Genomic DNA, 56,660 nt, shown 5'->3' with positions numbered 1-56,660 from the left:
AGACCCGCGAAGGACACCGGTGCCCCGGCCGATCCCAGTGCCACGATGGAGGGGTACACCAGGGCCCCTGCAATGGCCATCGAGGTGAATTGGTTGGTTTTGAACCGCCGGGCGGCGGTGATCGCCAAGAACAGCGGGAGGAAGTAGAAGATCGAATCGGCGGCCGCGGCCAGAATGACGTTGGTCTGGGATTCAGGGTTCAGCCAGCCGAACTGGTTGGCCAGACTCAGAAACGCTTTCAGCAGGCCCGCCCCGGCCAGCGGCCAAATGATGGGGTTAAAGATCGAGGAGATGAGATCGATGAGCCGGTTGAACAGATTGCCCTTCGGCGCATCATCTTCGGCAGGCGAATCCTCGCCGGTGAGCTTGGTGATTTTCCCCAGCTCGGCATACACCGTGGGTACGTTGTCGCCCACAACCACCTGGAACTGGCCGCCGGCCTGCATCACCGTGATCACTCCGGGCAATTTCTCTATGGCGGATTTGTCAGCCTTCGCATCGTCGCGCAGCCTCAAACGCAGGCGGGTGGCACAGTGTGTGGCGGAAGCGATGTTTGATTCACCTCCCACCTCCTGCACGATCCCTGCGGCTAGCGACCTGTAATCCACAGCAGCCATGTCGAGCCTCTCTATCGGTCTTCGGGCACAAAAAAAGACCCGAGTCGCATATCTTCATGCGGCTCAGGTCTTGCCCCTATTTGGGTAACAATCCTTCCAGGCGTCATTCACCCGTCGAATAAAAATACCTGTGCCTGGCATCACATGCAAGTCGTATAGGCGAAGTCCCACCTGCGCTAGAAGGTGCCGGTCAGCACCGGCGACCAAACGGTCTAGGACCGTAACCTCCTCCGGGCGACCTGTGTGCCGCCATCAGGTTCAGCGCCTGCCCTGCCCAGGGCAACGTCAACATCACCGGCGTTACTGGGTAGTTGACGATGCCACGGAGAAAGGAGCAGTCGAGTGCACGCGAAAAGCTGAGGAACGTACTGCAGGCTTCGCTCCAAAAGGGCTCTGATCAGGCGTTTTGCATCGCCGATAACTAGTCTTCTGTCAGGCAAATCGGGATTTTATGCCGACCCTTCCGAGCATGCGAGTAATATAATGCCCTTATGAGTACTGTCAGTCTTCTTGCGACTACATCGACGCCTGGCGATCGCGTTCGGGTGCATCCTGTGCCTGTCGATCAGCAAGCCTTGGTCCGCGGTATCGGTCAGCGGTTGCGTTCGGCCCGGCGGGCGAGGGGTATGACTTTGGATGATGTGGCACTCGGCGTCGGCCTCCACAGGACGTACTTGAGCAAGATCGAGCAGGGACACCGCGAGGTGCCGGCGATGACTTTGTTTCGTCTCTGCCAGGTGCTCGACGCTGATATTGCCGCGGTGATTAACGGCGTCGAAGTCGTTTCCGGTCGCAAGTTCAGCGGAAGGGCGCCTCTTGAATTGCAGTCGCTCTCGGCGTCCCAGGAGCGCAGGATTCAGATGGTGCGGGCATTCCTGCAGCCTGGCTGGTTGTGCCACTTCCCGGCTGCAGAAGCCAGCCGCGCGATCACCATTCTCGTCGTGCAGGGAAAGTGTGAATTGCGGACTCCACGGGAGATCTACCAGCTGGGGGAGGGGGACTGCGTCACGATTACGCTGCGGACATCCTTTACCTGGGCGACCGCGAAGGTCGCATCCTCGTGTGTCATCAGTGCGGCACCGAGCGTCGACCGGTTCGCTTCATGGCTGCGTCGCTCGGCTTTCCTTGAACCTCATGCGGCCTGAACCATAAAGGTGCCGGCTATGCCTGGTTGATTACCACGATGCGGACGAAGTGCACGGGAGCATCTGCGGGGTTGATGTAGGAGTAGCTGCGGTCTGTGGCGATCCTGGCCACCGAGCCGGTCGGAACGATGTGGATGTCGTTCCCGATGGCCAACGCCAGCTCGCCCCGTGTGACGAGCAGGATCTCCTCTGATCCTTCCGGGTCCGGTTCGGCGTCGTAGCGGTCGCGGGGTCCCAACGTCCAGTCCCAGAGCTCGGCTGGGCCGTGGCAATGGGAGGTGACGAACACGCGCCCGGTGCTCCCTTCCACGGCTCCTGCCCACACTGCTTTAGCGTCATCGTCGTGAACGATCTCGATCAGTGTCTCGGCCCGGGACCGAACGAGGACGGAAAAGTCGACCCCCAGGGCCCGGGCGATCTTGTCCAGCGTGACGAGGGACGCGTTCGCGTTGCCCCCTTCGATGGCGGTGAGCATGCGTCGTGACACATCCGCTTTCCGGGCAAGGTCGGTCACGGACACCTTCTGCTTCGCCCGGAGCTGGCGGATCGTCGAGCCGACGAGGGCAACGAGTTCGCTGCGGTCCTCCAGTGCTTCTGTCATGCTTCTCCCTCATATGGGCGATAAATTGCGCGTTCCTGTTTACGTTATCAGCGCCCGAAGACAACCGGTGTCAGGGCTCAACGCCGGTGAGAAACCTGTAGAGCACCCTGGCACCGAAGCGGAGCCCGTCCACGGGCACCTTCTCGTCGACACCGTGGAACATGGCGCTGAAGTTGTAGCCGGCGGGAAGCTGCAAGGGCGCGAAACCGTAGCCCTGGATGCCGAGCCCGGCGAATGTCGCGTTGTCGGTCGACGCGGAGGAGCTGTAGGGGATGATGCGGGCTCCCGGGTCCTCGGCGGCCAGCGCCTCCCGCATTTGGGTGGTGATGGGTGCGAACGCGTCGGACTGATCCGAGGGGGTCAGATCAAGCACATCGATACGAATATCGGGACCGGTGAGGTGCGCGATCTGGTCGAGGAACTCTGTTTCATGCCCGTGGAGGAACCGTCCGTCGACAAGTGCTTCCGCCGACCCGGGAACGACGTTGATGGACGCCCCTGCGCGCAGGACGGTCGGGTTGGCGACATGGCGGAGCGAGGACGTGAGCATGTCCATCACCGGGGTCAGCACGGAGCCGGGGCGCGGCCCCTCGTCGGCAAGGGTGCCGCCGGCAATGTTCTGATCGGCGATGTTTTCGCCGGTCAGGTCCTCCAGGTCGCGGACCATGGATTCGGTGGTCGGGCTCAGCTGCACCGGCCAGGTGTGGGCGGCGATTCGTTCCACAGCACCGGCGAGGGTCCCAATGGCGCTGCGCGGGTTGGTGATGGAGGCGTGGCCGGCCCGGCCCGTCGCTGTCAGTTGCAGCCACGCGACGCCCTTGCGTCCGGTTTCGATCAGGTAGGCACGTCGATTGGCGGGCAGGTCGATGGAGAATCCACCGACCTCGCTGATCGCCTCGCTGCACCCGTCGAGCCAGTGACGGTGCTGTGTGCTGATGAACCGGGACCCGAGGGTGAACCCGTTTTCCTCATCGGCGAGGAACGCCAGGACGAGGTCCCGGCGCGACTTCGTGCCGGTGCGGTGCATGTGCCGCACGCAGGCGAGGATCATCGCGACCATGTGCTTCATGTCGATCGCACCGCGACCCCACAGAAACCCGTCCCTGATCTCCCCAGCGAACGGGTCGACGCTCCACTGTGACCGGTCCGCCGGGACGACGTCGAGGTGCCCGTGGACCAGCAGGGCATCCCTTGATGTGCCGGCCATCCTCGCCATGACGTTCGAGCGGCGGGTCTCGGCTTCCAGAATCACCGGGTCGAGCCCCGCGGAGGCCAGGAGCTCGGAGACGTACTCGGCGGCCGTCCGCTCCCCGGGCCCGTCAGCTGACCCGTAGTTCGAGGTGTCCCTGCGGATCAGCTCACGGCAGATGTCCACGACCTCATGGAGCGCCTCCGAACTAGTGACTTCCGACCTAGCTGACTCCGACGAAACCTGCGCAGTCACGCCCTTTTTGCAGTCCGGCACCGCAGAGACGGGCTCCATAGAGCCCGGCTCCGCGGTGTGCTTACCCGTCGTGGAGGTGTGTTCGTTGATCCTCATCGACTTCCCTAGAGGACTTTGGAGAGGAACGAGCGGGTGCGTTCGTGTTGGGGGTTGGTGAGGATGTCCTCCGGGGCGCCTTGTTCGACGATGACCCCTCCGTCGAGGAAGACGACCTGGTCGGCGGCTTCCCGGGCGAAACCGATTTCGTGGGTGACGACAACCATGGTCATGCCGGATGCGGCGAGGTCTTTCATGACTTTGAGGACTTCGCCCACCAGTTCAGGGTCAAGGGCCGAGGTCGGTTCATCGAACAGCATGAGTTCGGGATCCATCGCGAGTGAACGCGCGATCGCCACACGTTGCTGCTGACCGCCGGAGAGTTGGGCGGGGTAGTGGTTCTCCTTCCCTGCGAGTCCGACCTGCTCGAGGAGTGAGCCGGCCCGGGCGCGCGCGGCGGCTTTGGGCTGCTTTTTGACTCGGCGGGGGGCTTCCATGATGTTCTCCAGCGCCGTCATGTGGGGGAAGAGGTTGAAGCGCTGGAACACCATGCCGATTCTCGCTCGCTGGCGGGCGATTGTGCGGGGGTCCAGTTCGTGCAGGACTGTGCCTTCTTGCCGGTAGCCGACGAGGTCGCCGTCGACGAACAGGCGGCCGGAGTCGATGCGCTCGAGGTGGTTGATGCATCGCAGCAGGGTGCTTTTCCCTGATCCGCTGGGCCCGAGGAGGCAGGTCACCTCGCCGCGGGCGACGGTGAGGTCGACGCATTTGAGGACTTCGTTGTGGCCAAAGGACTTGCCGACGCTGTCGGCGACGACCATCGCCGTGCTGGTGGTGCTTGCCGCGGTGGTAGTGGTGATCGCGCTCGGCGTGTTCATCGTGAGCCTCTCTTCGTGCCGGCGCTCATGCCAGGGTTGACGCCGCGCCCGAAACGCCGCTCCAGTTGCTTCTGTCCCAAGGACAGCAGGGATGTGACGACGAGGTACCAGATGGATGCGACGACCAGCAGGGGGATGACCTTGTAGTTCTGGGCGTAGACCTGCTGCAGGTTCGTCATCAGGTCATTGCCGGCAATAACCGACACCAGTGCGGAGGTTTTCAGGAGGGTGATGACTTCATTGCCCATGGGAGGAACGACGACGCGCATGGCCTGCGGGAGGATGATCCGCTGCATCGTCGTGGCCGGGCTCATGCCCAGGGCCGCGGAGGCTTCGCGCTGCCCGGAATCCACGGACTGAATGCCGGCCCGGACGACCTCGGCGGCGTAGGCCGCCTCGTTCAGTCCGAGGGCGAGGATCGCCGCGGTCGTGGAGTTGATCAGACTGGACGTCGGCGAGGAGAAGAACTCGATGTCGGTGAACGGGATACCGAGACTGACTTCGGGGAAAAACGCCCCGATGAAGCCCCAGAAGATGATCTGCACCAGGATGGGGATGCCGCGGAAGACGGTGATGTATCCGTCGGCGACGACCCTCAACACCCAGTTCGAGGACAGGGTCATGATCGCCAAGGCAGTGCCGCCGACGAGGCCGATGAGCATGCTCACCGCGGTCAGGTACAGGGTCACGCCGAGCCCGCGGATCGTCAGTTCGGCGAACAGGTACGCGCCGACGGTCGGCCAGTCGAGGTTCGGGTTCGTCGCGAACGACCAGGCGACGGCGATCGCCAGGACGGCGACGACGATCGCGGCGGCGGTGCGGTAGGGGTGGCGGAGGCGTTTGACCTCGAACTGCTGGCCCTGCCGTTCGGTCTGCACGCTCATATCAGCCGTCATACTGGTTGCCCAGCGGCTCGTCGATCGCGGTCTGTGGAACCCCGTACTTCTCCAGGATCGCCTCGTACGTCCCGTCCTCCATGAGCGCCCGGACCGCTTCGGTGATCGCCGCGGTCAGCTCGGGATCCTCCTTCGGCACGCCGATGCCGATGTAGGAGCTCTCATACCCGCCCGGGGTTTCAGGGTCGACAACTTTTACCGACGGGTCCGACGTCGAGGCGTAACCCAGGGCAGGGAGGTCGCCGACGATCGCTTCGACGTTCCCGGAATTCAGTGCAAGCTGCTCGTCGGAGAATGCGGGGAACGTCTTGATGTCGATCGGCGCTGCACCCTCATCGGTGCAGGTCTTCGAGGCGTCTTCGAGCAGGGTGACCTGCAGGGACCCGTTCTGCGCGGCGGCGCTGCGCCCACACAAATCCTTCAGGACCGCGATGTCCTCGGTTGTGGTCTTGACCAGGATGCCGGAGCCGGAGCGGGCGTAGTTTACGAAGTCGATCGCTTCCTCGCGTTCGGCCGTGTCGAACAGGGTGGCCATCAGGACGTCGTACTTACCGGCCTGCAGGCCCGGGATCAGCCCGTCGTAGGGCTGCTGGGAAAAGCTGAACTCCACGCCGAGCTTCTCGCCGATCGCCTTCCCCAGATCGATCTCGAGTCCGATGAGTTCCTCGCTGCCGGGGGAGGCGAACATCTGATACGGCGGGAACGGGGCGTTCGTGGCGACCTGCACCACGCCGGCGTCGACGAACTCCTGCGGCACCATGGCCGAAAGCTCCTCATCGACCGATACGGCAGCGACGTCCTGCGGGGCGGCATCCGAGCTGCCCGAGGAGGGATTGACCGGCGGGTTGGAACACCCGGCCAGCATCAGGGCGCATCCCGCCGCGCCGAGGGCGGTGAACCGGAGATGCCGGCGGACTGTGGTCAGGCCTGGGTGACTCACGAGTGTCTCCAATGATCGAGGAAGTGGGCTGTATATCGCGCTTTTGGTAACCGCTTGGTGCCAAGCATGGCACTGGATGCGCATGTGAGCAATATAACAACCAGATATTTCTGCGGTGCACCGCTCACCTCATGGAGGCACCTGATGCGCCCGTTTCTTGACTTCGGTTTCTCGGCTGGGCAATATAAGTAACAGTTGAGTTGTGGCGGATCCCACCCGGTATAGGGTCGGGGCGCCGTGAGGATAAGGAGTTGAGCATGAAGATCAGAAGCTTCGGTGTCGAGATTTGGATGAACCGGTACGAGAACGAGTGCGCCTACAACCTCGGTGAGACCTGCGTGGAATCCCTCACCGTCGATGAGCTCCTGACCCTCGCAGGGCGGAAGGAGACGTTCCTCGCGGAGATCCTTCCGCTGAAACTGACCTACGGGGCCATCGAGGGCACCGACGAGCTGCGGAATCTCATTGCTGGCCTGTACGAAACGTTGGGGCCGGAGAACACGATTACGACCCATGGGGCGATCGGCGCGAATGCGCTGATCCACGAAACCCTCATCGAGCCCGGGGACCGGGTCATCTCGGTCCTGCCGACCTACCAGCAGCACTACTCGATCCCCGAGAGCTATGGCGCGGACGTGCAGCTACTCAAGCTCCGCCCCGAGAACGGGTATCTGCCCGACCTCGAGGAATTGAAGTCCCTGGTCACCGAGAACACGCGCCTGATTGTGCTGAACAACCCGAACAACCCCTCCGGGTCCGTCATGGACCGGGCGATGCTGCAGGCGGTCGCGGACATCGCCGACACCGTCGGCGCGTATGTTCTCTGCGACGAGGTGTACCGGGGGACAGGCCAGTCCGGCGACGGCACGACCGCGTCGATCGCCGACGTGTACTCCCGCGGAATCAGCACCGCCAGCATGTCCAAGGCCTTCTCCCTGGCCGGGCTCCGCCTCGGCTGGGTCGCCGGCCCCGTGGACATCATTGAACGCGTATCCATCCGCCGTGACTACAACACCATCAGCGTCGGCATGATCGACGACGTCCTGGCGCGCATCGCCCTCGAGAACAAGGACAAGATCCTGGAGCGCTCACGCTCGATCGTGCGCACCAACCTGCAGATCCTCGACGACTGGGTGCAGCAGGAACCGTCCATCACCTACGTCAAGCCCGCCGGCGGGACCACGGCCCTGCTGGAATACAACACCGGGGAGCCCTCCGCCGACCTCGCCGCGGCCATGATGGAGGAAGTCGGGGTCCTCATGACCCCCGGCAGCGCCTTCGACCTGGAGGGATGCCTGCGCATCGGGTACGCGAACAACGAAACCGTCCTCCGCGAAGGACTCGCCAAAGTCAGCGAATTCCTCGCCCGCCGCGTCCAGCGCAGCAGCGGCACGAACGACTCTGCATCCAAGTCCTCCCACGACGCGGCCCAGCGCCAGCTGACAAACAGCTCCTGGCTCTGACCCCAGTGACCGGCCCGGTGTCTGCAGGGCTGACACCCCAACGCCTCCCGGAACGACCCCGAAGGAACCCACTTCATGAACCAGCGCATCATCGCTACCTCCGCAGCGCCCGCCGCGGTCGGAGCATACAACCAGGGCAAGCAGATCGGCCCGTTCCTCCAACTCTCCGGACAACTCGCTATCGACCCCGAGACCGGCAAGATCTCCACCCACGGGATTGAAGAGCAGACAAGGCTTTGCCTGCAGCAGGTCACGGCCCTGCTGACCGAGGCTGGCGGCACCTGGGACGACGTCCTGACCTCCCGCGTATACCTGTCCTCGGATGAGAATTTCGACGCATTCGACGCCGTCTACGCCGACGTCGTGCCCCAGCCCTACCCGGCCAGGGTGACCGTCGGCGCGGAACTCGCCCCGGGCGCCCTGGTCGAAATCGAAGTCCTCGCAGTCCTGCAAGCAGCCGCCTAACCACAACCAACCTCAAGTGCTCCAAACGTTTCGCGAAGAGAGGTGATGACCGTGCAGCTTCCGCCATTCCTGATCGAGCGGATGTTCGCCAAGCATGAGTTCACCGCCAGGGTGAACCTCACCGGATCCGACACCGAAGCCCTGACCCTGGAAGAGTTGTGGCGCCTGGCACCGGGGCAGACACGGCAGTGGTACGAATCGCTGACCCTCGGTTACACCCAGTCCCCAGGCCACCCGATCCTTCGCCAGCTGGCCGCCGAAGCCTCCGGCCTCGACTCAGCCGAGGCGGTGCAGGTCTTCGCCGGCGCCACCGAAGCGGTCTTCGTCCTGCTCAACACGGTCCTGAGCGCAGGCGACCATGTCATCGTCATCGGGCCGACGTATCAGCTCCTGCTCGATGTGCCCGCTGCCATCGGAGCCGAGGTCACCGAGATCCAGCTGCGACGAGAGGACCACTGGCATCTCGACGTCGCCGAGATACGCAAGGCAATCCGTCCCAGCACCCGGCTCATCATCGCGAACTTCCCCCACAACCCCACCGGCGCCCTCCCCGAACTGGCGGTCTTCGAGGACCTTATCGATCTTGTCGACGGCACCGACGTGCTGCTGCTCAGCGACGAAATCTACCGGGGCATCGAGCTTGACCCGCAGCGACGACGACCCTCCGCGGCCTCACTCACCCCCAACGCGGTGTCCGTGTCGGGTGTCTCCAAGACACTGGGTATGGCCGGCGTCAGGATCGGCTGGACCGCTACCCAAAACACCAATGTCACGGCCGGGCTGCTCGACTACCGGTACTGGACGACGCTTGCCACCAGCGCCCCCAGCGAAGTCCTCGCCATCGCCGGCCTCCAGGCAGCCCCGGCACTGCTTGAACGCGCCAACACCATCGTCCGCACCAATGCGAAACTCCTGGCCTCCTTCATTGCCGGTACACCCGGCGGGGACTGGGTGCCTCCCGTAGGCGGCACCTGCGCCTACCCCTGGCTGACGACAACCCACGCACAAGCCTTCTCCGCATGGCTCGTCGAACACCACGGCGTGCTCCTCGCCCCCGACACCATGTTCAAACACGCGGGCCATCACCTGCGCTTCGGCCTCGGGCGCACTTCAGTCCACGAAGGAATAGCGACTTTGGGACAGGCGTGGCCCACCTGGCTGGAACAAACCGGCCCTTGAGAAACAGCGCAAACCATAAGACCTAGAACCTTCCTGACAGCACCCCTCCACAGCTCCTCCACCGCCCGGAGACCACCATGCCGCCACGCAAACCACGCCCTGGCACCACGCGCATCCACCAGGCCCAAGACTGCTCACCCCAGGAGCTCGCCCCCTGGGTATCAGCGGGCTTCACTCACGTCACTGAAACCGCGGACATCAGCACGGACATGAAGATAGTGGCCCTGCGACAGGGCAGAGTCCTCCACGCGGGCGTCGTCACCGACATCGCGGCCGCACTGAATGTGGTGTGGCTGCTCGATGAGCAGTCCAACACACGAAAACTCATCGAACGCGACCAGTTCACGCTGCTCGCCTACCCACCAGAAATCACCCGCCGGACAACCGGAAAGAAGAGCACATGAACGACAACCCAGCCCAGCAAGGCGCCGCAGCTCAGACCGGCGGCAACCGGGTCAAGCGCGGGATGGCCGAGATGCTCAAGGGCGGCGTCATCATGGATGTCGTCACAGCCGATCAGGCCCGCATCGCCGAGGACGCCGGTGCGGTAGCCGTGATGGCGCTCGAACGGGTTCCCGCCGACATCCGTGCCCAGGGTGGCGTCTCGCGCATGAGCGATCCCGACATGATCGACAGCATCATCGCGGCCGTGTCCATCCCGGTCATGGCGAAAGCGCGCATCGGCCACTTCGTGGAGGCGCAGGTCCTGCAGTCCCTCGGGGTCGACTACATCGACGAGTCCGAGGTCCTCACGCCCGCCGACTACGCGAACCACATCGACAAGTGGAAGTTCACCGTCCCCTTCGTCTGCGGTGCGACCAACCTCGGTGAGGCACTGCGGCGCATCACCGAGGGCGCGGCGATGATCCGCTCGAAGGGTGAGGCGGGCACCGGTGACGTCTCGAACGCCACGATGCACATGCGTACCATCCGCGCGGAGCTCAACCGGCTATCCTCGATGGCCGAGGACGAACTCTACGTGGCCGCGAAGGAGCTCCAGGCGCCGTACGAGCTGGTGAAGGAGGTGGCCTCCGCGGGCCGCCTGCCCGTGGTCCTGTTCACCGCCGGCGGCATCGCGACCCCGGCGGATGCTGCCATGATGATGCAGCTCGGTGCGGACGGTGTGTTCGTCGGCTCCGGCATCTTCAAGTCCGGCAACCCTGCGGAGCGGGCGAACGCGATCGTCCAGGCGACCACGTTCCATGACGATCCGGACATGATCGCCAAGGTGTCCCGTGGTCTGGGCGAGGCCATGGTCGGCATCAACGTCGAGGAGATCCCCCAGCCGCACCGCCTCGCCGAACGCGGCTGGTAGCAGAGCATTGAAGGAAAGACTCGTGCGCGATGCGAACAACGGCCCTGACACCATCACAACCGCCCTGCGATGTGAGCCCGACTGCCAATACTGCGACGGCGCGGAAACCGACTAGGTGCACTGTCTGTCTGGCGGTGCGTGAGGCAGTACTTCACTTCTGGAGTTGGTGTCAGACCAACTAAGAAAGCTAGCGCTCACACCGTGGAGTAACAACCTCGGGTACAGCACCAGATGACGCTTTCATCATGTCCGACGGCCGGTCAGAGAGGACGGGCCGTCTCACCTACAGACTGGAATTTGACCATGATTGAAGAACAAGTCCATCTCCACGCGCCGGGCCTCCGTAACGGTGGGGATCTGGTCGTCGAAACGCTCGAGGCGCTAGGTGCCACAACAGTCTTCGGCATTCCAGGACAACACGCGTTGGGGCTGTTCGACGCGATGGGGCGGGGCAACCTGCATTTCGTTTCGTCCCGCGTGGAGAACAACAGTGCATTCGCCGCCGATGGATATTCCCGTGCCACCGGGGAGGTCGGCGTACTCTTCCTCTCCACCGGGCCGGGGGCTTTGACGTCTCTGGCGGGGCTGCAGGAAGCGTACACGACCGGAGTTCCCATCGTGGTGATCGCCAGCCAGATCCCACTCGATGGTCTAGGTGCCAGGCGCAAAGGGATGCTGCATCAGCTTGACGATCAGAAGGCCTCAGCTGCGAATGTCTCCAAGAGCCAACGGCTGATACAGCATGCTTCCGGCATCCCCTCTGCCATTCAGGACGCTTGGACGGAAGCGATTTCCTCACCTCAGGGCCCGGTATGGGTGGAGATTCCGCAGAACATCCTCCTGGATCCGGTCTTGGTGCCTCGGGTGGAGGATGCTCTAGCTCAGGCTATCGACAACCCGCCCCGAGTCGAGCTGATTCGTGAGGCCGCGAAGTGGCTATCGATGGCACAACGTCCGGCAATTATCGCTGGTGGCGGTACACGCCGTGGGCGGGCTGAGAAGTCACTGTTGTCCATTGCAGAAAAGCTCCGTGCCCCTGTGATCTGCACCCCGGGCGGCAACGGGGCGTTCCCCTGGGATCACGACCTGTCGCTACAATCCTGGATCGAGGACCGGCACATGACGGACGTCTTGGAGGACGCCGACGTGCTGATCGTAATTGGTTCGTCACTCGGGGAAGTGACGTCCAACTACTTCACGTTCGAACCGCGCGGCAGAATCATTCAGATCGACGCTGAACCCCGGGTGCTCGAATCGAACCGACCCGGGTTGGGAATCCGCGCCGATGCCGGACAGGCATTGACAGTCCTCGATGAAGAATTACAAACCAGAACAGGCACGCAACCAACCTGGCACGGCGTTTCCCCTGAAGCCATGGTGAAGGAGGCATTGGCAAAGGTCGGCGCACGGCTGGACAGTCAGGATCTGGCCAAGGAAATACGGTTCATGGCCGACATTCGTGCCGCAGTGCCAGCGGAAATGCAGACGTTCTGGGACATGACCATCGCCGCGTACTGGGGTTGGAGCTGCTGGGACGCCAGGGAAGGCCAGTTCCACTCAGCGCAGGGAGCAGGGGGTCTCGGTTATGGCTTTCCCGCCGCCATTGGAGCCGCGATGGGATTGGAGACCATGGGGAAACCGGGTCGGGTGCTCGCGGTTTCTGGGGATGGATCCTCGATGTACTCGATTTCGGAACTCGCCACCGCCAAACAGCACAATGCTCCTGTGACCTGGCTGATCGTGGACGACGGCGGGTATGGCATTCTGCGCGAATACATGGTTGAAGCCTTCGGTCATGCGACGGCCACTGAGCTCGCACGCCCCGATTTCGTCAAACTCGCTGCAGCTTTTGACGTGCCGGCCACACGCGTTCCTCCCGAAGACGTGGCAGACGCGCTTCGTGCCGGTTTTGCCGCTGATGGGCCCAACGTTGTCGTCGTTGACACTCTTCTACGGATGTTCGCTCCCACCCCACCATCAACGAGTTGAGATCAGCCTGATTCGAGGAGCCGCTGTTCACCCATCGGAGGTTCGAACGGGCCGAACAACCCTTCAACGCCGACCCAGGCGCTTCGGGGAAGAATTGGTACGACCGTTGTTTCTAGCGGCCCGAGCACTCATCCTTCGTTCAAGGCGTCCAAGGTATCAGGAAAAATAGTGGCAGTTTTGCGGACGCCAGGCATGGAATTATCGTCCATTTTTTGTTCTATCGAAGGAGAAGACCGCATGACTTTGTATGCCGTCATCAATCCCTCCACCGGGGAGACCGTTCGTGAGTACGACACGTTCACTAATCAGGAAGTGGACGCAGCGATCTCGAATGCGTACGACGCCTACGGGCAGTGGTCGCGCCCGGCCCCCATCAGGGCGCGGACGGCGCTGATCGCCCGGGTAGCGGCCCTGCACACGGAACGGCGTGAACAGCTGGCGGAGATCATCGTGCGCGAGATGGGCAAACCGCTGGACCAGGCCCTCGGTGAAGTCGACTTTTCCGCGGCGATCTATCAGTACTACGCCGACAATGGCGCTGGTTTCCTCGCCGACGAGCCCATTGAGCTGTCCGAGGGCACGGGTTCTGCCCTGATCCGTCGCGCGCCGCTCGGTGTGCTCCTGGGCATCATGCCGTGGAATTTCCCCTACTACCAGGTGGCGCGCTTCGCGGGCCCGAACATCGTCGCCGGCAACACCGTCCTGCTCAAGCACGCCCCGCAGTGTCCCGAGTCGGCGGCGGCCATCGCGCAGATTTTCGCTGACGCCGAGGCCGAACTCGGTGCGCACGAGCACGTGTACGAAAACCTCTACGCCACGAACGAGCAGATCGCCACCGTCATCGCGGACCCACGGGTACAGGGGATCTCGGTGACCGGCTCCGAGCGCGCAGGAGCAGCCGTAGCCGAACTCGCGGGTAGGCACCTGAAGAAAGTGGTGCTCGAACTCGGCGGCTCCGATCCGTTCATCCTGCTCTCCACCGAGGACCTCGACGGGGCTGTCCAGGACGCGGTGAATGCACGTCTGGACAACAACGGTCAGGCGTGCAACGCCGCCAAACGCTTCATTGTCATCGACTCCCTCTACGAGGAATTCGTCGAGAAGTTCACGCAAGTTATGAAGAAGGTACAACCAGCCGATCCCATGGCCGTCGGCACCCTGCTCGGCCCGCTGTCCTCGGCGGCAGCGACGTCCCGGCTCGAAGAGCAGCTCGAGCACGCCGTATCCCAGGGCGCAACCGTCTTGGCAACGGGGGAGACCTCGGGCAACTTCTTCCCACCAGCGGTGCTGACCGAGGTGACCCCGGCGATGGAGGCGTACCACGAGGAATTCTTCGGTCCCGTCGCTATGATCCATAGGGCGTCCTCCGAGGAAGAAGCTGTGACGCTCGCCAATGACACCCCGTTTGGGCTCGGGTCCTACGTCTACACCACGGACCAAGAGCAGGCCCTGCGCGTCGCGGATGCCCTCGACGCAGGCATGGTCTGGATCAACCTGGTGCTCGGCGATTCCGCCGAGCTACCCTTCGGCGGTGTGAAACGCTCCGGATCAGGCCGCGAACTGGGCCGCTTCGCGATCGAGGAATTCGTCAATAAGAAGATGATCCGGACCGCCTAGGGATCCCGCAGCCAGCCTAGCGACGGAACGAGGGCCCAGATGAAGGCCCGGAGTTCCTACTTTGCACCGCCCGCCGATCATTGAGCTTCTGTCAGCCCGACCTCCATGTTTTCGAGAGCTGGCAGTAGGGCATCAGTGAGCACCTACCTGACGGAGCGGTGAAGAACCGGAGTGCTACAGGTTATTTGCGTTGGCGACTTCGCCGAACCAGGGGAGCTCGATTTGGAAACTCGTTGGAGGGTTTGTGGGTCTACCGCAACTGATCCAAAGGTTAGACCATACCCAGATGCCCATTTGGAGCTATCGAGCAGGCTCCAGGAGTAGTAGCCGCGAGCATCGATACCTGAGCGGGTGTCCCTTATCCGCATCAATTACCTCTTCGAACGTGGTGTGCTCGTCGAAGTCGAAGCCACGGCCGTTCTCGACTGACGTCTCGCGGTGGGTCGCGATCGGGGCAACTTGGCGATGTCGATGTCGTCGCTGACGTGGAACGCGCGCCTATGTCCGAAGGCGATAGGAACTATCCAGATGACGGTGTGATCGTCAGTAAGAACATCGACGACAGCGTCATACGTCGGCTTCTTCCCTTCACGGACGGAGACACGATCACGAGGTAGTAAGCCGTCCCAGTCCTTCCGGTCCTTCCGTTCTGCTTGGACAAAAGGACCGGTAGGGGAACGAGATTCGCTCGGCCTCACCTGCCGCTGTAGGGGCTGTGCCATGACAGTGATCTTCCTTCCCGAGACGTGCTGCTTGTTCCTGCAGGACGTGCCTTCGTAGTGATGAGCGCCCTTCGGCAGGACTGCCTGTTCGGGATGGCTCAGGAGGGGGCGATGACGAGGAGGAGGTCGCCGCCCTGGGCGGGGCCGGGACCGTTGAAGGCGACGCGCTGCACGGTGCCGGCGATCGGTGTGGTGATGCTGGCTTCCATCTTCATGGCCTCGATGGTGGCGACGGTGTCGCCGGCCGCGACGGCCTCGCCCTCGGCCCGGGAGACGGTTACGGAGCCCGCGAAGGGTGCGGCGATCTGGCCCGGGCTGCCCGGGTCCGCCTTCTCGGCGGCCCGGACGTCGCTGTCGATGCTCCTGTCGCGGACGCTCACCGGACGCATCTGGCCGTTGAGGGTGCACATGACGGTGCGCATGCCCTTCTCGTCGGGTTCGGACACGGCTTCGAGGGTCGCGATGAGCCGGACGCCCTTCTCGAGCTCGATGACGTGCTCCGTGCCCGGCTGCAGCCCGTAGAGGTAGTCCGCGGTGCCGAGGAGGGACACGTCGCCGTAGGTGTCGCGGGTGGCGCGGAAGTCCTTGGTGGGTCCGGCGAACAGGAGCGTGTTCAGCGCGTTCCGGCGCTCCGTCGGGGTCCCGGCGAGCTTCGCCTCGTCGTCGGAGCTGAGCTCGACGTCGCGCGGCTTGAGTTCCCTTCCCTTCAGGGCCTTGGTGCGGAACGGTTCGGGCCATCCTCCGGGCGGGTTGCCGAGCTCCCCGTTGAGGAACCCGATGACGGAGTCGGGGATGTCGAAGTCTTGCGGGTTCTCCTCGAACTCGGCCGGGTCGGCGTTGCGGCCCACGAGGGCCAGGGCGAGGTCGCCGACGACCTTCGAGGACGGGGTGACCTTGACGAGCCGGCCCAGGATCCGGTCGGCCGCGGTGTACATGTCCTCGATGGCCTCGAAGCGTTCCCCGAGGCCGAGGGCGATGGCCTGCTGGCGGAGGTTCGAGAGCTGCCCGCCGGGGATCTCGTGCCGGTAGACCCGCCCCGTGGGCCCGGGCAGGCCGGACTCGAACGGGGCGTATATGCGCCGGACGGCCTCCCAGTAGGGCTCGAGCGCGCACACGTTGCCCAGGTCCAGGCCCGTGTCCCGCGGGGTGTGGGCCAGGGCCGCGACCAGGGCCGACGCCGAGGGCTGGCTGGTGGTGCCGGCCAGCGCCGCGCTGGCGACGTCGACGGCGTCGACGCCGGCGTCGACGGCGGCGAGCAGGGTGGCGAGCTGTCCGCCGGCGGTGTCGTGGGTGTGCAGGTGCACGGGCAGCTCGAAGCGGGCCCGCAGGGCGGTCACGAGCTTCGCCGCCGCAGCCGGGCGGAGCAGGCCAGCCATGTCCTTGATGGCCAGAATGTGCGCTCCGGCGTCGACGATGCGCTGGGCGAGCTCGAGGTAGTACTCCAGCGTGTAGAGGGTCTCGGCCGGGTCCAGCATGTCGGCGGTGTAGCACAGGGCCACCTCGGCGATGGCGGTGCCTGTCGCCCGGACGGCGCGGATGGCCGGCTCCATCTGGGAGACGTCGTTGAGGGCGTCGAAGATCCGGAAGATGTCGATCCCCGAGGCCGCGGCCTCCTGGACGAATGCGGTGGTCACCGCTTCGGGGTAGGGGGTGTAGCCGACGGTGTTGCGTCCGCGCAGCAGCATCTGCAGGCAGATGTTCGGCACCTCGCGGCGCAGCGCGTCCAGGCGCGCCCACGGGTCCTCACCGAGGAAGCGCAGGGCGACGTCGTAGGTCGCCCCTCCCCAGGCCTCGACCGAGAGGAGCTCCGGCGTCAGCCGGGACACGGACGCGCCGGCGGCCACGAGGTCGCGGGTGCGCACGCGGGTCGCCAGCAAGGACTGGTGTGCGTCGCGGAAGGTCGTGTCCGTCACGGCCACCGACGTCTGTTCCCGCAGCGCCCGCGCGAAGCCCTCCGGCCCGAGCTCCAGCAGGCGCTGGCGACTCCCCGGTATCACCGGGCTCGGGGTGCCGTCCGCCTCCGCGTCCGGTTCCTCGATCACGGGGAGTTTCTCGCGCGGGTCCAGGTGTGCGGGGCGGGCGCCGTTGGGCTGGTTGACGGTCACGTCGGCGAGCCAGGTCAGCAGTTTCGTGCCGCGGTCGGCCGGGATGCGGGCGGTGAGCAGTTCGGGACGCTCGTCGATGAAGGAGGTGGCGACGTTCCCGGCGATGAAGTCCGGGTCGTCCAGGACCGCCTGCAGGAAGGAGATGTTGGTGGAGACGCCGCGGACCCGGAACTCGGCCAGCGCCCGGCGTGCCCGCGCGACCGCGGTCGGATAGTCCCGGCCCCGGCAGGTGAGCTTGACCAGCATCGAGTCGAAGTGCGGGCTGATCTCCGCCCCCGCATAGACGGTGCCGCCGTCCAGGCGCACCCCGGCTCCGCCCGCGGACCGGTAGGCGGAGATCCGTCCGACGTCGGGGCGGAACCCGTTCGCGGGATCCTCCGTGGTGATCCTCGACTGCAGCGCGGCCCCCCGCAGGTACACCGTCTCCTGGGACAGGCCGAGGTCCGCGAGGGTCTCCCCGGCCGCGATGCGCAGCTGCGCCTGGACGAGGTCCACGTCGGTGACCTCCTCGGTGACGGTGTGCTCGACCTGGATGCGCGGGTTCATCTCGATGAACACGTGCTGGCCGGCCCGCTCCCCGACCGTGTCCACGAGGAACTCCACCGTCCCGGCATTCACGTAGCCCAGCGCGGTCGCGAACTTCACCGCGTCCCGGTGCAGGGCCTGCCGGATGCCCTCGTCGAGGTTCGGTGCCGGGGCGATCTCGATGACCTTCTGGTGGCGGCGCTGCAGCGAGCAGTCCCGCTCGAACAGGTGCATCACGTTACCTGTTGCGTCCGCGAGGATCTGCACCTCGATATGCCGCGGCCGCAGGACCGCCTGCTCCAGGAACATCGTCGGGTCGCCGAAGGCGGACTCGGCCTCCCGCATCGCCGCTTCGAGCGCCTCCGGCAGGGCTTCGCGGGTGTCGACACGGCGCATACCGCGCCCGCCGCCGCCGGCCACGGCCTTCGCGAAGACGGGGAACCCGATCTCGTCCGCTGCGGCGGTCAGCTCCGCCACGTCCGCGCTCGGACGTGAGGAGGCGAGCACCGGGATCCCTGCCGCGCGGGCGGCGTCGAGGGCCTTGACCTTGTTGCCCGCCAGCTCGAGGACGTCCGCCGGCGGTCCCACGAAGGTAATACCGGCCTCGGCGGCCGCGCGGGCGAGGCCGGGGTTCTCCGACAGGAACCCGTACCCGGGGTAGATCGCATCGCAGCCGGACTCCCGGGCCACCCGGATGATCTCCTCGATGTCCAGGTACGCGCGGACGGGGTGGCCCTCCTCCCCGATCAGATACGCCTCGTCCGCCTTCTGCCGGTGGATGGAGTTGCGGTCCTCCTGCGGGAACACCGCGACGGTCTTCGCGCCCACCTCGTACCCGGCCCGAAAAGCCCGGATCGCGATCTCACCACGGTTGGCTACCAGAATCTTCGAGAACATCGATGTACTCCTTTGTTGCCCGCCGGTCTGACCGGGTCCCAGCAGGCAGGACAGGTCAGGGCAGGTCGGTGCGGGTCAGGTGTGACCGGGGCGGGTGGCGTTAGCCGCCGTTGCCGGTGAGGATTTGTGCTGTTTCGTTCATGTGGTCTTCGACTGCGCGGGCTGCTCCGGGGGAGTCCCCGGTCTTGATTGCTGCCACGATGCTTGTGTGCCGGTGTGGACTCATATTGCTCAATGCCTGATCCACCCCGGCATACATGACGCTCATCCGGATAGATCCCTCGAGTGACTTCCAGGAGTGAAGCAGGGTCTGGTTGCCGGTGAGGGAGCAGAGCGTCTGGTGGAAGTTCAGGTCAGCTTCGATGCGGTCGTCCAGGTCGCCATCGGCTGACTCCTCCATCCGCCGGATGCCCTCCTCCAGCTCGCGCACGATCGCGTCCCGATCGTCCTGCTCGGACAGCATCCGGGCAGCCAGTCCCTCCAGGGCAGCTCGTACCTGGAAGATATCGCGGACATCGGCGCTGCCAAGGTGCCGGACGGACAACCGTCCCCGCGCTCCTGCGGAGATGAGCCCTTCCTGTTGCAGCTGCCGCATGGCTTCGCGCAACGTACCCCGGCTGATCTGGAGCTTTTCCGACAGTTCCGTCTCAACGAGATGGGTTCCTGGAGCCAGCTCACCGGTCGTGATGGCACGCCGGAGAGCGGTCAGCGCCAGCTGGCGGAGGTTGTTCTTTTCCAGTCCTCCAAGGAGTGATGGTGGTGCTGCCGTCATGAGGGATCCTTCGCCGGTGGTGAATGTCGACATTCGTTTGTTGACATTGATCTTACGGATCGATCCGGCTTTCACAGTGGCGGCTTCCGACATCATTTGACAGGTATTCGGGCTGGGCTACGCCAGTTCGCTGAGAACTTTCTGCACGATGCGGTCGCGGGACAGACCGTACCGTTCGTGCAGGGTGGGTAGGGCGCCGGCGTCGAGGAACAGGTCGGGCAGCGCGATCGGCACGATTTTGCTGCCGGCGCCGTTGCGGACGGCGACGCTGGCGACGGTTTCGAAGAGGCCGCCGATCTCGGTGTGGTTCTCCAGTGTCACGACCAGGCGGTCCTTGCCGAGCTCGCGCAGCACGGTCTCGTTGTCGAACGGCTTGATGGTGGGGGAGTGGAGCACGGCGACGTCGACGTTGTGGGAAGCCAGTTCCTCGGCCGCCTGCAATGCCCGCATTGTCATGAGGCCGCTGGAGATAAAGAGGACATCCCGGCCGGGGCGGAGTTCTTTGGCCTTACCGAGCTCGAACGTGTAGTCGTACTCATCGAGAACGGTCGGGACATGTCCTCGGAGCAGGCGGAGGTAGGTCGGTCCGTCAGATGCAGCGAGTTGGGGAACGGCCTGCTCGATGTCGAGGGAATCGCAGGGGTCCACGATGGTGAGGTTCGGCATGCCGCGGAAGATCGCAATGTCCTCGGTGGCCTGGTGGCTCGGCCCGTACCCCGTGGTCAGCCCGGGAAGCCCGCCGACGATGTTGACGTTGAGGTTCGGTTCGGCGATGTCCAGGCACAGGAAGTCGTAGGCGCGTCGGGCGGCGAACACCGCGTAGGTGGAGGCGAAGGGAACAAGTCCTGTCTCGGCCATCCCTGCGGCAGCCCCGAAGAGGAGCTGCTCGGCCATGCCCATCTGGAAGAACCGGTCAGGGTAGGCCTTTGCGAAGATGTGCATGTCGGTGTATTTGCCGAGATCCGCGGTCAGACCGACGATCTTTGGGTTCTGCTCCGCTGCCTTGGCCAGTGCATGCCCGAAAGGTGCCGGTGCGGTCTTCTGGCCGGGATCGGCAAAGGACGCGATCATGGCCGAGGTCTTCAGTTTCGGCTTCACGGCGGCCGCGGTGTCAGGAGCCTCAGTGGTGGTGCTCGTGGTGGTGCTCGTGGTGGTACTGGTGGTGGTGCTCATTGCGCAGCCTTTCCTTCGTATCCGGCAGTGAGCTGCTCGCGGCAGATTTGCCATTCGTGTTCTTCGATGCGCATGAAGTGGGCCTTCTCCCGCTCTTCCAGGAGAGGTACGCCCTTGCCGACCTTCGTGTCACACAGGATCACGGAGGGTCGTCCGGTGGGAGCAGCCTCACGAGCGATGGTGTCGAACGCTTCCAGGAGAGCGGCGGCGTCGTTCCCGTTTACGCGCTGGGTATGCCAACCGAAGGACGCCCATTTGTCGGCGGCAGGTTCGATGCTGAGCACGGTCTTGGTGGCCCCGTCGGCCTGGAGGGCGTTCATGTCGACCAGCGCGGTGAGGTGGCCGAGCTGGTGGTGGTGCGCTCCCATGGCCGCTTCCCAGGTCGAGCCCTCGTCGAGTTCTCCGTCCGAGAGGAAGTTGAAGATCCTCGACTCAGAGCCCTGCAGCCGCAGTCCCAGGGCCATCCCGACGGCGACTCCGAGCCCGTGGCCCAGGGATCCGCCGGAGATTTCCATGCCCGGGGTGTAGGAGGCCATTCCCGACATGGGGAGCCGGGAGTCATCAGACCCGTAGGTCTCGAGCTCGTCGAGTGGAATGATGCCGGCTTCGGCGAGGGCCGCATAGTGCCCGATAGCGTAGTGGCCGGTGGAGAGCAGGAATCGGTCGCGGTCCGCCCAGTGCGGGTCTTCCGGCCGGTAGCGGAGCTGGTCGGCGTAGACGGCGGCGAACATGTCTGCGGAGCCCAAGGCCTGACCGACGTAGCCCTGGCCCTGTACTTCGCCCATGTTCAGAGCGTAATGGCGGGCGCGATAGGCGGCTTCTTGGACCTTATTGACCCGGTCGCTGGGTTCAGCCTGGCTGGCGTCGCGGTCTGTGGCGGTGGTGGGTGTTGGTGTCAAAGTCATGAGGTGCTCTTTCTGGTTCCCTGGGAGCGGTGTCGGATCAGGCGTGCTGGGGCAGGGGAGTGGACTTGCCGGCTTCGGCGGCGAGTCGGCGTTCCTTCGGGCCCCAGGTCTCGCGGGTCATGAGTGCTGCGATGAGGCCGATGAGGGCGTAGGTGGAGAAGAGCAGGGCCGGGCCGAGCCAGCCGAGCTGGATGTACAGCAGGGTGGTGATGAAGGGGGTGAAGCCGGACACCATGGCTGAGATCTGGTAGGCCAGCGAGGCCCCGGAGGCCCGTGTCTTGGCCTGGAAGAGCTCGGGGAACCATGCTCCCTGCGCACCGGCCAGTGAGTTCTGGCAGACGGCGTAGGAGATGACGATGGTGATCATCACGCAGATGAACAGGCCCGTGTTCGCGAGCAGGAACATGGGGATGCCGAACAGGACCGCGAACGCGCAAGACCAGATGTAGACGGGGCGTCGACCGACACGGTCGGTGAGTCGGGCCCAGGCCATCGTGGCGAAGATCCCGATGAAGGACGCGACGCAGAGGGAGGTCAGGGTCTCTGTTCGTGTGGCGAGCTCGGTGGTGTTGAGGTAGGAGATCATGTACGTCACGGCGACGGCGTATCCGGCTGTCTCGGCGACCCGGAGGCAGATGCCGCGGACGATGCTGCGCCAGTCCTGGCGGATCACTTGCACGATCGGGTTCTTGACGATCTCGCCGTGGTCCTTCACGTCCTCGAAGACCGGGGACTCGGGGACCTTCGAGCGGATGATCAGGCCGACGGCGACGAGCACGATGCTGGCCAGGAAAGGTATACGCCAGGCCCAGTCGCCGATGAGGTTGGCGCTGGCGAGGAAGACGAGGTTCGCCAGGAGAAGCCCGACGGGGAACCCTGCCTGGACGATGCCGGTGTACTTGCCCTTGGACTTCCACGGCGCGTGCTCGTAGCTCATCAGGATGGCTCCGCCCCATTCTGCGCCGAAGGCCAGTCCCTGGATGATGCGGACGACGACCAGCAGGATGGGGGCGAGAATGCCCACGGTTGCGTAGGTCGGCAGGAGCCCGATGGCGAAGGTCGCCAGGCCCATGATGATCAGTGAGGCGACGAGGACGGGCTTGCGGCCTACCTTGTCTCCGAGGTGGCCGCCGATGATGCCGCCCAGCGGGCGGGCCGCGAAGCCGACGCCCAGGGTGGCGAACGAGGCCAGGGTTGCGGTGACCGGGTCGGCGCCTGGGAAGAAGGCCGGCCCGAAGTAGAGAGCGGCGGCGGTCCCGAAGCCGATGAAATCATAGGTCTCGATCACTGCACCGACCCCGGATCCGACGGCGACCTTGCGGGCGTCCTTCGTTCCGTGGACGTGGCCTCGCATCTGGAGAGCTTCGTTGCTCATCGTGCATCCTTTACTGAGAGGGGATTGTCGACTGTTAACACTGCTTCGGAATAAGTGTGACCCGGGGCACATACATTGTCAACAGTCGACAGAAGGTGCTTTCGCAGGAGGTGCTTCCAGGTCTTTTGGGCAGCTGGGACGGCGGGGGTGGCTGGTCGAAGTGCGTTCCACGGGAGTTACGTGCCGGCCACCCCTCGCGCGTGTCCAGGGGAAGGGGAGAAGCCCGGGTCTAGTGAATGTGGCTTCCGCCGTTGATGTCGATCGTGGTGCCGGTGAGGTAGGAGGCGTCGTCAGAGGACAGGAAGGCAATCACTCCGGCGATCTCATCTGTCGTTGCGGTGCGGCCTAGGGGGATGTCGCGGGCGAGGGCGGCTTCCTGCTCCGGGGTGCTGCCGACCCGGATGTTGGTGTCGACGGCCCCCGGAGTGACGGCGTTGACGGTGACGCCGCTGTCGGCCAGTTCCCGGGCCAGTGCCTTGGTGAACCCCAGGATCGCGGCCTTGGCCGCGGAGTAGGGGACCTTCCCGAAGACGCCGCCGCCGCGCTGCGCGGAGACGGAGGACATGTTCACGATGCGCCCCCAGCCGTTTTCGAGCATGGCCGGCAGGAAGGCTTTCGTCACCAGGTACGTGCCGGTGGCGTTGACGGCCATGACCTTGTTCCACAGCTCCAGTGTCGTCTCAAGGAACGGGACGGGTGAGGTGATGCCTGCGATGTTGGCCAAAGCGCCGACGGGGGGCAGGTTGCCGGCAGAAACCTCAGCTGCGACGGCAACTTGCGCTGCAGTAACGGAGGCTTCGCTGGTGACGTCGACCTCGTAGCCGAACCCGGGAACACCGAATTCGTTGCTGATCTCCGTGGCGACCTTCGCGGACGTTTCGCCGTTGAGGTCCAGGACGACGATGGCCCACCCGTCCTGGGCGTAGCGGCGTGCGGTAGTAACCCCGATGCCGCGGGGAGAGGTCGCTCCGGTGATGACGGCGGTTCGCTGGTTGCTGGTCATGATGCTCCTGTACTGGTAATGGTGCTGTTATTGGTTTAGGTGCTTGTCGAGGATCGGGTTCAGGTGGTGGTTCAGGTGAAGTGGTTGGGCGTGTGGCGGCAGTCAGGCCGCAGGGGACTCGAGGAGCTCTGAGATGTAGGTTGCGGCCGCCATTGTGGCTTGCGGACGCTCGTCATCGGTGACATCCCGGGTCTCGAGTTCCAGGGAGAAATGACCGTCGTATCCGGAGACCACCAACGCTTTGAGGCCGGCCGCGAAGTCAACCGTGCCGTTGCCGATGCTGCGGTTGATGTCACCCGGGACGGCATCGCGGAGGTGTACGTGGCGGATCCTGTGCCGGAAGACGTCGACGTACTCCACGGCATCGGCACCCGAGGCTTCGAGGTGGCTGAAGTCCATGACAAGACCCACGGTCTCGGGTAGGTGCGCCAAAAGGTCGACCGTTCGATCCAAGTCCCAGCACAGGCGGTAGAAATGTGGTGCCTCCACCCACACTTCCACTCCAACAGCTGCAGCACGTTGTGAAGCGTCCTCGAGCGCGTTTGCCACACGCTCCATATCTCTATTGAGGGTGGCGACCGGGTCTCGAGATTGGGCTCCGCAGGGAAGGACCACGGCGGGCGCGCCGACGTTCACGGCCAGCCCCAGGAGCATGTCAAGATGCTCCTCGCGGCGTGCGGAGCCTGCGGAGTCCGGGACCACGTTAAGGTCGCCGATGTCCGCGTTGATCGACCGGACACTCATCCCGGAGGACCGGATGGCGCAGCTGACGTCCACCACAGCCTCACCATCCAGGACGAAGGGAACATGGTCGCAAACACCCGGAAGTGCGCCGAGATCCAGCGTCGAGAAACCAAGTGTCCTCATGGTGCTCAGAGCAGCCGGAAGGCTGAGATGTCGAAAACTGATGGACGAGCACACAAGTCGGGGGTGAAACATCATCATTGACCTCACACTGACGGACGTGACCTGAAGCACACTACTTAGATGTATGTTAACAGTCAACATAAGGGGGGTGGGTGCGTTATTCGACGCACGGGCCCAAGAGCGCGCAGTCCTTGACGCCACCGGTGCAGTCCGGCCGTCCATCACCGAATGGGAAGCTGCAGAGCCAGGAATCATGGTCAGATTCGGGCATCGATGCCCTCGTTCATGAACGGGCATCTATGGTGTAGTCGCGTGACTGCCTATGGTCGAGAAATGACTCCTCACGACGCGCTGCCAACACCTGCTCACGAGCACCAGTCCGACCATGCCGTTCCCCACGGTGGCGACCATGACCACCATTCGGGTCTCGACCTCGATGCCCTCGTCTTCAGCGACCAACTCGCGGCCGTTCTGAATCTTGCAGACCGATCTGAGGCTCATGCCATCGTTGACCTCGGCGCCGGCACCGGTGCCGGTAGCCGGCTCCTGCGCCACCGGTACCCCGAAGCATCAGTGACCTGTATCGACAACGACCCGCACATGGTGAACCAGCTGCGGGCGCAAGGCTTCGCCGTGGTCGAAGCCGACCTCAACAACGGGTTCCCCTTCCTGCCCGACACTGAAGCGCACTCCGTCGACCTGATCTGGGCATCGTCATCCCTCCACCACATCAGTGACCCCGCTCGGCTACTGTCCGGAAGCAGTCAGTTCCTGGCCCCGGAGGGCGTGCTGCTCGTCGTCGAACTCGCGACCCTCCCCAGTTTCCTCAGCCACGGACCCCAGGCCCAGCTCGAGGAACGCTGCCACGCAGCGGCGACAGCAGAAGGCTGGAATCTCCACCCCGACTGGACACCCACCATCGAAGCCTCCGGGTTCATCGTCACGAAGAGCACGCTGACGACCACAGCTCCCGTCACACACGAGGCGCGCCAGTACGCACACCAGTGGTTCAGCCGCTTCGCTCATCTAAAGACGTTGAGCTCCCACGACCGTGATGACGTGACCCATCTACTCGAACAACTAACTGGAGATTTCGACCTTCAACCCAAGGCCACACGAACCATCTGGGTGGCTACTCCACGACAGTAGAGGCAGCGGCTCACCCACAGGTGGACGGCTTTGAGCTCCACCCTTCGGGCTCCACCCGCCCACAGGCGGATGACCCGCTATGCCGTGGAAGTAAGCTTTTCTCTGGCTCCAGCGAATCGCCGATAACCAATCTTATGTAAGGTAGCGGTTCGGGAAGGAGCCGAAACCCCTCCTACTCGGCGCTCTCCGATGCAATCTCGTCGAAGGCTGCAGCAAGTTCATCGGCGGCCGGCAGGGCTCGTCGTTCCGCGGCCGGCAGGGTTTCGTATGTGTAGGTGGACACGGCCATCGGTGACTCGGACCGGCTGAGGGCGTAGCGAACGGTGTGATCGTTCTTGCTCCCGCAGATCAGGATCCCGACGGTGTCGTTATGGGCCTCGCGGCGGAGCTTGTCGTCGACCAGGGCGACGTAGAAGTTCAGCTTTCCGGCGTACTCGGGCTGGAACTTGCCGGTCTTGAGCTCGATGACGACGTAGCGCAGCTGCTCGACGTGGAAGAACAGCAGGTCAATGTAGAAGTCGTCTCCCTCGACCTCGAGGTGCACCTGCCGGCCGACGAACGCGAACCCGGGACCGAGCTCCCGGAGGGTGTCGACGATACGGTCCATGAGGGCCTGCTCGAGGTCACGCTCGGCCACCTCGCCGGAGAGCCCGAGGAACTCGAAAGCATACGGATCCTTCGCGACCTGCTGGGCGAGCTCGGAATCGCCCGCTGCGAGCTGGCGGCTGAAGTTCGACGGCGCGGTACCGGTACGCTCCATCGACTTGTTCATGATCATGTTCATCAGCACGTTCCTGGACCACCCGTACTCGACGGCTGCCGCGGCGTACCAGTTGCGGGCCTCAGGGCCGAGGTTCTTGTCGAGGATTGTACGGATGTGGCCCCAGGGCAATTGCGCCACAGCCTGTGGCGCGATTGACTCGCCCGGCCACTGGCGGGCGAAAGTCGTCATGTACTGCAGATTCCGCGGCGAGAAGCCGGTCATGTCCGGGAACTCACTCCGGAGATCTTCGGCCAAACGGGCGACGACCCTACTTCCCCACCCGTCCTGCTCCTGATGCGCGAGCACGTCTCGCCCAATCCCCCAGTACAGCTCGATCAGCTGCGTATTGACGGTCCGCTGGGCACGGCGGCGAGCACCATGCACACGATCTTTCAGCAACTGCAGCGTTAAGCCGTACTCATTAGGCAGGGCGACATCAGAGGCTCTCATACACCCCATCCTTTCAGGACCATTACCACCGTGCCGCGCGTTGACACCGTTGTCGGCACTGTGAACAACGCGACTAAACCAGTACTAACGAGATCTACGAGGTGTGTTCAACCAGCCGGCTCAAACAACGAACCAATTTACTCCGGCCGGATTGCATAGAGATCAACTCCCACCGCAGCCGAACTAATTGCCCTGCGCAGGCGCGTATCCTATTGCGACGCCCCACAACGATTGACCTGAGACACCATAGCAACTGACTACGACGAGTCACCCGTTCGCCCGAAAGACCAACCTGCCATGCTCACCGCGCGATGGTTATCAGGCACTTCTCGTCAAAGACCTAGGCGCTTGTTAATCGAAAACGCTACTAGAGTGCAACAACTTCCAGTCCAAAGACTAGAACTTGAACCAGACACCGTCCTCGTCAGTACCCTGCACTAAAGACGCAACGTCACTTGGGCCCCAACCATCTATAGAGGACCTTGTTTGTACCACTCCTAATGATGAATCCCGGCGACCCGAGACTGCACCAAGAACTCGAGAAAGAATCAATTTCGCGTCTCGCTTATTTGTTTCTTCCGCGAGGTTATTGGCTACGGACCAGATATCCGATGCGACTTGACTGCTGATTAATGCCTCTTCCCGCGCCCAGTAGCTCGCTGCTATCGCTGCCTGTTCTCTCAAACCCAAATCCAGCGATTGGCGCGTAGCGCGCTGATAGTACTCGCGGCCCAAATCCGCTCGCCCTTCGCGAAAACTCACAAGCCCCCTTGTAGCTAGATGGACAGCTTCTTCACTCGCATCACGAGGCGGAGCAGAATGAGAAAATATCTCATCCACGTCTACAGACTTATTCTGATTAGCTATTGCGAAGACAAGGTTATTGGCCAAAATAGGATCACGTGGATTAGCTATACGACCAAGAGCCGCTGCCTCTTCCGCTGCAACATAGTCCTCCGCCCCTACCGACGCGACGTATGACAAGAACATTGCGGGCTCAACGGCGAAGGGCTGATCTCGCTGCCACTTCTGTCCCGCCTCAATAGCAACCTTCCAATCGTGTCGGCCACTAGCTTTTATTGCCGTCGCTTCATAGCTCCCATACGGAAGTTGAAACGACTGCGGAGTGCTGAAGCCGCCCCGCTGGGATTCGAACTCTATTTGAGCAGCGGCATTCTCCGTGGGCTCAGCCGTCGCTTGGCCTAGAATCTTCCGGCCGCGTTTCTGATTACCTTCGTTGAACTCGAAGTGCGCCACCGTGCAGGCCAGTTCACTTACGGTCCAGGTGCTGAAGTTGTCAGAAGTGAGTACGGTCAGCGCTGTCCGCATGGAGTGTGGCTTATCTCCGGCGGCTTCGTCAGTCGCCAACTCAGCCGCGAGCAACCACGGGTCACTGGAATTTCTCGCCCCGTGTATAACTTGCTGAGCGGATTCCGGATCATCTATGTGTAAGAAGAAACGCACCGCCGAACGCAGAACGAAGCGATTCAAGGGGGCCAGCGAAACCGCCGTGCGAAGGGACCGCTCTGCCCTCTCAACTTGACCAATCAAGGTTTGAGCCAGGGCAAGGTCAACCCACCTAGTTGGATTTCTTGGGAACATGCGAAGTTCTGCACGGATTTGCTGGATCGCACTCTGGCGTTCCGACAGATTAGCCCAAGGATTTGACAGACTAACTGCCTCCTTGGTGATCCGACGACGAACAGATGCGGCCAGATCGGTGATCAGAGGTGTTGCAAGATGCGACTCCTCCACGAAACGAACCACAGGTAGGAGAAATTCAGGGTTATCTACCGATGCGGCGATACCAAGTGCGTCTGATGCCGTATGCAGCCCGGGAGATTCTTCGAATTTTGAAATTGCTTCAAGGTCTGCAGGACTAGGGCCGTCCAGTCGATCTCTTTTCGCCGACGCCAATTCACCTAAGGCTGCAGAATCTTTAAAAGTTCTCCAACGAGGGACCAGTTGCCGGTCATCTAATCCTTGATTACTTATCATGCCGCGTCCGACGTGCTACGGAAGGTTTCTGCTTTCCTCGAAAGCAGATCCAACTCGGTCACAATGCGATTCATAGAGTATGGCTGTCCGGCACGGCGACTAGCAAGATGACCTCTCCGTGTTACATCTGGATCAGTCGTTGCGGCAATCAGTCCTATTAGCTCGTCCCGAAGTGGTTCGTCGATAGTATTTTTCATAGTAGATAAGGCGGCGGCGTGTGCAGCCTGCACATAAGGGAACACGTCAGCATAGGTCCCGCGCCAATTTCGAGGGCTGAAAGTCGGGTCTAAGTACATGTCGATCAGGGAGTTCATGGTGACTCCCGCGAGTACGAAGCTCAGGAGGTTTCCCAGTTGGTAAATATCACAAGCGAGTCGACGCGCACCAAAACTCGCTTGAATCTCACCAAACTGTTGTTCAGGCGGAGCATACCTGGGATCCCCCGCAATTGTTAGTACATCGTGTCTCGCGGCTTTTGCCGCATCGGTTGCCCGGCCAAGGTCACCAATCTTAGCGGTATCCAAACTCCCTCTCCTCGTGTCGAAGATGAGAAGGTTGCTCGGCTTAACGTCCTGATGCGCCACCCCAATCGCGTGGAGTTGCGATATACCGGCCGCGGCGTTATGAACCATTCGAAGCTTCACAGCTAGATCGATATTATCTGTGGAGTCGAGAACAGCGCGAACGTCATTTTTCGCTCGCTCGAAGATTATGAAACTCAGGGGATACGGCGCTCCGGCTGGCGCTAGTGAATCATGGCGGTATGCAGATACAACTCGCGTGAGTCGCTTTTGAGAACATTTCTCCACGATATCGCGCTCAAAGTTGTATGCCTCGGTAATTATTTGCATCATCCCGGTCGGATCAGCACTGAATAAGATAGCGTGGTAGTTTATAACCTTCACGAAACCTTCTCGACCCGTTGTATGTCGAGCTAAGTATCCAAGTGAGAAGTTGCCTCCAGTCGCCGCGGCGGATTGTGCAATTTCATGAGTGATCGTCCATCCATCGCCCAGATCGACGCCAATCATTCCTCCAGAACCAGGTACAACGACTGTCAAAAGCACCCCCACGTTCACAAGCCGACCCGAACTGGTCCAGCTGATCGAACCTACAATATAGCTCTATGCGAACCAACGTTCATCGCGTTGACTTGGTGCCTTGTCTGCGGATCGGAATGTTCCATCGGCGAACGGGTGGCCTGACTCGCCTTCGTTGCGCTAGCAGTACAGCTATCCGGTTCGCGCAGCGTGGTGCGCGTCCTTCATTCACTGCGGTCTAAAAGCGCGGTGCCTAGGTCTGTCGGCAGCTGAGTGACACTCGCCGTTAGATGGCCCTCGCTTAAACTGTTCGTGGCATCGCGCGTCAAGAGAAGGATCTAGAGTGAGCGCCCCTTGCTTCGATCTGCGGCTTCCGCGGCGCTACGAGCTGCGGAGGCTGCTTCTTCTTGCGCGGACTTCGTGGTGGGCTTCTGAGACGCCGCCTTCTTCCTCTGAACGGCCTCCTCGGTCTTCTTTCCCCACCATGAGCTGCGGTTGGTGGGTCGGGCGACATCCTTGTTCTCGTTCACAGTCGGCTGCTTCGTGTTCTGGTCCTGTGCAGCGCCGGTGGTCGCGCCCTCGGCATTGCCGGCGGCAGGTGTCACGGTTCCTGGAGCAGCTGCCGCCTGTGCGCGGTGCTTGGCGATGGCGCGGGCGACGGCGGCTGACATATCGTCGCCCTGCTGCGGGGACGGTTCAGCTTGTACGGCGTCCACGATCCTCGCCTCGCGTTGCTGCGGAGCTGGCAGGGGGTGGCTGGCGGCGGCGCGTTCTGCGCGCATCCGGTCGATGACGCGGCGGGCTGCGGCCTGCTCGGTCGTCATCCGGTTTACGATCGCTGCCTCGTCCGCTGTCTGCTGGATCTTCGTGGCTGTCCGCGGCGCAACTTTGGTGAGTTCGCTGTGCTTGTGCAGGGCTGTGGCGCGCTCGATGAGGCGCTGCGCGGTCGGGTCATCCTGGTACTGCTTGGGGATCAGCGCGGTCTCGTGGGTGCCGATGTTGTACCGGTTCCGGTATGCCTCGGTCTCGGCCGCGATGCTGTGCCACTCGGCGGCCTTTGCGTCCTTCCCGGGCACGGGCCCGAGCGCCTTCGTCCACGCGGGCTTCTCTTCCGCGAGCTGCGCGCCCCGGACCATGACCCTCTGCTCGAGGTGCGCCCGGAGCCGGTCAAGCTCGGTCCGGTAGGACGCCGGCACCAGCTCATCGCGCAGCAGGACGGACGGCGCGAGGTCATCGCTGACCGACATGGCGGCCGCTGGCCGCATGCTCGCATTCATGACCGTGTCGGCTTGTGGCAGTGCGACGGAGCGGAGCTGCTGCTCGTACCTGATGGCGTCGCCGATGGTGACCTGGTGTGCTGTGCGGGGGTCTTCACCGCGTGCGGTGCGCTCGATTGCGACCTGCGTCGGGGAGAGATCCTGGCGGCGCTCCAGTTCGACGGTCATCGCCTTCATCAGCCACTGGTCCTTCAACACAGTTCTCTGTGTCTCTGTGTTTCCTGGTGTGGTGGGGTCGATGGCCTGGACCCGCTGCAAGGCTTCGGTGCGCGCGCTCGTGAGCTTGTCGGTCCGCATGAGCGCGAACGGCAGTGCCGCCCATTCCCTGTCGAGCCCGGTGTCCACTGGTGTTTCACCGGGCGAGCGGCGCGGCAGCTCGGATCCTGCTGCGTGCTTCGTGGCCTGGTCTGCGAGGCGCTGCAAGTGCTCGTCCGACACTGCGCCGAGGGGCCGCTGGTCGGCGTTGGTAAGGAGGCTGGCGGCGGCCTCGATGCGCTGCTCGAGCCTGTAGGCGAGGACGGCTGCCGGGTCCTGGGCTCCGTCGAACCCGCGCAGGTGCCCGGTGTCGGCGTGCTGTCCGCGTCCGATGCTGTCCCTGTTACTGTCACGACTAAGGCCGGCGGCCTGGGCGAGGAGTGCTGCGGGGTCGAGGCCCTGAGCTTCTGCTGTGCGCAGGTGGGTGGCTACTGCGCCCCATGCTTCGTGCGAGGTGAATTGCACGGCGGTCCGCGGACCCATGACCTCGGCTGCGATGGTCCTGGTCTTGGCTTCCCACGCGGCGTTCTCGACCTCCTTGTAGACGCCGGCGAGGGTAGCGACGTCGCCAGTACGGACGGTCTCTAGCCGTACTGCTTCGTGCGCGGACAGGGTGCGGTCGTAGTTCGCGGTGATCGCCGCCAGGACGCTGTCGCGGGTCACGGCCTGGTCGTTGTCCTCGCCGAGGGCGACGTAGAGCCGGTTGGTCTCGCGTCCTCGGGTGGCGGCGACGTAGGCGCCGGCCCGGTCGGTCCGCTCGTCGAGGATCGCGTGCGTGGTGTCCACGGTCGCGCCCTGGGCGCGGTGCACGGTCGCGGCGTAGCCGAGCTGGCCGTGCTCGTGGAGGTAGTCGGCGTCGACGGTGATCCGTCCCCGGTGGCCTGAATGCCGGAGGGTGATGCGCTGCCGCTCCTGCCCTGTAGCTGCGTCGGCGACTGTGTTGGTGGCGGGGTCGGCGGTGACTTCTTCGACGGTCCAGACGTCGTTGTTCTTGACGAAGTCCTTGCCCTGGTTGACCTGCAGGGTGCGGTCATTCTTGCGGGTCACGACGGTGTCCCCGGCATAAGCACGGAGCCCGTCGCGGAGGACCACGGACGGGGTTGCCTCGGTGATCAGGCCAGTGCCGCCTGCTGTGGGTGCAACGAGGTCACCGGTGGCGATGCGGGCGGCCTGTGCACGGGCGTTGAGGTCGGTGACGGTTGCGTTGTCGGTCGCGACCAGCAGCGAGGTCTTGCCCGCCTGGATGTCGGCCATCCACGCGGCGAGGGCGTCCTGGGTCATGGCTTCGGTGGTGCCGGCGGTGACGCGATTGTTCTCGAGGTACCAGTGGAACGGAGTATCCACACCGGCGGCGGGTGCTTCGCGCAGCGCCAGGGACGCCTCCGACTCGCCTTCCGTGCGGAAGCGGTGGACTTCCTCGAGGCGCACTGCTCCGACCTCGTTGTTGAGCAGGCGCAGCGCCCCGCCGGAGCCGATCGCTCCGAGCTGGCGGTCATCTCCGATGGCCCTGACGACGGCGCCGTTACGGGCGGCGACGGCGACAACCTCGGCGAGCCTCGGGGTCGTGACCATGCCGGCCTCGTCGACAATGATCACGTCCCCGGCCCCGAGAGCGAAGGCACCTGCGCTGGCGCTCCTGCCGGTTTGCTGGTTGCGGTGAGCGGCCAGGAACGCGTCGATGGTCGTCGCTTCGGCTCCGAGGTCCCCGCTCATGACAGCGGCCGCGGCGGCGGTGGGCGCGAGTCCGATGACCCGGCCGCCGGTGTCGTGGACGGCGTCGGCGGCAAGGGAAAGGCTGGTGGTCTTACCGGTTCCTGCCGGTCCAATGCCGAGGGTGAGCAGCTTCTCGTCGGTGGCGAACGCGCGCGCCAGGTCGATCTGCCCCTGGGACAGGGCCGGACCGCCGCTCTTGGCGGTGGTTTCGGCGTGCTCCGCGAGGACTGCGTCGAAGCGTTCCATGGACACGGCCGGTATGACGGTCTTCTGTCCGGCGGCGAGGATCCTGTGCTCAGCGTTCAGCACCTCATGGGAGGTGAACAGGGCGCTATCAGCCTGCTGGAACTGACTCGTGCCGTCGGCCCGCTGGAACTCGCGCAGGCGCGGTGTGATGGCTTCGGGCGTGACCTGGAGGCTGTGTGTGCCGGTGACGGAGCGGGTGACCTTCTCCACGGTTTCGTCGGTGATGGTCTGCCCGGGGAAGGCTTCTTTGAGGTGTCGGCGGGTCTGGGCGATGACGTGGTTCCGGCCCCATGAAGCACGCTTGGCTGACAGCTCGTGGACGATCTGACGGGCGTGCTCGTGCACGTTGAGGTCGGCGACGCTGGGGCCCACCCGGGCGCCGTCGGATGTGCGGGGTCCTGCGTTGCGAACGTGCTCGAGGAGGGCATCGCCTACTGGCATCCCCATCCCGCCGTCCAACCCTGTGCTGTAGTCCTTTTGCCATTCCTCGACCAGCTCGGAGAGGCGGCGGGCGCTCTTCTTCTCCGGTCGGGTCTCCAGGGTCGCCTGCTGCGCCAGTGCGATCTTCTGCTTATCGCTGGGCGCGTACCCGTGCTTATTAGTGAACTCGGTTTCGAGTCGGTTGATCGCTCCGGCGATGTTGGTGCGCCTTGAGGAGGCGCGGTGGATGCTGTCGAGGTCGATGCCGGCGATCTCGTAGACGGGCTCCCCGCCACCGGTTGCCCGGGCGACGGTGCTGACGCCGAGGGACGCGCACACCTTCTCGATGACCTTCGCGTTGTACGTCTCGGACGCGGCGACGCCCATCTTGTAGAGGGTGCGCCCGTCGAGGGAGGACCACTTCCCGTCGGTGCCTTTGACCTTGTTCGCGATGACGACGTGGTCGTGCAGCTGGGGGTCCCCGGCGCGGGAGTCGTAGTGCCGGAACTGGGTTGCGACGAGCCCTTCCTTGACGTCGATCTGGCGGACCCCGTTCTTCCCTCGGCGTGTGTAGGTGGCGTTCTTCTCGAGGAAGGTGATCGTCTCTTTGATGGCTTCGTTGTGCGCAGCCTCGACGGCTTTGCGGGCTTCATTGCCGCCGAGCGCCCAGAGGAGGGACACGGATTTGGCGGGCGAGAACACCAGGTCGTACCCGGCGACGGTCTGTTTCGACGGGGTGGTCTGCGCGGTGATGTACCGGGCGAGTTCTTCGTTGCTGCGGGCGTTGCGGCCGTGGGACTCACGGAACAGCTCTCCGCCGACTCGGGACCGGATCTCGTGCAGGACCTCTGTCGGCAGCGCCTTGTCGGCGTTGTCCGGGCCGCTCCATGCGGGTCCGCTGGTGCGCCGGAAGCGGGCCACTTCCTCGTCGATGCGGCGGGTCGTCGTCGTGTCCGCCGCATCGTACTGGTGGTACTTCTGGCCCAGCTTCACATCACTCGCAGTGCCACCGACGGCGAGCATACTCGCCGCCTCGGGGTGCAGGCCCTCACCGAACAGGGCTTTCATCTGCGCTTCGGTGACCTCACCACTCACCCCCAGCAGCTGCTCCGAGTGTCCAACCCACTGGCCGGGCGGCATGCCCTCCACCGTGTAGTAGTCCCCCAACTCACGGTCCCCGGCGCGCAGCTCGTCGCCGCTGGCGACCTCGGAGGTGTAGTAGGCGTAACCGTCCCCAGCACTGAGCTTATGGACGGTCATCACCCACTTATCCTTACCCACTCCCCCACCCCATTTGAGGCGGCACGCCGCGCAGTTCTGGCCTCATTTATCGGGATGCAAGAGGTGTGACAAATTGTGCTGGTTGGAGAGGTGCGAAATTGCTGGGTGACGACGGAGGAGGAAACGCGATGGGAGCGCCGTGGAGACCAGTACGATTGGTCCATCGAATTTTCGATGCGGTTGTGCACAAGAGAATGGGCGGTGGGTAACACGGTTTTCGTTATCCACGGGTCGTTCGATTGTGTGGAACCGCTGACGGACGTTGTCCACCAGGTGGGCAGCGCAGAGACGCAACGGTTATCTCGGAGCTATCCACGTGTGGTCAACGGCCGTTACATCCAGCCCGAGCGTCAGCGAGGTCCGCATTGGCAGTTCGCAGTGAGCCCGTCGGCGCCGGCGGTGACGTCCGGCAGAGCTGGTGGTCGGTCAGGGTCGGGTGGTCGGCGGTCCGTTGTGGGTAGGCGCTGACCGTTAGGTTTGGCAGGGAAAGTGCGTCGGATCGCAAATCGCGGCCGAAGCAGTATCAGGTACAGGTTTGAACGCAGGATGAGTGAAGGGGACGAGTCATCATGGCAGCACCGAGAAAGTCAGCGCAGCAGGTCGCGGCACGGGAAAAAGCTAGGGCGAAAGCCCAGGAACTGACCGAGCGGCACGAGCGGCTGATCGACCTGGCGGCGGAGTTCTTCGAGCAGGAGCAGCAGGCCGAGCAGATCCGCGCCGAAGCGCGGGAACGTGCCGACGCGATCCTGGCGAAAGCCGAGCAGGACGCCGAGGCGGCCGCGAAGGAAGCCGGCGCGAAGGTGCAGCAGATGCTCGACACCGGTGAGAGCCGGGCCGCGGTCGCGGCCCGTCTCGGACTCAGTGCCGCCGAGATGAAGCGGGCCGTGGACGGTGCCGGCACCAGCTCGCCGTCCGTAGAAGGACGGACCGAGCCGACGCTGGCGGCAACAGCGGACGAGGTCGCGGAACAGGTTGCCGCCGAGACGAAGGCCGCCTGACGGGCGACGCTTCAGCGGACAGCACGACGTGAGAGGACAGGCTGCTGTCGGTCCCCTCTTCTGTTGGTAACGCTTCTGCGTAGTCCTTTCTTCTGGTCGTGTCGGTGTGTGGCGCGGCCGGTGCGTGATTACCTGGTGCGCGGCACTGGAGCCGAGTGAGATTGAGTGCGAGGACGGCGGTTTGTCGCCGGCGACCACAGCTCGAGGTTCCCGCAGCGGCGGCGAACCGCCCCGCCCACCAGAAGCGAGCCGACCAGTTCCCCTCCCCTGCACTGCGTGGTTCGGCCCGGGCCGGTGCCGGTGGTGCAGGGCCGTGAGGCTTCCTGCACCACCGGTGCACGGTGCTACTCGGCGGAGTACTCTTCCGCGATCATCTCCTCCTCGTCGGCGTGGACTTCCTCGAACGTCTCGCCCGGCTCTGCCTGCGCTGTATCCCTCGTGCTGTCGGTGTCCTCGGTGGCTTCGGTGTCTTCGTCGGTTTCGGTGGTCTTGTTGGCACTGTCGAGGATGATCTGTTCGACCTCGCTCGGCGTGTACCCCCACGTGACCAACTGCATGAGGTAGGTCAGGTGGCTCCGGTGCGGTGAGCGCCACGAATCCTTGGCGATGGTCTTCTCAAACCCCGCGCAGACCAGCGCAATCATGGGCACCTCGGGTCGGGTCGTGGTCTTCGCGACGTGGTCACGGAGCGGGTTCCATCCCCACAATTCCTTACCCTCGATCTTCGCTCCGGCCATCTCAGCGGCCACGGCTCCCTCGTAGCCGCTGGCAACCTCGGCGTGGTGCGTCAGGGCGTGGACGGTGAAATACTGCCAGCCCTTCGGTGCCTGCTTCTTCGCCAGCAGGGACCGAACGAACTCGCGCCGGACGACCGTCGCCGATTCCATGGCCTTGTTGTTGGCAATCAACGTCTTCCGTGCGGCTTTCTGCTCATCGGTCATGGGTCCGCTGGGTGCGGCCGAACCGGAGTTGTAGCGGAGCTTGAAGCCCAGCTCCTTCCATCCGGTGACGACCGGGATCACGGTCAGCGCGCCGTTGATGTAGGCGGCGTTCGCGTCCTCCGTCGTGGCCTGCGATCCGTCAGCACGGAGCAGTTCGGTGACGCGCACGTTCTCGTCGGTCGAGTGGTACCCCCAGCTCACGTCGTCCACGATCTGCGTCCCAGCGGCTTCCAGATCGGCGACCAGTGCCGCGCGTGCGGCTTGGTGTGCGCGGTCGTCGCGCAACTGCTGGGCGACGTGGGCGAGCATGTCCGGCTCGTCCGTGAGGACGGCTTCAAGGTGCGCGGTGGCGTCCTCGTCGTCGGCGAACTCGACCAGCACGAGAGCTTCCTCGATGGTACGGCCCTTGGACAGTGCGGCCTCCCCTGCGCGGTTTTTCTTGGCCTTCAACGCGCCCTCGACGGTGGTTTTGGTGCGTCCGGTCTTCTTCGCGATCTGCGCCGCGCTCACTCCCAGCAGGGACAGCTGGTGGAAGGCGTCGGCTTCGTCCGCGTCGGTCAGCGCGGAACGCTGAACGTTCTCCACGACCTGCGTAGTGATCCGCTCGGCTTCCTCCGGGCTGGCGACGACCATGACCGGGATCAGGGGTGCCTCGGCTTCGATCGCGCCGCGCGTGCGGCGCTGGCCCATCAGGACATGCACGGTGGTGGTTCCGTCGCCGTTGTCCCGGCGGTGCGCGATCACGGGTTCGATCACGCCGTGCTCCTTGATGCTCGCGATGAACTCGGGTGTCAGGGCGGCGTCCTTGCGCACGTTCACGTCCACGGTGAGCGTGCGCGGGTCGATCATCTCCAGCGTCGGGGCGGAGGTCGGCTGAGTAGTCAGCTGAGCGTTCATGGGGTTGTGCTCCTTGGTTGCAGTGGTGGTGTCGGGGCCCTTGGTGACCAGCAGTGGACCCTTCCCCCTCATGTTTTTTGCCTGCTGGCGAGCTCGCTCGCTCGTTCCCGACGGAGCCGTGTGCAACCCGGAGGGCGGAGGGCACAGCAAATGAGGGAGGAAATAAGCGACGCAGGAGCGCCGGACGCATTTGGTGGGTCCGGCGTCGGCGCAGCCGATTGACGCGGTGGAGCGGGGACGCATAATCCGCAGGACAGCAGCAAAAAACACTCGGACGGGATGCGACGAAGGAGCAGCCTGGCCGGAACAGGCCGGAGCGAAGCGAGAGGACCATGTCCCTGGTTGGAGCGCCAGCGACAACCCCGGGGAAGCCTGAACACCAGAGGGACCAGCAACCGCCGGCCACCCGCGGCCCCGGCACCCGCCTCCAGGGGGTTGGGCGAGCGGAAGCGGCGCTGCGGTATTGTCATCTTCGCCTCTAGAAGCGGGGTGTTTTAGTTGCCAGTACGCGAATGAGGCATTGCATGAGTGATAGCAGCAAGTTGGACCCTGACAAGGATTTCCCAGAGGATCTGACCACCATCGATCGGGATGACCTGGACATCCTGAATAGTCGAAATCACCGGTCCCGAGACCTCCAGTACATCCGCGATGGTGACGTCGATGCGGAGACGGAGGGCCAGCACCACGAGTTACGCGAAGAACTCGACCGTCGCCAAGCAGTGCGTGATGATTCAGCTCGTGCCGGAGCGAAGGACGTAAACCGTTCCGGCTACGTTGACGAGGACTCTCAGGCTCAGGAAGCTTGACCATTACAGAGCTTTGGCGCTCCTGGCGGCCACGTGTGCACACCACCTGATCTAGCACGTTGGAGGATTTTCGTGATGTGACGTTCCCCGGTAGTCGCCTACCAAGATCAACAGGTCTACTGGATGTAGCAGCTCCATTTGTCTAGCAGTGGGCAGGCGCTGCTCAGGGGCGGCAGGACTCGTGCAGTGCAACGCACGAGCCCTGCCGTCCCGCCTGCCCACTCAAGACTCAGGACTCAGAGCCGTACCTGTTCTTGTATCCGGCCAGCTGGCTGGAATCAGCGCCGTCGGACGCGGACTGCGCTCAGATCCTTATTGATTCACGGCGCCGGTCAGGCTTTGTGGGCGTGGTCGGGGCAGTAGTAGCGGCCAATGTCGACGGTAATCGTCCGATACAGCCAGCCCTCCGGCAAGGGGCGGCCCTCGTCGAGGAGTCTCGTGGTGGCGCGGCAGATGCAGCACTGCGCCAGGGGCGGGGTCCCCAGCGGCTGCGGTGTCCATGGTGTCTTCGGTGTCACTGCGGCGTCAGTTCACGAAAAAGCGGCGTGCCGCCTCGGAGGCTTCGACGACGTCAACGGGCCCGAAGCCGTTCGTTCCACTCGTCAACGGGTAGCCGGCCTCGAGCCGGTCCTCGAGGAGGTCCTCGAGCGTGGGCGCCTGCAGCTCGGGCAGGTGCTCCTGCAGGTTCTCGCCGAGGCCAGGACTCAGAGCAACGGGCAGGTCGGGGGGCTCGATGTAGTCCACGGGTCCCATGATCGTCTCTTCCTGGTTGATTAATTGGTGTCACTGTACGTGCCGGCGCTGTCACTTCACCTGCCAGCTCTCGGGGCGCGGTCCCCTGCTTGTCGCCTGACGGAAGTGCGCGGTAGGTGCAGCTCGTGGCTGGTTTGGGGGGTCGCGCCAGCGTGTCTAGCGGCGGCCGGGGGATGTTCCTATGGACAAGTCTGTTGATCGATCGACCGTGGATTTTCGTCGGTCCGATCAGGGCTTGAGATCGCTCGGTAGGCTCAGAAGGTGACTGGGAATGAGGGGACAGCAAATGTTTAGGACTCCCGCGCTCAGGGACCGCGCTAAGTACTTCATCTACCTGGGTATCTTCGGACCCACCGTCACGGTCAGGATGACCGAGGAGGTCATGGGCGGTGGCGGCGCGCACGAGTACCTGATGGTGATCTTCGGAGGCTTGTTGCTCTCGTGCCTGCTCGGCGTCGTTCCCGGTCTCATCATGGAGTGGCTGATGGAGTCCAAGGCCACCGCCATCGTCGCCTGGGCAACGGGCCTATCGGCTGCCGCCTGCGTGAGTGCGAGCTACAGTGCGCTGACCCTCGTCTGGGACAACGCCGTCCACTACCCCGTATGGGTTCAGATCCTCTGTCTGGGAGCTGTCACCCTCTGCGTGTCGGCCGGCGTGGGCTGCGCCCTGCGCGGCACTACCGTACAAAGCGAACCCTCGCCGAGCAAGGGCCGCCCGACTGGGTAACCCGATCAGAAGAGGGTTGGCGCTTCGGAATCGATACCTGTGATTTCCAGCCGACGCCGCCGGTGAGCCGGTGAGCCGGTGAGCCGGTGAGCCGGTGGAAGGATGTGCACATGAATCGCCAGCCGCCAAATCTTTCCCCGGAACCTTTCCTTCCGTGAGGCCTGCCGCTGCACGGAAGATTTGCCCGATTCCAGGGCGTGCTGTTCGCCTGCAGGATCGGCGTCTTTCAGCGGAACGGGAGACTGCACGATGACGTGACCCTGATCGCCCGGGGTGCCGACAACCCTGGGCCGGAATGGTTCAACGCGCCCCACCCATTCAACCCGGCCTTCTCAGAATGGACTCGGGTCGTCAAACAGTGCGACACCGACGAAACCTTCTCCTGTATCGCAACCGCACTATGGCGAGGCATCGGACTGGGAGGCCTCGACTACGGCCCGTCTACCCGACTTATCGGCGGTTACCTCAGCCCGGGGTTCACCAGCACGCATCCGGCCGCTGAATCCCTGCACAATCTGGTGCACGTCGACCGCTCGACCTGGCACGGCCAGATACCTTTTGACGAGATGGAGCGCTTGGAGATTCGCAGGACCCCGATTCTTCCGGTTCCTCCACGGCTTGAGCCCGCGGCGTCATGGTGGATGCCCTCAAGACGGCACCGAAATTGAACCCACTCCCCGGCCCGGTCCCTCTTCCCCACGAAGGTAACCCAACTGCCCGTCCGATTTGACGACTATGGAGCATTGTTAGGGTCGGATGCGACGAAGGAGCAGCCGGGCCGGAACAGTCCGGAGCGAAGCGAGAGGTCCATTGCCCCGAGTGGAGCGCTAGCGGAGAGCAGGGAAGCACGAGAACGTAGAACACCTACGGGCGCCGGCGCTGGATAGCGGGCATGAGGAAGGGCGGCACAACCGGTAGTTGTACCGCCCTAAATGGTGCTTGGTGTTCCTCGGTGCGTACTTACCCAAAGAGATCCTTGTCTGCTGCCGGCGTCCAGGTGAGGTCGACCCGCTCAGGGTGGGAGAACGTGACTGACCCGGTTTTCAGACGGTCCTCGAGCAGGTCCTCGGCGGTGGGTGTGGCGAGCTTCGGCGCGTGGAGGCTAAGGCTCTCGCTGAACGGCTTTGTCATGGTGATGCTCGAGGCCGGTTGCGCGATGTAATCCGTGGGGCCCATAGGTGCCTCTTCCTAGTTGGTGGCTTGGGTGTCACTGTACGGGCTAGCCCTGTCAGTCCCGGTTGTGGTGCCCGGTCAGTGTTGCACAAGTGCAGCTCGTGGCTGGGGGTGGTGGCTGCGTCAGCGTGTACGGCGGCGGCCGGGGGAGCGTGCGGCGGAGGCCGCCGCCGCGCACCCAAGGAAACGCTGGGGCTCCTGATCTGGGTGGCTGGGTACGACACGAGGGCCGGACTCCCGTGCGGGTGAGAGTCCGGCCCTCGGCCTGTGGGTCTAGCTGGTCCCGTTACCGGGCTTGCCTGTTAGTGGTGGTCGCGCTGGCGGTACGCGGTGCGTTCGTTTGCGCGGCCAACGGGAGGATTCCGCGGCCGACCATTTCCCGCATCAGCCGTGAGAGTCGGTGCTGAGGGTCGGTCTTGATGGCGTTATCGAAGTAGGCGGCGGCGACCGAGGACGATCCGCGGTACCAGCGGAGCCAGCCGAGGAAGCAGAACAGCGGGGCGCGGTCCTCGATCGGCGTGTACGCGAGGACCTTGACCAGCAGTTCCTCGGTCGCTTCCACGCGGGACCAGTCGGGCTGTCCCTCGTACCTGCCGGTCATGACCTGCTGGTAAGTGGTTTCCTCGTCGGCGCCGCTGATGGCGTCGGCCATGATCCGGTCCCGGATGGTCTTGATCAGCAGGTAGCCGGTCAGCTCACATGCCGCCTGCTCGGTGGTGTCCTCGCCGATGGCCTCATTCCACAGTGCGCGGGCGGCGCACATTGCGTGGTGTCCGAAGTCCAGCGCGCCAGGTGCTCCGAGCCGATCCACCCAGTACGCGGCGTCGGTGATGGTGTTGTGCGCATCGTCGCTGCCGACGAACGCAGGGTCGGCGATCATGTTCGCGGGGTGCTCCTGCGTGTTGTAGCCGCGATAGATCAGCTCGGCGTTCATGGCGCTGTCGCGGATCTCGTCGGTGGGGTTGAGCTCACAGCACCCGCTCTCTTCGCAGAAGTAGGGCGTCCATCCCCTGTCGGTGACAAGCCATCCGCTGCGGATGCTCATGCCGACGTGCTCCAGCTCGGCCTCGATGGCCTGCGCGTAGGCCATGTAGGGCTTGGCATCGGGGTTCTCGCCCGACTGGGCGGCTTCGGCTACCTCGTTCGTGTAGACGAACAGCAGGACGCCGTCGGCGGCGGTGTCCGCGAGCAGGTAGTGCATGACGACCTGCGCGAAGTCTGCCGGGCGGGTCAGGTCGGCGGGGGCGTCGAGCCGCAGGGTCGCGCCGGTGGTGTTGCCGCGCATGGTGACGAAGGCGAAGGATTCGCGCGGCTGGAAGCCGAGCGCGCTGGGGACGAATGCGAGCAGGTCAGCGGCCGTTGTGGCGGTCAGCTGGTGGTTGTGCTGGGTGTTCTCGTTCATGGGGTTGTGCTCCTTGGTTGCAGTGGTGGTGTCGGGGCCCTTGGTGACCAGCAGTGGACCCTTCCCCCTCATGTTTTTTGCCTGCTGGCGAGCTCGCTCGCTCGTTCCCGACGGAGCCGTGTGCAACCCGGAGGGCGGAGGGCACAGCAAATGAGGGAGGAAATAAGCGACGCAGGAGCGCCGGACGCATTTGGTGGGTCCGGCGTCGGCGCAGCCGATTGACGCGGTGGAGCGGGGACGGATAATCCGCAGGACAGCAGCAAAAAACACTCGGACGGGATGCGACGAAGGAGCAGCCTGGCCGGAACAGGCCGGAGCGAAGCGAGAGGACCATGTCCCTGGTTGGAGCGCCAGCGACAATCCAGGGGAAGCCTGCACACCAGAGGGACCCGCAACCGCCGGCCCGGGGTGGTTAAAGAGGTGGGAGTGGGAGCTGCACCACCAGCTCCCACTCCCGTTTTCTTGCGTTTCCCTGCAACAAGGAAATCTATGGGGCCCGGTTCTTCTCTTCCTCGAGAGTTCGTCGGCCTGGCCGGAGGGCCCCCGGTGCTACCGGTTCCCACTTCCTGCCCTGGTTGTGCTTGCGCTGCAGGCGCTTCACCTCCCGCATCACAGATGCTTCGATCAAGTCTGTCACAGACCGGTACCCCTCGGCCTGCCCTGCGGCGAGGAACGCAGCTCGCACCTGGTCGGCGTCGGCCTGCGTGAAGTACGGCGTGAAAGACGCCGGTTTGCGCTTGCTCACCTGCTACTCCTCATCGCCGAAAGCTCCAACTGGTGACAGCGGTTTGATGCCACCGCTGAGTTCGTCCAGCTCGCTCGTCTTGTAGATCCTGATGATGTCCTGCCAGCCCTCGGCATCCGCGGCCGGTGCAGCGGACAGCGGGTGCTCCCTGCGTCCGCAAGGAACGCCCACCCCTGCGGTATCCCGTGCCCAAACAACGTCAACGGAGACGCTCATCCGCACCCGGCGCACTCGGTCGCCTGACCACCTGGCCACGTGCTGGTCGATTCGCGCCCATCCGCCCAGTCTCTCAGTCCCCTGCGTCAGTCACGGTGTCAGAGCCGTGTTCTACGCTTCGTAGTGGAGTCCTGTCCGGGGTGTCCGTCGTACTCGACCTACCGTGCACCCTGGGCAGGACTTCCTGCCGTCCTCTAATACTGTCCGCCGGCGTGCTGGTGTGCCGCGCAGCGGCTTTAGATGATGTTGCCGTCGGGCCAGTCGTAGAGTCGGGCGAGGCGCACGATGGACGTCGGGGTGCCGTCCTCGGTGAACTCAAACCCTGAGTGTTCGTGGCTTCCGCCGGCATGAGCGATCGCTGCGAGGACGAGGGCCAGCACGTCGCGGTCCAGTCCCGGGATGATGTCTCCGAGGTCGACCAGCGCTCCCCCATCACCGAGGGAAGCGACCAGCAGCATGAACCGGCGCTCACCCCCGGATAGGCCTCCGAGGTTCTCCTCGATCGCTTCGAAATCGACGTAGGGCCAGCGGCTGCCCCTCCCGATCCACGGCTCCCCCGACCTTGCGAAACGACCGTCAAAGGCCCGGATCAGCAACTCCGTTGCCGCCTCTACCGTGTAGGTGCCCTTCGCCCAGGACCGCAGGCCGCAGTGATGCTCATTCGTGAGCGCTTGCGCCTCGGGGCTGCTGGTCATGAGTTTTCTCTCTCCTACTAGGCGGTCTGCGGGGCCGCTTGCTGTGACTAATTGGTGTGACTGATTGGTGTGACTGATTGGTGTGACTGGTGGCGTGGTGCGTCGGTAGCCAGCGTAGAGCCGGCCACCGACGCTTGTCCGCCATGCTGTGCAAAGCCTGCGGCTAGAACGGAGGTTCACTCTCGGGGCCGTTGCCCCACCCACCAGCACTACCAGCACCGCCGGCACTGGCTGCACCGCCAACACTGGCTGCTGCAGGGGCTCCCCATGGATCATCCGCGGGCTGCTGCTGCCACGCGGTGTTGTTCTGGTTGCCCTGGTTGCTGTGTTCGCCTTGCTGGGCTCCCCCACCATTGCCGCCCGGGCCGCCGTTAGTGGAGTTGTTGCGCTGGGTGCGGGTGACCTTCGCGGAGGCGTAGCGCAGGCTCGGTCCGACCTCGTCGACCTCGAGTTCCATGATGGTGCGCTTCTCGCCTTCCTTGGTGTCGTAGCTGCGGGACTTTAACCGGCCCTGGGCAATGACGCGGGTTCCCTTGGTCAGGGTCTCGGCGACGTTCTCGGCCGACTCGCGCCACACGTTGCAGCGCAGGAACAGGGTTTCCCCGTCCTTCCAGTCGTTGCTCTGCCGGTCGAACGTGCGCGGGGTGCTCGCGATGGTGAAGTTCGCGACCGCTGAGCCGCTGGGGGTAAAGCGAAGTTCGGGATCCGCGGTGAGGTTCCCGATGACGGTGATGACGGTCTCTCCGGCCATGATGCTCAAGTGCCTTATCTATGGGTGCTGGTGTTGTCGTTGATTTCCGTACTTCTGTGTTTCAGTACTTCTGTACCTCGGCATACCGTACTCACGTACTTACAGAGTCCGGTACTTCCGTGCATGTATCGGAATTATTGCCGCGTGTGTCGAGCTGGATGACCTGGTTGATCTTGGTGGGGTTCAGGCCGGACCAGTGGTCCTCGCTGCCGTCCTTCTCGTACACGACGACCGGCGCCTGGCTGTAGCCGAGTTCCTCGGTGATGTAGGCCAGGGCCTGGTTGTTGGTGGTGATGTCCACGGTGGTGAACTGGACGCCGGCGGCGTCAAACAGTTCCTTCGTCTTCGTGCATCCGAAGCACCCGCTGGGCTTCTCGAAAATGGTGATGGTCATGGCGCTCAGTCCTAAGTTACGTATCGGTTCTAGTGAGAGTCGACTGCTGTACTGCTGGTACCAATTCTACCTTTTATTCATCTGAATAAAGGCTTATTTCCCGCACTATTCGGCGTGTTTGGCAATTCGATATATACCGTTGAGGCTAGTGATCTCAGCCGAACGGAAGGGTGGGCCGCACCCCGTCCGCTGGGCGGGGTGCGGCCTCTGTTAGAGGGTTTTAGCAGCTGTGGATGTATCCGTAGGGCTTGGTGAACTCATCCTCCAGTTCCCCAGCCGTGGCGGGCAGGTTGGTGGGCCCGTCGGCTTGTCCGTGCTTCCAGTACCAGAAGACCTCGGCGGTGATCGCCGTGTGGCAGGCGGGCTCGGTGCGGTACCAGTGGGTGGAGGTGTCGCCTTCGACGTAGGTCCCGTACCCGTACAGGGTGCCTGCCTCGTCATGGTGGGTGGCAGTAATAAAGAAGACGTAGGGCCAGGATTCGGCGTCCCATCCGTCGGTGCCCCACGCGCCCATGACCTGCCACGGGCTGCCGGTGAGGTTCTCGAGCCAGTCGTACCCGTCGCCGGTACGGTCGTCCACGGGCAGGGCCGGGGCGCTGATGGTTTCCTCGGTGTCCTTCGTGGTGGTGCAGACGAGAACTGCGGTATCGGTGTTCAGAAAGTCCACGGTGGTGCTCCTTCGCTGCGGTGGTGGTGTCGGGGTCTTGTAGTGACCAGCAGTGGCCCCTCTCCCCCTCATGTTTTTGCCTGCTGGCGAGTTCGCTCGCTCGTCCCTGACGGAGCAGTGCTCAACGCCGTAGGTGCGAGGGTGCACCCAATCCTGGGAGGAAATAAGCGACGTAAGGAGCGCCGGACAGGATGGGTGTGTCCGATGCCGGCGGAGCCGGTTGACGCTGTGGAGCGGGGGCGCATCATCCGCAGGACAGCAGCAAAAACGTCGTAGACACATCAGGGGTCGGGCGCGACGAAGGAGCGCCCGGGCCTTATCAGGCCGGAGCGAAGCGAGAGGACCATTGCTCGGGTTGGAGCGCCAGCGGAAACCGGAGAAGCACTACAGGTGAGTCGTCCGCGGCCGCCAGCCACGACACATTAGTAGAGTCAAGACCATGGCAATGGGGACGAACGACCAATCACGGATAAGAACACGCAACTCGAAGCGCGACGCGGCGATTTATGGGTTCGCGGGCGCGATGTTCGCATTGGTTTCGGTGATGACGTTTTCGAGCGTTGACGCCTGGTACATGGTCGTCGGCTCCTGCCTCATCGCGATCGCGGCCGTCGTGTGGGTCGCCAAAGCGATCATCGCGCTGCGGCAGGGCGACGCCGCTCCTTCGGAAATCCACAACACTGCTGGTCACGACGCTGATGTGAAGGTTCAGGATGGCGCGACCTTCACGGTGGTCAAGCGCTCGAGCCCGGCCGCCGGCCAAAGTTCCCACTACTGGTTGGGCGACAACGGCCAAGAGATTGACCTGACGCAAGAAGAGGCCGCCCGGCTTTCGTAGCGGCCCCAAGTGGAGATTCCTACCGTAGTTAGGGTGTGGGTATGACTGCATGGACTCGCTATTTGTTCGGGGCCTCGCTCGTGTTCGGGGTGGGCGTGACGATCCTCGCCGAGCGGTTGCCAGCCTGGTGGGGTCCCGCGTCGATCCTCACCGTCGTGCTGGCTGCGTCTGCGTTCCTGATCTGCTCGGTCCGTGACTACCTACGTGAGAATGCCGCGAGACGACTACGCCAGCTCTGATCAGATACACCCACCACTTAGAGCGAAGGACACAGCAATGCTGACCAGAACCGAATGAATCATCATCGCGCTGGCCTTTGCCCTCGCCCTCATGAATCTTCTCTTCATGGGCATGGGCAGGGGCATGGGCTTGCTCTACTACATCTGCCTGGTCGTCGTCTTAGTCGTCTGTGGTAGCTCGGTGCTGCATTGGGCCATGCGGCGCGAGCCGGTCACTGGCTGATAACCTCCGAGTCGCACACGATGTCTGAAGGAACTATCGGTCTGGCCTTCCTACTCTTCACCCTCATCTTCCTGCCTGCCGCCTGTGTTTTCGTGACAAGGCAGGCAGCGGAAGGCTCGATCAATCGCAACGCTGCTGCCGGGATCCGCACCAGGTACACGCAAGCATCAGACGAAGCGTGGACCGCTGGGCATGCAGCAGCGCTTCCGGTAGTGAGGCGGATGTGGGTAGCCGGTGGCGCGGGGATCCTGGTAGCGGTCAGTGTTCATTTCCTGGTCGGTGGCCAGGCCGGCCCTGTCACTGCCCTGGTGGCACTCATCGCGCAAACAGTGATCCTCTTCCAATCTGCTGCTGCGGCCAATGGGGCTGCGCGCACGGTCGAGGACTAGGCGGCCGAACGGCTCGTCGGGTAACGGGTTAGGAGCAGCTCAGGCTTCGTCGAGCCAGTCCGGGGGGCCGGCGAGGCCGATCCGGTAGCGTGCCGCGTCCTCGGACGGGCTATGCGCTCCGAGGGCCAGCTGGAAGGTCCGTAACTGCCAGCGGGTGCGCTGCAAGCGGAGGCGGGCCGCGGGCGAGCGGTCGCCGCGGCCGGGCACCCCAGCGAGAGGAGCGACGGACGGGGAGAGCACCAGCGCCCCGGCGCTGGCCAGGCCGCTGTAGAAGACCCGCTCGGCCCGGTTCAGCCCGTCCGGGGCGGAGAGGAAGGCCAGGAGCTCGGCGGGCACGGGTTCGAGGTCGGGCTCCACCGCGCGCAGGGCCTCGGCGAGTTCCCGGCGGCTGGCCGGGAGGTCCTCGGCCCCGAGGGCCCGGGCGCTGCGGGACCAGTCGGCGACGTAGGTGTCGGCCCAGTCGCGGCCGAACCGCGGGGCCAGGTCGTGGCCGACGGCCTCGTGGGCCCCGAGGAAGGCATCGGTGAAGGCCAGGTGCACCCAGCGCAGCAGGGCGGGGTCGGAGGCGGAGTAGGCGCGGCCGTCATCGGTGGTGCCGCGGACTCGCCTGTGCATGCCGCGGACCCGCGCCGATTCCCGCTCGGCGAGTTCCGCGGAGCCGAAGGTGCTCACGGTGAGCCAGCGTGCTGTCCCGGCGAGGCGGGCCCAGGGGTCGCTGCGGTAGGAGGAGTGCCGCGCCACCCCGGCCATCGCCAGCGGGTGCGCGCCCTGCCCGAGGAGGGCCGCGACCCCGCCGACGAGGGTGGACAGGTCGCCGTGGACCCGCCAGACGACGCCGTCGGGCTCGAACCAGCCCGGTCCCTCCCCGACCAGGGCGATGTCGCGCACCCAGTCCGGCGCCCCGGTGGGGTCGCCGGAAACCCGGGCGCGGAACGCGCGGCGGACGCGGTGGGCCAGCTCGGCGGGGTGCGGTATCGAGCTCACAGGCATGATGCTCCAACGACGGTAGGTCGGGTACGACGGACACCCCGGACAGGACTCCACTACGAAGCGTAGAACACGGCCCTGACACGATGATGGCGAGTTTGCCCTCGTAGTTAGAAGAGCGTTGGTGCTTCGGGGTCGGTCCCGGTGAGCAGGGGTCGGATGATCGGTTCGTTCCATCCGTGCTCGAAGAGGGCTGTGCGCAGCTCGATGGAGTGGGCGCGGAACTGGGCGCGGCCGACACCGCGCCACCGAAAGGTTGAGGCGTTCGCGTGCCGGCCCTTCTGGGACCGGTCAAGCATGTTCAACGCCTGAGTACCGGGAAGCAGGTGACTTTCTACCCCGATGCTGGCATGCACGCACAGTGGCACGTCGCAGACGTGCATCAGCGCGATGCCGGGGTGCAGGGTCTCTCCGGTGAGGTGTCCGTAGGCATAGCGTTGCGGCCGCAGGGCGCGCTGCTCGCCGTCCCTGGTAACCCAGAACCGCCCGTACCCGTCATCGGCCACTGCGCCGGTCCAGATCCAGCAGTCATGCGGCCGTGGGCCCTTGACGACTTTCTCCCAGAACCGGTCAGCCTCTCCCCTGCGCTGCCTCATCGCCGCCTACCTCCACCAAGACATCGTCGGACGCGCACCGGCCGGCGGACGATCGACCGGCGACCCTCCATCCGCACAACACCCGCGATGATGAGCGCGGCTGCAGCAGCAACCATCAGCTGACCCCACCACGGCACGGCGGCCGCAACGACCACAACGTACAGGCCGAGGAACCAGAGGGCGATTGCCAGCCCACCGGCGGTCTGGTTACGGACGAGCGGCGGAATCGGCAGCAGGAGCAGCGGCAGCCGGAGGATAGCGCGGACGAACAGGTAGCTGTAGCGGATGCTCGAGGTGAGCAACCAGCGGATGAGTCTAATCATCGGAGTCTCCTGATCACCGAGGATCTTGTCGTGCGAGCTGTATCTCGGTCGCTTCGATGATGGTGGCCGATCCCACTGACGGTTTCACCTTCGGTTTTCGTCCCTTTGGCGGAGCCACTTGATCCCGTTTGAGTGTCCGGTAGATGGTGGTCCTGCTGACACCGAGGACCTGCCCAATCTGTTCAACTGTCATGTCCTGCTGCTCATACATGCGCCTCGCGGCGGTGACCTGTTGAGCACTGAGTCGTGGCGGGCGTCCACCGGTGCGACCTCGAGCACGGGCTGCCGCGAGGCCGGCGCTCGTGCGCTCCCTAATGAGGTCCCGTTCGAACTCGGCGAGAGCAGCGAAAACGTGGAAAACCAATCTGCCACCGGGCGAAGTTGTGTCGATCGTTTCCTGGAGGGACCTGAACCCAATGCCCTTGTCCTGAAACGCTGTGAGCTGGTCGATGAGGTGCCGTATGGAGCCGCCAAGTCGGTCGAGGCGCCAGACGACGAGCGTGTCCCCGGGGCGCAACTGATCCAAAAGCTTGGTGAGCTCCGGCCTCTGATCGAGGGACCCTGAGATGGTGTCCACAAACACCCGGTAGCACCCGGCGGCATTCAGTGCGTCGACCTGTAGCGAAGCGTCCTGATCGGTCGTCGACACCCGCGCGTACCCGAGAAGGTGTCCCATGCCCTCCAATGTAGCGGAACTCATCACCCGGAAGAAGAAGTGGCACATAGGTTGTGGCACTGAGTATTGCTACAGAAACAGAACTATCCTGGGTCTGCATCGAGGGTTGGCACCACGTGTAGCGAAAACGTTCGATTGAGGGACCCGTAGTCTCGACCCCCACTACCCGCTACCACCGGACCGACCAGGCGCGTAATAACCTTTGTAAGTCCCTTTCACGAGGGGGGTGTCCGCTGGATTATTCGTGCCCCCTGGCTCGCGCTTCGGCCTGTTGCTCGCGTCCGAGCTCCACCAGGCGATCGTCATCGGTCTTGTTGCCCTTGAACTCGATGACGGCGCCCTCCACTTCGTCGACGACGGCCTTCACCGAGTCCGCCGGATTGAGCGAGACCTTTTGTTTCGGTGCTTCCGGAACGACGGCGATGCCCACATCATCGCCGCCCTCCGCGCCGATGTGGACAGCGCCGACGGTGGTGCGCGTCGCGCGCGCACCACTCGCATGCCGGACGCAGAGACCGGCGACCTCGCGAGCATGTGCATGCATCACCGAATGGGCCGCGCCCTCGATCTCGACGACGTCGACAGCACGTGGGAACGCACGGCTCAACCGTTCGACCCAGGGGCGCGGACACACTGCGTCGTGCTCGCCGCGGATAACGAGCGTCGACGCGCGCACACCGGCGGCCGTCCGCTCGATCGGGTAGGACATCATGCGCGGCAGGATCTTGAAGAACCAACCGAACCCACACGTCAGATACGCGACCACGGCGAGGAGCTTCACCCGGAAGGGCTCATGGAGGCTGGCCCGCAGGAAACGAAGGGCCTGGACAGGAACAGTGCGGGACGAGGCGTCGATGACCGGACTGATCAGGACGAGGGTGGTGAGCTCGGGCCGTGCCGCGGCGAGATCGGTACAGATCTGCGTGCCCATCGAATGCCCGACGATCACGGGATCCTCGAGCCCGAGGTCGTCGATCGCCTTGCCGACGAGCTCCGCGAACTGACTGATCGACAGGGCGTGGCGGGCGTGCGGCACACCGCCGAACCCGGGCAGGTCAAGGGCATGGACGGGCCCGAACTGCATCAGGTGCGGCGCGAGCTGCTCGAAATAGTGCGAGGACACCCCGATGCCCGAGACGAGGATGAACGGCCTGTCGCCCACCTCCCCCACCGAACTCACCCGCGCCCAGACACCATCGCCCTGGATCCTTCGCACAACGATGTCCGGGCGGGGATCCGACTTCTCACTTTTCGTCACGTCCCATTCTCTTATGAGACGTCGGGACACCTGATCCGGACGCCCAGGGCTGCCGCGCCTCCTGCCCACCTGCCCGTGCGACGGCCCGACCACGAGGGACGTGCGGCAGCTAATCGGCGTGCCTTCGAAAGTCCCAGCAACACAATCGGCGAGACGCTTAACGGTGAGACGGCTTCCCAATACAGTGCGTTCCCCTGGTATCCGCCGAAGTTCCCGGGCCAGGAGGAAGCCGACCGCGTGTCTCAGAAGACTGTCCACCTATAGGTGAGCTGCTCGTCGCACCCGTACTTTCGGCATCATGGGGACGTCCCACACGCTGGAGGATTTCCAAACTCCTATGACGAAGGAGGGCTCCTACTTTCGTGGTGGGAGCCCTCCTCAGTTTCGCCGCACCCGTGCCGCAATGACCCTGTCCACGTCTGCCGAAGCCGCACTCTTTTGCCGTTGTTGAGCGGGGGTCAGGTGGCGGTGCTGGTGGCGTCCTGTACTTCGCCGACGAGTTCTTCGAGGATGTCCTCGAGGAAGAGCATTCCGGTGGTGTTGCCCTCGGCGTCGAAGACCCGGGCGATGTGAGCGCCGGTGCGGCGCATGGTTGCCAGGGCGTCTTCGAGGTCGCTGCTGCGGTACGCGGACGCAAGCCTGCGAACCCGCTTGGCCGGCACCGGCGCAGTGAAGGCTTCCGGGGAAGCGAGATCGGTGACGTCCTTGAGGTGCACGTAGCCGACCGGTTCGTCGGAGACGGTAAGGATGTACCGGGAGTACCCGTGCTCTCCGACGGTGCGCTGGATGTCAGCCGGGCTCGCGGTTTCGGGCAGGTGCACGATGTCCTGGATAGGTACCTCGACGTCGGCGACGGTCTTGGAGGTGAACTCGAAGGCGTTGGTCAGGGTGCCGCTGCCGTCGGCGAGGACGCCTTCCTTGGTGGACTGCTCCACGATGGTCGCGACCTCGTCGAGGGTGAACGCGCTGGTCGCCTCGTTCTTCGGTTCGACCTTGAACAGGCGCAGGATGCCGTTGGCGATGCCGTTGAGGGTCCAGATGACGGGTTTGACGACCTTAGACACGAACACCAGCGGGGGCGCGAGGAGCAGGGCCGCCCGGGTGGGCACGGAGAAGGAGATGTTCTTCGGGACCATCTCGCCGAGGACCACGTGCAGGAACGTGACCAGGAGCAGGGCCACGACGAAAGCGATCACGCCGATGGCTTCGGGTGGGATCGGGGTCAGTGCGAGGGGGTATTCGAGGAGGTGGTGGATCGCCGGTTCGGAGACGTTCAGGATCACCAGGGAACACACGGTGATACCGAGCTGGCTGGTGGCCAACATCAGGGTGGCGTGTTCCATCGCCCAGAGCGTGGTCTTCGCGGCTTTGCTGCCCGCGTCGGCTTTCGGCTCGATCTGGGAGCGGCGGGCGGAGATGACCGCGAATTCCGCGCCGACGAAGAAGGCGTTGGCGGCCAGCAGGATGAACAGCCAGATGATGCCGGGCAGGTATTCGCTCATCGGGCGGCGTCCTTCATGATTCGTTCGATGACGTGGTCGTGGGGGCTCTCGGGACCGTTCGGGGTGTGCGTGGATGGGGCCGGGTCGGCCGGGGTGAAGCGGATGCGCTCCACGTGCGATCCGACGACACGCTCGACCCGCAAGGTCCCGCGGTCGAGGTTCGCACCGTTCAGTGTCTCGCCGTCGAGGTCGACCTCGTCGCCGAGCTCGGGCATGCGGTCCAGGACGTCGGTCATGTATCCGGCGATGGTGTCGTAGTCCTCGCCCTCGGGCACATGGATACCGGTGCGTTCCTTCAGTTCGTCCGGGCGCAGGGCCGCATCGAAGGTGATCGACCGGCCGGTGCGGACGACGCCGACCCGGGTGCGGTCGTGTTCGTCCTCCAGCTCACCGACGATCTCCTCGATGAGGTCCTCGAGAGTCACGATGCCCGCGGTCCCGCCGTGTTCGTCGGTCACGATCGCGACCTGCAGCCCCTGTCCGCGCAGGAGACCCAGGAGCGTGTCGACGCTCATGGATTCCGGTACCCGCAGGGGCTCGACCATCAGCTTGTCGGCGGTCACGAGGTGCCGTGCGTCCAGGGGCACGGCGAAGGCCTGCTTGAGGTGGATGACGCCGCGGATGTCGTCGTTGTCCTGCCCGATGACAGGGAAGCGTGAGTATCCGGTGCTGACGGCTGTCGCGATGATGTCAGCGGCGGTGTCGGAGAACCGCACGGAGGTCATCCGCACCCTGGGTGTCATGACGTCATCGGCGGTGTGGTCCGAGAACAGCAGGGTGCGGTGCAGGAGTTCGGCGTGGTCCTGATCCAGGGACCCCTCGAGGGCTGAGCGGCGGACCAGGGACGAGAGTTCCTCGGCGCTGCGTGCACCGGAGAGTTCTTCCTTCGGCTCGATGCCGAAGGAGCGGATGATTTTGTTCGCCGTGTTGTTGAACAGCAGGATCACGGGCCTGAGGACCGTGGTGAACAGGGCCTGGAAGGGGACGACGAACTTCGCGGTCTGTCGGGGTAGGGCCAGGGCGAAGTTCTTCGGTACCAGCTCGCCGATGACCATGGAGAAGATCGTGGCCAGGAAAATGCCGGCGACGGCGCCGATGCCGGGCACGATGGCCTCTGGGACGCCCGCAGCTAGGAGGGGTCCGCGGAGCAGGGAGCTGATGGCGGGCTCGAATGTGTACCCGGTGAGCAGGGTCGTCAGGGTGATCCCGAGTTGCGCGCTCGAGAGGTGCGTCGAGGTGATCTTCAACGCCTTAATGGTGGGCTTCAGGCCCTTTTCGCCGCGGGCGTCGCGGGCTTCCAGGTCGCCTCGGTCGAGGTTCACGAGGGCGAATTCGGAGGCCACGAACATGCCGGTGCCGACGGTGAGGATCAGGCCGACGCCGATCATGACCAACTCATACATGGTGCGCCCCCCATCCTCGATCAGCCGGCAGTCCGGCGTTCAAGCGGGTGGAGGGCATGGGTCTATGTGAAGGAGGGTCATCCATAATGCCATCCACTTTACCGGTGAACCACTGGGAGAAGGATCATCGCAGTAGGCAGCCACCGGAGTAGCGAGTGACCGGCAGCCCTCCACAAAGGGCTTGTGTGGGGTGCCGGATTCGGAGAAGCCTTATCGAACTGGACATACTGGACTCATGAAACCTTTGCTGATCGTTCTGGCTCTGATCGCTCTCGTCCTGCTGATCATTGGGGTTGCTGTCGAGACCCTGAAGTTCCTGCTCTATGTAGGACTCGTCGTCCTTGTGGTGTCCGGCGTCCTGCTTGTGCTGCAGCGCGTACGGTCCCGGGTGCAGCGGTAGGATCGGGCCCTCCTGGCTCCACCGCTCGAGGACTAGCCGAAGGGATTCGTGTCCTGGCAGGAGACTTGGCCCGCTGTCTGGTTGATGGTTCCGGTCACATTCTGGGTGGTCAATATGTCCAGACCGTTTCGAGCGTCGGTCCCGAGGTAGACCTGCACCCCATAGATGGTTTCGTCCGCAGAGATGGTTGTGGCAGGAATCCCGAGTGCGACTGCAACGGCTTTGGCCGCATCATCAAATCCGGCGCTGTAGTAGATCCCTGTGATGGGGGTCGATGGCGCGGGCAGGTACTGCGCGCTGTCGAAACCAGCAGTATGAAGGGCCTCGACAAGCGTGGCAGGTACGTCCGAACCTGCGGTGCCGTCCGCGACCGTAATGGGCGATGAAGCCATGGTGGAATCGACGGTTCCCCCGGGTGCATTGTCCTCTTCGCCGGAGGCTTGGCTGTCGCCCTCACCGGTTGAAGCCGGCGAAGTGAGGTCGGCGCTGGAGCGTAGTGCCGCGAAGAGCTGAGGTGCGGTGGACCCGTCGAGGACCAGACGGTTCGGGTCCGCCGCGGGAACTGTGGGAACCGCGATGAAATTCACATTTGCCGGGTCGATGTCTTTGAGCCGGTCAGCAATCGTGACTAGCGCAGGGATGGAGGCAAGGCCGCGGTCGACAGTGAGGTTGCTGGTCACCGCGTCGGCGATTGCGAGGAGCCGCTGAGGGTTTCGCAGCGTGCCCTCGTCCTTCATCTTCCGGGTCAGTGAGCCGAGGAACGCCTGCTGGGCCTGGATCCGGCCCAAGTCGCCGCCGTCGCCGAACGCTGCTCGGGCACGAAGAAAGGCCAGAGCCTGCTCACCCTGCACGCTGGATGTTCCGGCAGGCAGCGTTAGGCCGGATTTTGGTTCGTCGACGGCTTCGGTGACACATACATCGACGCCGCCCACGGCGTTGGACAGCTCTGTGACGGCATGGAAGTCGGCGAGCATGAAGTGGTCAACTTCGAGCCCTGTCAGGGCGTTGACGGTGTCTATGGCACACCCGGGCCCCGCGTCCCGCATCGCACTGTTGATCATCGCGTCGGAGCGCGCATCGAAGCGTTCTCCGTTTTGCGTGTCAGTACAGGACGGGATGTCCACGAGTAGGTCTCGC

General features: G+C 64.1%; 54 protein-coding genes (1 of these 54 running past the window's edge). 18 read left to right on the top strand and 36 right to left on the bottom strand.

The window, feature by feature from the left end:
- A protein-coding gene (locus ACX80L_RS16090; RefSeq protein ID WP_459290954.1) for a beta-glucoside-specific PTS transporter subunit IIABC crosses the window boundary here: on the bottom strand, positions 1-617 show its beginning. It extends 1,354 nt beyond the left edge of the window; 617 of the gene's 1,971 nt are visible here — the first part of the coding sequence; the start codon lies at positions 615-617; its stop codon lies off the left edge, out of view.
- Positions 618-1,108: 491 nt separating this feature from the next.
- Between ACX80L_RS16090 and ACX80L_RS16085 the strand changes: the two genes are divergently transcribed.
- A complete protein-coding gene (locus tag ACX80L_RS16085; protein ID WP_459290952.1) occupies positions 1,109-1,762 on the top strand; it encodes a helix-turn-helix domain-containing protein in 654 nt (217 codons plus the stop codon).
- Positions 1,763-1,778: 16 nt separating this feature from the next.
- Here the strand turns inward: ACX80L_RS16085 and ACX80L_RS16080 are convergent, their stop codons facing one another.
- From ACX80L_RS16080 to ACX80L_RS16060, 5 genes are all read right to left on the bottom strand, one after another.
- Entirely contained in the window at positions 1,779-2,363 is a 585-nt protein-coding gene (locus ACX80L_RS16080; RefSeq protein ID WP_459290950.1) for a helix-turn-helix domain-containing protein, read from the bottom strand.
- Between the two features lie 70 nt (positions 2,364-2,433).
- Complete coding sequence (locus ACX80L_RS16075; RefSeq protein ID WP_459291019.1) at positions 2,434-3,846, bottom strand: M20/M25/M40 family metallo-hydrolase; 1,413 nt, start codon at positions 3,844-3,846, stop codon at positions 2,434-2,436.
- A 65-nt stretch (positions 3,847-3,911) separates the two neighbouring features.
- Positions 3,912-4,721, bottom strand: a complete 810-nt coding sequence (locus ACX80L_RS16070; RefSeq protein ID WP_459290948.1) for an amino acid ABC transporter ATP-binding protein — start codon at positions 4,719-4,721, stop codon at positions 3,912-3,914.
- Positions 4,718-5,605 carry an amino acid ABC transporter permease gene (locus ACX80L_RS16065; RefSeq protein ID WP_459290946.1) on the bottom strand — a complete coding sequence of 296 codons (888 nt, stop codon included), beginning with the start codon at positions 5,603-5,605 and terminating at the stop codon, positions 4,718-4,720. The genes ACX80L_RS16070 and ACX80L_RS16065 overlap by 4 nt, the downstream gene beginning before the upstream one ends.
- A 1-nt stretch (position 5,606) precedes the next feature.
- Positions 5,607-6,557 carry an ABC transporter substrate-binding protein gene (locus ACX80L_RS16060; RefSeq protein ID WP_459290944.1) on the bottom strand — a complete coding sequence of 317 codons (951 nt, stop codon included), beginning with the start codon at positions 6,555-6,557 and terminating at the stop codon, positions 5,607-5,609.
- 257 nt (positions 6,558-6,814) lie between these two features.
- Between ACX80L_RS16060 and ACX80L_RS16055 the strand changes: the two genes are divergently transcribed.
- The 7 genes from ACX80L_RS16055 to ACX80L_RS16025 all read left to right on the top strand — a co-directional run bounded on the left by ACX80L_RS16055 (position 6,815) and on the right by ACX80L_RS16025 (position 14,585).
- On the top strand, positions 6,815-8,020 hold the full coding sequence (locus tag ACX80L_RS16055) for an aminotransferase (RefSeq protein WP_459290942.1): 1,206 nt from the start codon (positions 6,815-6,817) through the stop codon (positions 8,018-8,020).
- 75 nt (positions 8,021-8,095) lie between these two features.
- On the top strand, positions 8,096-8,485 hold the full coding sequence (locus ACX80L_RS16050; RefSeq protein ID WP_459290940.1) for a RidA family protein: 390 nt from the start codon (positions 8,096-8,098) through the stop codon (positions 8,483-8,485).
- A gap of 45 nt (positions 8,486-8,530) precedes the next feature.
- Complete coding sequence (locus ACX80L_RS16045; RefSeq protein ID WP_459290938.1) at positions 8,531-9,664, top strand: aminotransferase class I/II-fold pyridoxal phosphate-dependent enzyme; 1,134 nt, start codon at positions 8,531-8,533, stop codon at positions 9,662-9,664.
- Between the two features lie 77 nt (positions 9,665-9,741).
- The gene (locus ACX80L_RS16040) at positions 9,742-10,068 is read left to right on the top strand and encodes a hypothetical protein (protein ID WP_459290936.1); all 327 of its coding nucleotides are present in this window, start codon (positions 9,742-9,744) and stop codon (positions 10,066-10,068) included.
- Complete coding sequence (gene pdxS, locus ACX80L_RS16035; RefSeq protein WP_459290934.1) at positions 10,065-10,979, top strand: pyridoxal 5'-phosphate synthase lyase subunit PdxS; 915 nt, start codon at positions 10,065-10,067, stop codon at positions 10,977-10,979. The genes ACX80L_RS16040 and pdxS overlap by 4 nt, the downstream gene beginning before the upstream one ends.
- A 303-nt stretch (positions 10,980-11,282) precedes the next feature.
- On the top strand, positions 11,283-12,968 hold the full coding sequence (locus ACX80L_RS16030; protein WP_459290932.1) for a thiamine pyrophosphate-binding protein: 1,686 nt from the start codon (positions 11,283-11,285) through the stop codon (positions 12,966-12,968).
- Positions 12,969-13,205: 237 nt separating this feature from the next.
- Positions 13,206-14,585: an NAD-dependent succinate-semialdehyde dehydrogenase gene (locus tag ACX80L_RS16025; RefSeq protein WP_459290930.1), complete on the top strand. Its 1,380-nt coding sequence runs from the start codon at positions 13,206-13,208 to the stop codon at positions 14,583-14,585.
- 143 nt (positions 14,586-14,728) lie between these two features.
- Here the strand turns inward: ACX80L_RS16025 and ACX80L_RS16020 are convergent, their stop codons facing one another.
- The 8 genes from ACX80L_RS16020 to ACX80L_RS15985 form a co-directional block, all read right to left on the bottom strand.
- On the bottom strand, positions 14,729-14,953 hold the full coding sequence (locus ACX80L_RS16020; RefSeq protein WP_459290928.1) for a family 1 glycosylhydrolase: 225 nt from the start codon (positions 14,951-14,953) through the stop codon (positions 14,729-14,731).
- 452 nt (positions 14,954-15,405) lie between these two features.
- Positions 15,406-18,834, bottom strand: coding sequence for a pyruvate carboxylase (locus ACX80L_RS16015; protein ID WP_459290926.1), 3,429 nt, complete (start codon positions 18,832-18,834; stop codon positions 15,406-15,408).
- A gap of 100 nt (positions 18,835-18,934) precedes the next feature.
- Positions 18,935-19,606, bottom strand: a complete 672-nt coding sequence (locus ACX80L_RS16010) for a GntR family transcriptional regulator (RefSeq protein ID WP_459291017.1) — start codon at positions 19,604-19,606, stop codon at positions 18,935-18,937.
- 117 nt (positions 19,607-19,723) lie between these two features.
- Positions 19,724-20,779 carry a transketolase family protein gene (locus ACX80L_RS16005; RefSeq protein WP_459290924.1) on the bottom strand — a complete coding sequence of 352 codons (1,056 nt, stop codon included), beginning with the start codon at positions 20,777-20,779 and terminating at the stop codon, positions 19,724-19,726.
- Positions 20,776-21,684 (bottom strand): transketolase, encoded by a 909-nt coding sequence (locus ACX80L_RS16000; protein ID WP_459290922.1) that lies wholly within the window; start codon positions 21,682-21,684, stop codon positions 20,776-20,778. Before ACX80L_RS16000 ends, ACX80L_RS16005 begins: the two co-directional genes overlap by 4 nt.
- A 37-nt stretch (positions 21,685-21,721) precedes the next feature.
- On the bottom strand, positions 21,722-23,059 hold the full coding sequence (locus ACX80L_RS15995) for an MFS transporter (protein WP_459290920.1): 1,338 nt from the start codon (positions 23,057-23,059) through the stop codon (positions 21,722-21,724).
- A 229-nt stretch (positions 23,060-23,288) separates the two neighbouring features.
- A complete protein-coding gene (locus ACX80L_RS15990; protein WP_459290918.1) occupies positions 23,289-24,062 on the bottom strand; it encodes an SDR family NAD(P)-dependent oxidoreductase in 774 nt (257 codons plus the stop codon).
- 102 nt (positions 24,063-24,164) lie between these two features.
- Positions 24,165-25,001, bottom strand: coding sequence for a sugar phosphate isomerase/epimerase family protein (locus tag ACX80L_RS15985; protein WP_459291015.1), 837 nt, complete (start codon positions 24,999-25,001; stop codon positions 24,165-24,167).
- A 240-nt stretch (positions 25,002-25,241) separates the two neighbouring features.
- Between ACX80L_RS15985 and ACX80L_RS15980 the strand changes: the two genes are divergently transcribed.
- Entirely contained in the window at positions 25,242-26,078 is an 837-nt protein-coding gene (locus ACX80L_RS15980; RefSeq protein ID WP_459290916.1) for a class I SAM-dependent methyltransferase, read from the top strand.
- 172 nt (positions 26,079-26,250) lie between these two features.
- Here the strand turns inward: ACX80L_RS15980 and ACX80L_RS15975 are convergent, their stop codons facing one another.
- From ACX80L_RS15975 to mobF, 4 genes are all read right to left on the bottom strand, one after another.
- Positions 26,251-27,291 carry a PDDEXK nuclease domain-containing protein gene (locus tag ACX80L_RS15975; protein ID WP_459290914.1) on the bottom strand — a complete coding sequence of 347 codons (1,041 nt, stop codon included), beginning with the start codon at positions 27,289-27,291 and terminating at the stop codon, positions 26,251-26,253.
- 396 nt (positions 27,292-27,687) lie between these two features.
- Complete coding sequence (locus tag ACX80L_RS15970) at positions 27,688-29,289, bottom strand: tetratricopeptide repeat protein (protein WP_459290912.1); 1,602 nt, start codon at positions 29,287-29,289, stop codon at positions 27,688-27,690.
- Entirely contained in the window at positions 29,286-30,320 is a 1,035-nt protein-coding gene (locus ACX80L_RS15965) for a protein kinase domain-containing protein (RefSeq protein ID WP_459290910.1), read from the bottom strand. Before ACX80L_RS15965 ends, ACX80L_RS15970 begins: the two co-directional genes overlap by 4 nt.
- A gap of 347 nt (positions 30,321-30,667) precedes the next feature.
- Positions 30,668-35,500 (bottom strand): MobF family relaxase, encoded by a 4,833-nt coding sequence (gene mobF, locus ACX80L_RS15960; protein WP_459290908.1) that lies wholly within the window; start codon positions 35,498-35,500, stop codon positions 30,668-30,670.
- Positions 35,501-36,090: 590 nt separating this feature from the next.
- On the opposite strand from mobF, the gene ACX80L_RS15955 reads away from it, so the two are divergent.
- Positions 36,091-36,519 carry a hypothetical protein gene (locus ACX80L_RS15955; protein ID WP_459290906.1) on the top strand — a complete coding sequence of 143 codons (429 nt, stop codon included), beginning with the start codon at positions 36,091-36,093 and terminating at the stop codon, positions 36,517-36,519.
- A gap of 344 nt (positions 36,520-36,863) precedes the next feature.
- On the opposite strand, the gene ACX80L_RS15950 is transcribed toward ACX80L_RS15955, so the two are convergent.
- Entirely contained in the window at positions 36,864-38,357 is a 1,494-nt protein-coding gene (locus ACX80L_RS15950) for a ParB/RepB/Spo0J family partition protein (RefSeq protein ID WP_459291013.1), read from the bottom strand.
- Between the two features lie 524 nt (positions 38,358-38,881).
- Here ACX80L_RS15950 and ACX80L_RS15945 point away from each other — a divergent pair.
- Entirely contained in the window at positions 38,882-39,166 is a 285-nt protein-coding gene (locus ACX80L_RS15945; protein ID WP_459290904.1) for a hypothetical protein, read from the top strand.
- Between the two features lie 525 nt (positions 39,167-39,691).
- On the opposite strand, the gene ACX80L_RS15940 is transcribed toward ACX80L_RS15945, so the two are convergent.
- On the bottom strand, positions 39,692-39,919 hold the full coding sequence (locus tag ACX80L_RS15940; RefSeq protein ID WP_459290902.1) for a hypothetical protein: 228 nt from the start codon (positions 39,917-39,919) through the stop codon (positions 39,692-39,694).
- A 286-nt stretch (positions 39,920-40,205) separates the two neighbouring features.
- Between ACX80L_RS15940 and ACX80L_RS15935 the strand changes: the two genes are divergently transcribed.
- The gene (locus tag ACX80L_RS15935; RefSeq protein ID WP_459290900.1) at positions 40,206-40,646 is read left to right on the top strand and encodes a hypothetical protein; all 441 of its coding nucleotides are present in this window, start codon (positions 40,206-40,208) and stop codon (positions 40,644-40,646) included.
- 254 nt (positions 40,647-40,900) lie between these two features.
- Complete coding sequence (locus ACX80L_RS15930; protein ID WP_459290898.1) at positions 40,901-41,314, top strand: hypothetical protein; 414 nt, start codon at positions 40,901-40,903, stop codon at positions 41,312-41,314.
- 292 nt (positions 41,315-41,606) lie between these two features.
- On the opposite strand, the gene ACX80L_RS15925 is transcribed toward ACX80L_RS15930, so the two are convergent.
- The 8 genes from ACX80L_RS15925 to ACX80L_RS15890 form a co-directional block, all read right to left on the bottom strand.
- Complete coding sequence (locus tag ACX80L_RS15925; protein WP_459290896.1) at positions 41,607-41,822, bottom strand: hypothetical protein; 216 nt, start codon at positions 41,820-41,822, stop codon at positions 41,607-41,609.
- A gap of 283 nt (positions 41,823-42,105) precedes the next feature.
- Entirely contained in the window at positions 42,106-43,293 is a 1,188-nt protein-coding gene (locus ACX80L_RS15920; protein ID WP_459290894.1) for a DUF4192 domain-containing protein, read from the bottom strand.
- Between the two features lie 415 nt (positions 43,294-43,708).
- Positions 43,709-43,966, bottom strand: a complete 258-nt coding sequence (locus tag ACX80L_RS15915) for a ParB family protein (protein ID WP_459290892.1) — start codon at positions 43,964-43,966, stop codon at positions 43,709-43,711.
- Positions 43,967-43,969: 3 nt separating this feature from the next.
- Positions 43,970-44,137 (bottom strand): hypothetical protein, encoded by a 168-nt coding sequence (locus tag ACX80L_RS15910; RefSeq protein WP_459290890.1) that lies wholly within the window; start codon positions 44,135-44,137, stop codon positions 43,970-43,972.
- A gap of 281 nt (positions 44,138-44,418) precedes the next feature.
- Positions 44,419-44,877 (bottom strand): hypothetical protein, encoded by a 459-nt coding sequence (locus tag ACX80L_RS15905; protein ID WP_459290888.1) that lies wholly within the window; start codon positions 44,875-44,877, stop codon positions 44,419-44,421.
- A 163-nt stretch (positions 44,878-45,040) separates the two neighbouring features.
- A complete protein-coding gene (locus tag ACX80L_RS15900; RefSeq protein WP_459291011.1) occupies positions 45,041-45,628 on the bottom strand; it encodes a single-stranded DNA-binding protein in 588 nt (195 codons plus the stop codon).
- A 91-nt stretch (positions 45,629-45,719) separates the two neighbouring features.
- Positions 45,720-46,022, bottom strand: a complete 303-nt coding sequence (locus ACX80L_RS15895; RefSeq protein WP_459290886.1) for a glutaredoxin family protein — start codon at positions 46,020-46,022, stop codon at positions 45,720-45,722.
- 220 nt (positions 46,023-46,242) lie between these two features.
- Positions 46,243-46,689 carry a hypothetical protein gene (locus tag ACX80L_RS15890; RefSeq protein WP_459290884.1) on the bottom strand — a complete coding sequence of 149 codons (447 nt, stop codon included), beginning with the start codon at positions 46,687-46,689 and terminating at the stop codon, positions 46,243-46,245.
- A 439-nt stretch (positions 46,690-47,128) separates the two neighbouring features.
- Here ACX80L_RS15890 and ACX80L_RS15885 point away from each other — a divergent pair, with 439 nt between their 5' ends.
- From ACX80L_RS15885 to ACX80L_RS15870, 4 genes are all read left to right on the top strand, one after another.
- Positions 47,129-47,527, top strand: coding sequence for a hypothetical protein (locus tag ACX80L_RS15885; protein WP_459290882.1), 399 nt, complete (start codon positions 47,129-47,131; stop codon positions 47,525-47,527).
- Between the two features lie 41 nt (positions 47,528-47,568).
- On the top strand, positions 47,569-47,766 hold the full coding sequence (locus ACX80L_RS15880; RefSeq protein WP_459290880.1) for a hypothetical protein: 198 nt from the start codon (positions 47,569-47,571) through the stop codon (positions 47,764-47,766).
- 91 nt (positions 47,767-47,857) lie between these two features.
- Positions 47,858-47,989, top strand: coding sequence for a hypothetical protein (locus ACX80L_RS15875; protein WP_459290878.1), 132 nt, complete (start codon positions 47,858-47,860; stop codon positions 47,987-47,989).
- 20 nt (positions 47,990-48,009) lie between these two features.
- Positions 48,010-48,378, top strand: a complete 369-nt coding sequence (locus ACX80L_RS15870) for an SdpI family protein (protein ID WP_459290877.1) — start codon at positions 48,010-48,012, stop codon at positions 48,376-48,378.
- A gap of 39 nt (positions 48,379-48,417) precedes the next feature.
- On the opposite strand, the gene ACX80L_RS15865 is transcribed toward ACX80L_RS15870, so the two are convergent.
- The 7 genes from ACX80L_RS15865 to ACX80L_RS15835 all read right to left on the bottom strand — a co-directional run bounded on the left by ACX80L_RS15865 (position 48,418) and on the right by ACX80L_RS15835 (position 55,123).
- Complete coding sequence (locus ACX80L_RS15865; protein WP_459290875.1) at positions 48,418-49,362, bottom strand: oxygenase MpaB family protein; 945 nt, start codon at positions 49,360-49,362, stop codon at positions 48,418-48,420.
- 113 nt (positions 49,363-49,475) lie between these two features.
- Positions 49,476-49,961: a hypothetical protein gene (locus ACX80L_RS15860; RefSeq protein WP_459290873.1), complete on the bottom strand. Its 486-nt coding sequence runs from the start codon at positions 49,959-49,961 to the stop codon at positions 49,476-49,478.
- A complete protein-coding gene (locus ACX80L_RS15855) occupies positions 49,958-50,284 on the bottom strand; it encodes a hypothetical protein (protein ID WP_459290871.1) in 327 nt (108 codons plus the stop codon). The genes ACX80L_RS15860 and ACX80L_RS15855 overlap by 4 nt, the downstream gene beginning before the upstream one ends.
- Before the next feature lie 13 nt (positions 50,285-50,297).
- On the bottom strand, positions 50,298-50,960 hold the full coding sequence (locus ACX80L_RS15850) for a recombinase family protein (RefSeq protein WP_459290869.1): 663 nt from the start codon (positions 50,958-50,960) through the stop codon (positions 50,298-50,300).
- A gap of 238 nt (positions 50,961-51,198) precedes the next feature.
- Positions 51,199-52,218, bottom strand: coding sequence for an alpha/beta fold hydrolase (locus ACX80L_RS15845; protein ID WP_459290867.1), 1,020 nt, complete (start codon positions 52,216-52,218; stop codon positions 51,199-51,201).
- 458 nt (positions 52,219-52,676) lie between these two features.
- Positions 52,677-53,720 (bottom strand): hemolysin family protein, encoded by a 1,044-nt coding sequence (locus ACX80L_RS15840; protein ID WP_459290865.1) that lies wholly within the window; start codon positions 53,718-53,720, stop codon positions 52,677-52,679.
- On the bottom strand, positions 53,717-55,123 hold the full coding sequence (locus tag ACX80L_RS15835) for a hemolysin family protein (RefSeq protein WP_459290863.1): 1,407 nt from the start codon (positions 55,121-55,123) through the stop codon (positions 53,717-53,719). The genes ACX80L_RS15840 and ACX80L_RS15835 overlap by 4 nt, the downstream gene beginning before the upstream one ends.
- A gap of 235 nt (positions 55,124-55,358) precedes the next feature.
- Between ACX80L_RS15835 and ACX80L_RS15830 the strand changes: the two genes are divergently transcribed.
- A complete protein-coding gene (locus tag ACX80L_RS15830; RefSeq protein WP_459290861.1) occupies positions 55,359-55,523 on the top strand; it encodes a hypothetical protein in 165 nt (54 codons plus the stop codon).
- A 32-nt stretch (positions 55,524-55,555) separates the two neighbouring features.
- Here the strand turns inward: ACX80L_RS15830 and ACX80L_RS15825 are convergent.
- A partial coding sequence (locus ACX80L_RS15825; protein WP_459290860.1) for an LCP family protein occupies positions 55,556-56,660 on the bottom strand: 1,105 nt, incomplete at its 5' end.

It is taken from the genome of Arthrobacter sp. MDT1-48-3, from assembly GCF_054511015.1.
Note: the sequence above shows the minus strand (reverse complement) of the source record. Positions and strands in the feature narration are given on the sequence as shown.

Bases quoted from the DNA above. Each gene is read 5' to 3' on its own strand.
- ACX80L_RS16085 (WP_459290952.1), top strand. From the start codon at position 1,109: ATGAGTACTGTCAGTCTTCTTGCGACTACATCGACGCCTGGCGATCGC.
- ACX80L_RS16080 (WP_459290950.1), bottom strand. From the start codon at position 2,363: ATGACAGAAGCACTGGAGGACCGCAGCGAACTCGTTGCCCTCGTCGGC.
- ACX80L_RS16075 (WP_459291019.1), bottom strand. From the start codon at position 3,846: ATGGAGCCCGTCTCTGCGGTGCCGGACTGCAAAAAGGGCGTGACTGCG.
- ACX80L_RS16070 (WP_459290948.1), bottom strand. From the start codon at position 4,721: ATGAACACGCCGAGCGCGATCACCACTACCACCGCGGCAAGCACCACC.
- ACX80L_RS16065 (WP_459290946.1), bottom strand. From the start codon at position 5,605: ATGAGCGTGCAGACCGAACGGCAGGGCCAGCAGTTCGAGGTCAAACGC.
- ACX80L_RS16055 (WP_459290942.1), top strand. From the start codon at position 6,815: ATGAAGATCAGAAGCTTCGGTGTCGAGATTTGGATGAACCGGTACGAG.
- ACX80L_RS16050 (WP_459290940.1), top strand. From the start codon at position 8,096: ATGAACCAGCGCATCATCGCTACCTCCGCAGCGCCCGCCGCGGTCGGA.
- ACX80L_RS16045 (WP_459290938.1), top strand. From the start codon at position 8,531: ATGACCGTGCAGCTTCCGCCATTCCTGATCGAGCGGATGTTCGCCAAG.
- ACX80L_RS16040 (WP_459290936.1), top strand. From the start codon at position 9,742: ATGCCGCCACGCAAACCACGCCCTGGCACCACGCGCATCCACCAGGCC.
- pdxS (WP_459290934.1), top strand. From the start codon at position 10,065: ATGAACGACAACCCAGCCCAGCAAGGCGCCGCAGCTCAGACCGGCGGC.
- ACX80L_RS16030 (WP_459290932.1), top strand. From the start codon at position 11,283: ATGATTGAAGAACAAGTCCATCTCCACGCGCCGGGCCTCCGTAACGGT.
- ACX80L_RS16025 (WP_459290930.1), top strand. From the start codon at position 13,206: ATGACTTTGTATGCCGTCATCAATCCCTCCACCGGGGAGACCGTTCGT.
- ACX80L_RS16020 (WP_459290928.1), bottom strand. From the start codon at position 14,953: ATGCGGATAAGGGACACCCGCTCAGGTATCGATGCTCGCGGCTACTAC.
- ACX80L_RS16015 (WP_459290926.1), bottom strand. From the start codon at position 18,834: ATGTTCTCGAAGATTCTGGTAGCCAACCGTGGTGAGATCGCGATCCGG.
- ACX80L_RS16010 (WP_459291017.1), bottom strand. From the start codon at position 19,606: ATGACGGCAGCACCACCATCACTCCTTGGAGGACTGGAAAAGAACAAC.
- ACX80L_RS16005 (WP_459290924.1), bottom strand. From the start codon at position 20,779: ATGAGCACCACCACCAGTACCACCACGAGCACCACCACGAGCACCACC.
- ACX80L_RS16000 (WP_459290922.1), bottom strand. From the start codon at position 21,684: ATGACTTTGACACCAACACCCACCACCGCCACAGACCGCGACGCCAGC.
- ACX80L_RS15995 (WP_459290920.1), bottom strand. From the start codon at position 23,059: ATGAGCAACGAAGCTCTCCAGATGCGAGGCCACGTCCACGGAACGAAG.
- ACX80L_RS15990 (WP_459290918.1), bottom strand. From the start codon at position 24,062: ATGACCAGCAACCAGCGAACCGCCGTCATCACCGGAGCGACCTCTCCC.
- ACX80L_RS15985 (WP_459291015.1), bottom strand. From the start codon at position 25,001: ATGTTTCACCCCCGACTTGTGTGCTCGTCCATCAGTTTTCGACATCTC.
- ACX80L_RS15975 (WP_459290914.1), bottom strand. From the start codon at position 27,291: ATGAGAGCCTCTGATGTCGCCCTGCCTAATGAGTACGGCTTAACGCTG.
- ACX80L_RS15970 (WP_459290912.1), bottom strand. From the start codon at position 29,289: ATGATAAGTAATCAAGGATTAGATGACCGGCAACTGGTCCCTCGTTGG.
- ACX80L_RS15965 (WP_459290910.1), bottom strand. From the start codon at position 30,320: ATGATTGGCGTCGATCTGGGCGATGGATGGACGATCACTCATGAAATT.
- mobF (WP_459290908.1), bottom strand. From the start codon at position 35,500: ATGACCGTCCATAAGCTCAGTGCTGGGGACGGTTACGCCTACTACACC.
- ACX80L_RS15955 (WP_459290906.1), top strand. From the start codon at position 36,091: ATGGCAGCACCGAGAAAGTCAGCGCAGCAGGTCGCGGCACGGGAAAAA.
- ACX80L_RS15950 (WP_459291013.1), bottom strand. From the start codon at position 38,357: ATGAACGCTCAGCTGACTACTCAGCCGACCTCCGCCCCGACGCTGGAG.
- ACX80L_RS15945 (WP_459290904.1), top strand. From the start codon at position 38,882: ATGAGTGATAGCAGCAAGTTGGACCCTGACAAGGATTTCCCAGAGGAT.
- ACX80L_RS15940 (WP_459290902.1), bottom strand. From the start codon at position 39,919: ATGGGACCCGTGGACTACATCGAGCCCCCCGACCTGCCCGTTGCTCTG.
- ACX80L_RS15935 (WP_459290900.1), top strand. From the start codon at position 40,206: ATGTTTAGGACTCCCGCGCTCAGGGACCGCGCTAAGTACTTCATCTAC.
- ACX80L_RS15925 (WP_459290896.1), bottom strand. From the start codon at position 41,822: ATGGGCCCCACGGATTACATCGCGCAACCGGCCTCGAGCATCACCATG.
- ACX80L_RS15920 (WP_459290894.1), bottom strand. From the start codon at position 43,293: ATGAGGGGGAAGGGTCCACTGCTGGTCACCAAGGGCCCCGACACCACC.
- ACX80L_RS15905 (WP_459290888.1), bottom strand. From the start codon at position 44,877: ATGACCAGCAGCCCCGAGGCGCAAGCGCTCACGAATGAGCATCACTGC.
- ACX80L_RS15900 (WP_459291011.1), bottom strand. From the start codon at position 45,628: ATGGCCGGAGAGACCGTCATCACCGTCATCGGGAACCTCACCGCGGAT.
- ACX80L_RS15895 (WP_459290886.1), bottom strand. From the start codon at position 46,022: ATGACCATCACCATTTTCGAGAAGCCCAGCGGGTGCTTCGGATGCACG.
- ACX80L_RS15885 (WP_459290882.1), top strand. From the start codon at position 47,129: ATGGCAATGGGGACGAACGACCAATCACGGATAAGAACACGCAACTCG.
- ACX80L_RS15880 (WP_459290880.1), top strand. From the start codon at position 47,569: ATGACTGCATGGACTCGCTATTTGTTCGGGGCCTCGCTCGTGTTCGGG.
- ACX80L_RS15875 (WP_459290878.1), top strand. From the start codon at position 47,858: ATGAATCTTCTCTTCATGGGCATGGGCAGGGGCATGGGCTTGCTCTAC.
- ACX80L_RS15870 (WP_459290877.1), top strand. From the start codon at position 48,010: ATGTCTGAAGGAACTATCGGTCTGGCCTTCCTACTCTTCACCCTCATC.
- ACX80L_RS15860 (WP_459290873.1), bottom strand. From the start codon at position 49,961: ATGAGGCAGCGCAGGGGAGAGGCTGACCGGTTCTGGGAGAAAGTCGTC.
- ACX80L_RS15855 (WP_459290871.1), bottom strand. From the start codon at position 50,284: ATGATTAGACTCATCCGCTGGTTGCTCACCTCGAGCATCCGCTACAGC.
- ACX80L_RS15850 (WP_459290869.1), bottom strand. From the start codon at position 50,960: ATGGGACACCTTCTCGGGTACGCGCGGGTGTCGACGACCGATCAGGAC.
- ACX80L_RS15840 (WP_459290865.1), bottom strand. From the start codon at position 53,720: ATGAGCGAATACCTGCCCGGCATCATCTGGCTGTTCATCCTGCTGGCC.
- ACX80L_RS15835 (WP_459290863.1), bottom strand. From the start codon at position 55,123: ATGTATGAGTTGGTCATGATCGGCGTCGGCCTGATCCTCACCGTCGGC.
- ACX80L_RS15830 (WP_459290861.1), top strand. From the start codon at position 55,359: ATGAAACCTTTGCTGATCGTTCTGGCTCTGATCGCTCTCGTCCTGCTG.